The 57,361-nt window shown below is 66.7% G+C and carries 43 protein-coding genes, 1 tRNA gene and 3 pseudogenes (1 of these 47 cut by a window edge); 20 read left to right on the top strand and 27 right to left on the bottom strand.

Annotated features, from left to right (window positions below):
* Nucleotides 1-273, bottom strand: the 5' portion of a protein-coding gene (locus ACILRJ_RS14465; protein WP_395683907.1) for a hypothetical protein. Its footprint begins 78 nt before the window's first position; the window shows 273 of its 351 coding nt (coding positions 1-273); it begins with the start codon at nucleotides 271-273; its stop codon lies off the left edge, out of view.
* A gap of 311 nt (nucleotides 274-584) precedes the next feature.
* Entirely contained in the window at nucleotides 585-4,487 is a 3,903-nt protein-coding gene (locus tag ACILRJ_RS14460) for a beta strand repeat-containing protein (protein ID WP_395683906.1), read from the bottom strand.
* A gap of 704 nt (nucleotides 4,488-5,191) precedes the next feature.
* Here ACILRJ_RS14460 and ACILRJ_RS14455 point away from each other — a divergent pair.
* The 3 genes from ACILRJ_RS14455 to ACILRJ_RS14445 all read left to right on the top strand — a co-directional run bounded on the left by ACILRJ_RS14455 (nucleotide 5,192) and on the right by ACILRJ_RS14445 (nucleotide 8,823).
* Nucleotides 5,192-5,899 carry a hypothetical protein gene (locus ACILRJ_RS14455; protein ID WP_395683905.1) on the top strand — a complete coding sequence of 236 codons (708 nt, stop codon included), beginning with the start codon at nucleotides 5,192-5,194 and terminating at the stop codon, nucleotides 5,897-5,899.
* Nucleotides 5,900-6,107: 208 nt separating this feature from the next.
* Nucleotides 6,108-7,202, top strand: a complete 1,095-nt coding sequence (locus ACILRJ_RS14450) for a G1 family glutamic endopeptidase (protein ID WP_395683904.1) — start codon at nucleotides 6,108-6,110, stop codon at nucleotides 7,200-7,202.
* 259 nt (nucleotides 7,203-7,461) lie between these two features.
* Nucleotides 7,462-8,823, top strand: a complete 1,362-nt coding sequence (locus ACILRJ_RS14445; protein ID WP_395683903.1) for a hypothetical protein — start codon at nucleotides 7,462-7,464, stop codon at nucleotides 8,821-8,823.
* A gap of 95 nt (nucleotides 8,824-8,918) precedes the next feature.
* Here ACILRJ_RS14445 and ACILRJ_RS14440 read toward each other — a convergent pair whose 3' ends face one another.
* The 3 genes from ACILRJ_RS14440 to ACILRJ_RS14430 all read right to left on the bottom strand — a co-directional run bounded on the left by ACILRJ_RS14440 (nucleotide 8,919) and on the right by ACILRJ_RS14430 (nucleotide 10,716).
* Complete coding sequence (locus tag ACILRJ_RS14440) at nucleotides 8,919-9,476, bottom strand: hypothetical protein (protein ID WP_395683902.1); 558 nt, start codon at nucleotides 9,474-9,476, stop codon at nucleotides 8,919-8,921.
* 310 nt (nucleotides 9,477-9,786) lie between these two features.
* Nucleotides 9,787-9,861 (bottom strand) — tRNA-Val (locus ACILRJ_RS14435).
* 60 nt (nucleotides 9,862-9,921) lie between these two features.
* Entirely contained in the window at nucleotides 9,922-10,716 is a 795-nt protein-coding gene (locus tag ACILRJ_RS14430; protein ID WP_395683901.1) for a type II toxin-antitoxin system RelE/ParE family toxin, read from the bottom strand.
* A gap of 394 nt (nucleotides 10,717-11,110) precedes the next feature.
* Between ACILRJ_RS14430 and ACILRJ_RS14425 the strand changes: the two genes are divergently transcribed.
* On the top strand, nucleotides 11,111-12,322 hold the full coding sequence (locus tag ACILRJ_RS14425) for a choice-of-anchor Q domain-containing protein (RefSeq protein ID WP_395683900.1): 1,212 nt from the start codon (nucleotides 11,111-11,113) through the stop codon (nucleotides 12,320-12,322).
* 238 nt (nucleotides 12,323-12,560) lie between these two features.
* A complete protein-coding gene (locus ACILRJ_RS14420) occupies nucleotides 12,561-13,010 on the top strand; it encodes a nuclear transport factor 2 family protein (RefSeq protein ID WP_395683899.1) in 450 nt (149 codons plus the stop codon).
* Nucleotides 13,011-13,228: 218 nt separating this feature from the next.
* Here the strand turns inward: ACILRJ_RS14420 and ACILRJ_RS14415 are convergent.
* Nucleotides 13,229-13,327, bottom strand: a pseudogene (locus ACILRJ_RS14415) (hypothetical protein); the annotation flags it as partial.
* A 74-nt stretch (nucleotides 13,328-13,401) separates the two neighbouring features.
* Here ACILRJ_RS14415 and ACILRJ_RS14410 point away from each other — a divergent pair.
* Nucleotides 13,402-13,869 carry a GNAT family N-acetyltransferase gene (locus ACILRJ_RS14410; protein ID WP_395683898.1) on the top strand — a complete coding sequence of 156 codons (468 nt, stop codon included), beginning with the start codon at nucleotides 13,402-13,404 and terminating at the stop codon, nucleotides 13,867-13,869.
* Between the two features lie 48 nt (nucleotides 13,870-13,917).
* Here the strand turns inward: ACILRJ_RS14410 and ACILRJ_RS14405 are convergent, their stop codons facing one another.
* The 6 genes and pseudogenes from ACILRJ_RS14405 to ACILRJ_RS14380 form a co-directional block, all read right to left on the bottom strand.
* Nucleotides 13,918-14,628, bottom strand: coding sequence for a hypothetical protein (locus tag ACILRJ_RS14405; protein ID WP_395683897.1), 711 nt, complete (start codon nucleotides 14,626-14,628; stop codon nucleotides 13,918-13,920).
* 41 nt (nucleotides 14,629-14,669) lie between these two features.
* Nucleotides 14,670-18,134, bottom strand: coding sequence for a hypothetical protein (locus ACILRJ_RS14400; RefSeq protein ID WP_395683896.1), 3,465 nt, complete (start codon nucleotides 18,132-18,134; stop codon nucleotides 14,670-14,672).
* 261 nt (nucleotides 18,135-18,395) lie between these two features.
* A complete protein-coding gene (locus ACILRJ_RS14395) occupies nucleotides 18,396-19,448 on the bottom strand; it encodes a hypothetical protein (protein ID WP_395683895.1) in 1,053 nt (350 codons plus the stop codon).
* A gap of 206 nt (nucleotides 19,449-19,654) precedes the next feature.
* Nucleotides 19,655-20,122 carry a periplasmic heavy metal sensor gene (locus ACILRJ_RS14390; protein ID WP_395683894.1) on the bottom strand — a complete coding sequence of 156 codons (468 nt, stop codon included), beginning with the start codon at nucleotides 20,120-20,122 and terminating at the stop codon, nucleotides 19,655-19,657.
* Between the two features lie 159 nt (nucleotides 20,123-20,281).
* Nucleotides 20,282-20,584, bottom strand: a pseudogene (gene trxA / locus ACILRJ_RS14385) (thioredoxin); the annotation flags it as partial.
* A gap of 138 nt (nucleotides 20,585-20,722) precedes the next feature.
* On the bottom strand, nucleotides 20,723-22,147 hold the full coding sequence (locus tag ACILRJ_RS14380; RefSeq protein ID WP_395683893.1) for a Shedu immune nuclease family protein: 1,425 nt from the start codon (nucleotides 22,145-22,147) through the stop codon (nucleotides 20,723-20,725).
* 93 nt (nucleotides 22,148-22,240) lie between these two features.
* On the opposite strand from ACILRJ_RS14380, the gene ACILRJ_RS14375 reads away from it, so the two are divergent.
* A complete protein-coding gene (locus ACILRJ_RS14375; RefSeq protein ID WP_395683892.1) occupies nucleotides 22,241-22,990 on the top strand; it encodes a hypothetical protein in 750 nt (249 codons plus the stop codon).
* A gap of 72 nt (nucleotides 22,991-23,062) precedes the next feature.
* Here the strand turns inward: ACILRJ_RS14375 and ACILRJ_RS14370 are convergent, their stop codons facing one another.
* The 5 genes and pseudogenes from ACILRJ_RS14370 to ACILRJ_RS14350 all read right to left on the bottom strand — a co-directional run bounded on the left by ACILRJ_RS14370 (nucleotide 23,063) and on the right by ACILRJ_RS14350 (nucleotide 28,047).
* Complete coding sequence (locus tag ACILRJ_RS14370) at nucleotides 23,063-23,794, bottom strand: FRG domain-containing protein (RefSeq protein ID WP_395683891.1); 732 nt, start codon at nucleotides 23,792-23,794, stop codon at nucleotides 23,063-23,065.
* A gap of 73 nt (nucleotides 23,795-23,867) precedes the next feature.
* Nucleotides 23,868-24,662: an NrdJb gene (locus tag ACILRJ_RS14365; protein ID WP_395683890.1), complete on the bottom strand. Its 795-nt coding sequence runs from the start codon at nucleotides 24,660-24,662 to the stop codon at nucleotides 23,868-23,870.
* Between the two features lie 232 nt (nucleotides 24,663-24,894).
* Nucleotides 24,895-24,969 (bottom strand): annotated as a pseudogene (locus tag ACILRJ_RS14360) (histidine biosynthesis protein HisIE); the annotation flags it as partial.
* Between the two features lie 264 nt (nucleotides 24,970-25,233).
* Nucleotides 25,234-25,779: a hypothetical protein gene (locus ACILRJ_RS14355; protein ID WP_395683889.1), complete on the bottom strand. Its 546-nt coding sequence runs from the start codon at nucleotides 25,777-25,779 to the stop codon at nucleotides 25,234-25,236.
* A gap of 120 nt (nucleotides 25,780-25,899) precedes the next feature.
* On the bottom strand, nucleotides 25,900-28,047 hold the full coding sequence (locus ACILRJ_RS14350; RefSeq protein ID WP_395683888.1) for an adenosylcobalamin-dependent ribonucleoside-diphosphate reductase: 2,148 nt from the start codon (nucleotides 28,045-28,047) through the stop codon (nucleotides 25,900-25,902).
* Nucleotides 28,048-28,520: 473 nt separating this feature from the next.
* Between ACILRJ_RS14350 and ACILRJ_RS14345 the strand changes: the two genes are divergently transcribed.
* The 4 genes from ACILRJ_RS14345 (at nucleotide 28,521) to ACILRJ_RS14330 (ending at nucleotide 34,294) form a co-directional block, all read left to right on the top strand.
* Nucleotides 28,521-29,930: a Do family serine endopeptidase gene (locus ACILRJ_RS14345; RefSeq protein WP_395683887.1), complete on the top strand. Its 1,410-nt coding sequence runs from the start codon at nucleotides 28,521-28,523 to the stop codon at nucleotides 29,928-29,930.
* 919 nt (nucleotides 29,931-30,849) lie between these two features.
* On the top strand, nucleotides 30,850-32,154 hold the full coding sequence (locus ACILRJ_RS14340) for a substrate-binding domain-containing protein (protein WP_395683886.1): 1,305 nt from the start codon (nucleotides 30,850-30,852) through the stop codon (nucleotides 32,152-32,154).
* Nucleotides 32,155-32,173: 19 nt separating this feature from the next.
* Nucleotides 32,174-32,881, top strand: a complete 708-nt coding sequence (locus tag ACILRJ_RS14335; protein ID WP_395683885.1) for an HAD family hydrolase — start codon at nucleotides 32,174-32,176, stop codon at nucleotides 32,879-32,881.
* Between the two features lie 39 nt (nucleotides 32,882-32,920).
* Entirely contained in the window at nucleotides 32,921-34,294 is a 1,374-nt protein-coding gene (locus ACILRJ_RS14330; protein WP_395683884.1) for a leucyl aminopeptidase family protein, read from the top strand.
* A 267-nt stretch (nucleotides 34,295-34,561) separates the two neighbouring features.
* Here the strand turns inward: ACILRJ_RS14330 and ACILRJ_RS14325 are convergent, their stop codons facing one another.
* From ACILRJ_RS14325 to lipB, 3 genes are all read right to left on the bottom strand, one after another.
* Entirely contained in the window at nucleotides 34,562-36,850 is a 2,289-nt protein-coding gene (locus ACILRJ_RS14325; protein ID WP_395683883.1) for a carboxy terminal-processing peptidase, read from the bottom strand.
* An 83-nt stretch (nucleotides 36,851-36,933) separates the two neighbouring features.
* A complete protein-coding gene (gene lipA, locus ACILRJ_RS14320) occupies nucleotides 36,934-37,935 on the bottom strand; it encodes a lipoyl synthase (RefSeq protein ID WP_395683882.1) in 1,002 nt (333 codons plus the stop codon).
* Nucleotides 37,932-38,618, bottom strand: coding sequence for a lipoyl(octanoyl) transferase LipB (gene lipB, locus ACILRJ_RS14315; RefSeq protein WP_395683881.1), 687 nt, complete (start codon nucleotides 38,616-38,618; stop codon nucleotides 37,932-37,934). The genes lipA and lipB overlap by 4 nt, the downstream gene beginning before the upstream one ends.
* Nucleotides 38,619-38,766: 148 nt before the next feature.
* Between lipB and ACILRJ_RS14310 the strand changes: the two genes are divergently transcribed.
* Nucleotides 38,767-40,803, top strand: a complete 2,037-nt coding sequence (locus tag ACILRJ_RS14310; protein WP_395683880.1) for a hypothetical protein — start codon at nucleotides 38,767-38,769, stop codon at nucleotides 40,801-40,803.
* Nucleotides 40,804-40,910: 107 nt separating this feature from the next.
* Here the strand turns inward: ACILRJ_RS14310 and ACILRJ_RS14305 are convergent, their stop codons facing one another.
* Complete coding sequence (locus tag ACILRJ_RS14305) at nucleotides 40,911-41,201, bottom strand: DUF493 family protein (RefSeq protein ID WP_395683879.1); 291 nt, start codon at nucleotides 41,199-41,201, stop codon at nucleotides 40,911-40,913.
* Between the two features lie 242 nt (nucleotides 41,202-41,443).
* On the opposite strand from ACILRJ_RS14305, the gene ACILRJ_RS14300 reads away from it, so the two are divergent.
* From ACILRJ_RS14300 to ACILRJ_RS14290, 3 genes are all read left to right on the top strand, one after another.
* A complete protein-coding gene (locus tag ACILRJ_RS14300) occupies nucleotides 41,444-42,688 on the top strand; it encodes an aminotransferase class I/II-fold pyridoxal phosphate-dependent enzyme (RefSeq protein WP_395683878.1) in 1,245 nt (414 codons plus the stop codon).
* A gap of 65 nt (nucleotides 42,689-42,753) precedes the next feature.
* Nucleotides 42,754-43,395 carry an SGNH/GDSL hydrolase family protein gene (locus ACILRJ_RS14295; RefSeq protein WP_395683877.1) on the top strand — a complete coding sequence of 214 codons (642 nt, stop codon included), beginning with the start codon at nucleotides 42,754-42,756 and terminating at the stop codon, nucleotides 43,393-43,395.
* 228 nt (nucleotides 43,396-43,623) lie between these two features.
* Complete coding sequence (locus tag ACILRJ_RS14290) at nucleotides 43,624-44,226, top strand: C40 family peptidase (RefSeq protein ID WP_395683876.1); 603 nt, start codon at nucleotides 43,624-43,626, stop codon at nucleotides 44,224-44,226.
* Nucleotides 44,227-44,235: 9 nt separating this feature from the next.
* On the opposite strand, the gene ACILRJ_RS14285 is transcribed toward ACILRJ_RS14290, so the two are convergent.
* Entirely contained in the window at nucleotides 44,236-44,874 is a 639-nt protein-coding gene (locus ACILRJ_RS14285; protein WP_395683875.1) for a glutamine cyclotransferase, read from the bottom strand.
* 30 nt (nucleotides 44,875-44,904) lie between these two features.
* Nucleotides 44,905-46,125, bottom strand: coding sequence for a helix-turn-helix domain-containing protein (locus ACILRJ_RS14280; RefSeq protein WP_395683874.1), 1,221 nt, complete (start codon nucleotides 46,123-46,125; stop codon nucleotides 44,905-44,907).
* A gap of 137 nt (nucleotides 46,126-46,262) precedes the next feature.
* Here ACILRJ_RS14280 and ACILRJ_RS14275 point away from each other — a divergent pair, with 137 nt between their 5' ends.
* The 3 genes from ACILRJ_RS14275 to ACILRJ_RS14265 all read left to right on the top strand — a co-directional run bounded on the left by ACILRJ_RS14275 (nucleotide 46,263) and on the right by ACILRJ_RS14265 (nucleotide 48,884).
* Nucleotides 46,263-47,060 (top strand): DUF899 domain-containing protein, encoded by a 798-nt coding sequence (locus tag ACILRJ_RS14275; protein ID WP_395683873.1) that lies wholly within the window; start codon nucleotides 46,263-46,265, stop codon nucleotides 47,058-47,060.
* Nucleotides 47,061-47,087: 27 nt separating this feature from the next.
* The gene (locus ACILRJ_RS14270; protein ID WP_395683872.1) at nucleotides 47,088-47,870 is read left to right on the top strand and encodes a DUF2182 domain-containing protein; all 783 of its coding nucleotides are present in this window, start codon (nucleotides 47,088-47,090) and stop codon (nucleotides 47,868-47,870) included.
* Between the two features lie 69 nt (nucleotides 47,871-47,939).
* Nucleotides 47,940-48,884, top strand: coding sequence for an aldo/keto reductase (locus ACILRJ_RS14265; RefSeq protein ID WP_395683871.1), 945 nt, complete (start codon nucleotides 47,940-47,942; stop codon nucleotides 48,882-48,884).
* 177 nt (nucleotides 48,885-49,061) lie between these two features.
* Here the strand turns inward: ACILRJ_RS14265 and ACILRJ_RS14260 are convergent, their stop codons facing one another.
* Nucleotides 49,062-50,888 carry a hypothetical protein gene (locus tag ACILRJ_RS14260; RefSeq protein WP_395683870.1) on the bottom strand — a complete coding sequence of 609 codons (1,827 nt, stop codon included), beginning with the start codon at nucleotides 50,886-50,888 and terminating at the stop codon, nucleotides 49,062-49,064.
* Nucleotides 50,889-51,201: 313 nt separating this feature from the next.
* Between ACILRJ_RS14260 and ACILRJ_RS14255 the strand changes: the two genes are divergently transcribed.
* Nucleotides 51,202-52,770, top strand: a complete 1,569-nt coding sequence (locus ACILRJ_RS14255) for a winged helix-turn-helix domain-containing protein (protein ID WP_395683869.1) — start codon at nucleotides 51,202-51,204, stop codon at nucleotides 52,768-52,770.
* Here the strand turns inward: ACILRJ_RS14255 and ACILRJ_RS14250 are convergent.
* The 3 genes from ACILRJ_RS14250 to ACILRJ_RS14240 form a co-directional block, all read right to left on the bottom strand.
* Nucleotides 52,745-53,881: a serine hydrolase domain-containing protein gene (locus tag ACILRJ_RS14250; protein ID WP_395683868.1), complete on the bottom strand. Its 1,137-nt coding sequence runs from the start codon at nucleotides 53,879-53,881 to the stop codon at nucleotides 52,745-52,747. The two genes, ACILRJ_RS14255 and ACILRJ_RS14250, sit on opposite strands and share 26 nt — an antisense overlap.
* A 174-nt stretch (nucleotides 53,882-54,055) precedes the next feature.
* Nucleotides 54,056-54,793: a class I SAM-dependent methyltransferase gene (locus ACILRJ_RS14245; RefSeq protein WP_395683867.1), complete on the bottom strand. Its 738-nt coding sequence runs from the start codon at nucleotides 54,791-54,793 to the stop codon at nucleotides 54,056-54,058.
* Nucleotides 54,780-55,976 carry a DUF3419 family protein gene (locus ACILRJ_RS14240; RefSeq protein WP_395683866.1) on the bottom strand — a complete coding sequence of 399 codons (1,197 nt, stop codon included), beginning with the start codon at nucleotides 55,974-55,976 and terminating at the stop codon, nucleotides 54,780-54,782. Before ACILRJ_RS14240 ends, ACILRJ_RS14245 begins: the two co-directional genes overlap by 14 nt.
* A gap of 387 nt (nucleotides 55,977-56,363) precedes the next feature.
* Between ACILRJ_RS14240 and ACILRJ_RS14235 the strand changes: the two genes are divergently transcribed.
* The gene (locus ACILRJ_RS14235; protein ID WP_395683865.1) at nucleotides 56,364-57,167 is read left to right on the top strand and encodes a UDP-2,3-diacylglucosamine diphosphatase; all 804 of its coding nucleotides are present in this window, start codon (nucleotides 56,364-56,366) and stop codon (nucleotides 57,165-57,167) included.
* Nucleotides 57,168-57,361: the final 194 nt, after the last annotated feature.

The following is a 57,361-nucleotide window of genomic DNA, read 5'->3' as shown; positions in this document are numbered from 1 at the left end:
GGGAAGCACGCGGAAGTCGCTCAACGCACCGCGCTCTGCGGCTGCGTCCAGCGCGAGCAGCACCGCACTCGTGTTCTCCACCGCAGCCTTCAGATCGTTCTCGTCGGCGCAGATGTCGAACCCGTCGAGCCCGAGCGGCGAATCCGGCAAGCGTTCGATGCGCACGGCCGCGTGCCACCCGGCGACGAGCGTGCGGATGTCCTCGGCGCGCGCGGATGCTTCAAACGTGGCGAAACAGCGCACGCGGCGCTGGTCGGAATGAATTGCATGCATGGAATGGCCTGTCTCGTGGAACTTGCGAGATCAGGCGCAAGGGGGACGGCCGATACGAAGCGGGAGGTCGATGCGACCAGGATACGAATCGCCGCCGATCAGCGGTGTCCGTTGGCTTCGAATGGCTCGGGATGGTGCCGCACTATAACACCCGGGTTGTGCGCCAAACCGCGGCGAAGATGGTCCGGCACGGGTCCGTTCACAAACGCGGGCATTCGCCATCGGGTACGGCCTGCGTCGCCGCACCCGTTCGATCCGCTGCGCCGTGTCGCGCGATGCGCGCGGCACGGCATATCTATTCACCCTTGCGCTCACTCCGCCGGGCACTGCGCCGTCGCGGAGTCGAAACCGTTGCGGAACACGACATCGGCTGCGCTCAGCACGACGACAGTGAGCGGGACGGATGCCGTGCTGGCGGTATTGTTGCCATCCCCGCTGTAGCCGGCACCCAGCAGGTAGGTGGTTGCGGTAGCGCTCGGAGAGGCGAGCGCGCTGCTGGTGCAGGTTGCCGTTCCGGCCGACAACGGGACGCTCGAGCACAAGGTCTGGAAATTGCCGTCGTCGAAGGTGACCGTCCCGGTCGGGCTCAATCCGGTCACCGCCGCACTGAAGGTGAACGGCTGCGACTCGACGAACGTGAGCATGCACGTGCTGACGAGACCGAGCGAGGACGTCACCTTGGTGATACTCAAGATCTGCGATGCCGTGCCTGCGAGGTAATTGGCGTTGCCCGCCTGGCTGGCCGTGATGGTGCAGTTGTTCGAGCCGACCTGGAGGCCGGCGACGACACCGCTGGAGGAATTCACCGAACAATCCGGGGACAGCGTCGAGTACTGGATCGGGTTGCCGGAATTCGGATTCGCGCTGGTGGCGAGGACGGTGCCGGTGCCGCCGACGGTCACGATCGGTGGCGGAACGAACGTGAGGAACTGGCTCGCTTGTCCGACCACCTGGGCCAACGTGGACGAAACAGCGCCGCCGTAGTTCGCGTCGCTGTTGTACTGCGCGGATATGGAATGCGTGCCGACGCCGAGCAACGTCGTCGAGTACGTCGCGACGCCACTGCCATTGAGTGGGGAGCTTGCGAGCGTGCTGAAACCATCCAGGAAGGTCACCGTTCCCGTCGGCACCGGACCGGATCCCGCTACGGTTGCCGTGAACGTGACGTTCTGGCCCGGCGTCGACGGGTTCAGCGAGGACACCAGCGCCACCGTGGGCAGGGGCAGTCCGTTCAACGAAGTGAGCACCACATCGTTGCCGCTGCCGCCGACATAGCTGAGGACAAACTGGTAGACCGAATTCAACGTGACGACGCTGCCTTCGGGCAGGCCATTGAAGATCCCGTTCACCGGATCGGCGCCGTCGTTGTTGATCAGCACGAACGGCTGCCCCAGCGCCGGTATGAAACTCGGCGACAGGCTGACATTGAGCGAAGAGCCGGCACCCAGCGACACCGTGCCCGCCACGTTGAGCTGGCTGTAGCCGGTTCCCACCGCGGCGCCGTTCAACGCGAAGCAGCCCTGGCCGCCCAGGCTCAGGTTGCCGGTGTTGATCTGGCCTGCGCTGCTGCCGCTGCCACACGAATAGCTGCCGCCGGGAAATACCGCACCGGTCGCGGTCAGCGTGCCGATCGTGCCGTAGCCGTTGAGGGCGTAAGGTCCGCCGTTGTGAGTCACCGCGGTTGCGGGCAGCGACGCTCCGTCCAGGCGCAGGATGCTGTTGCTGGCGATGGCCGTCGCCGGCAGCGAGACTGCGTCGAAGCGCAAGGGTCCATTGCCGGTGAACGTGCCGCTGTAGCTGCCCGATGCGGCGATGTGCACGCCGTATCCGCCGGTGGAACTGACGGTGATCGGACCGGTGCCGCTGAGGCCGCCACCGAGCACGAGGTCATAGGCGTCGAACGTCACGGCATTGATGCCGACGTTGATCGGCAGATTGATCGTCGTGCTGCCCACCGTCGCGGAGATCGCCGTGGTCAGCACGATGCCGTTGCCGTTGAGCGTGTAGCCGTTGCCGCCGAATACCAGGTTGACGAACGACGTGAAGGGCGCGAGGTCGTTCGTGTTCGTGAGGTTGGCCGCGCCCGAAGGAAACAGCAGCGTGTCGCCGGCTTGCGGCACCGTCGCCGGGCTCCAGTTGTTCGGATTGGACCACAACGCACTGGTCGCACCGGTCCACGCGTGCGGCGCGACCGTGCAGGTCAGCACCACGTCATTGCCGCTGCCGCCGACATAGCTCACGGCGAACTGGTAGACCGAGTTCAGCGTGACGACGCTGCCTTCGGGCAGGCCGTTGAAGATCCCGCTTACCGGATCGGCGCCGTCGTTGTTGATCAACACGAACGACTGCCCTTGCGCAGGAACGAAGCTCGGCGACAGGCTGAGGTTGAGCGACGACGCGGCTCCCAGCGACACCGTGCCCGCCACGTTGAGTTGGCTGTAGCCGGTTCCCGCTCCGACGCCGTTCAACGCGAAGCAGCCCGGGCCGTTCAAATTCAAATTGCCGGTGTTGAGCTGCCTCGCGCTGGCGTTGCCGCACGAATAGCTGTCCGCGGGAAAGACAGGACCGGTCGCGGTCAGCGCGCCGATCGTGCCGTAACCGTTCAACGCATAACTGCTGCCGCCATGCGTCACCGCGGTCGCCGGCAGCGAGGTACCGTCGAGGCGCAGGATGTTGCTGCTGGCGATGGCCGCAATGGGCAGCGAGACCGCGCCGAGCTGCAGGTGTCCGTTGGCGGTGATCGTGCCGCTGTAGCTGCCCGATGCGGCGATATGCACGCCGTATCCGCCGGTGGGGCTGATCGTGATCGGACCGGTGCCGCTGAGGCTGCCACCGAGCGTGAGGTCATAGGCGTCGAGCGTCACCGCATTGATGCCGACGTTGATCGGCAGGTTGATCGTCGTGCTGCCCACCGTCGCGGAGATCGCCGTGGTCAGCACGATGCCGTTGCCGTTGAGCGTGTAGCCGTTGCCGCCGAATACCAGGTTGACGAACGACGTGAAGGGCGCGAGGTCGTTCGTGTTCGTGAGGTTGGCCGCGCCCGAAGGAAACAGCAGCGTGTCGCCGGCTTGCGGCACCGTCGCCGGATTCCAGTTGTTCGGGTTGGACCACAACGCACTGGTCGCACCGGTCCACGCGTGCGGCGCGACCGTGCAGGTCAACACCACATCGTTGCCGCTGCCGCCGACATAGCTGACGGTGAACTGGTAGACCGAGTTCAACGTGACGACGCTGCCTTCGGGCAGGCCGTTGAAGATCCCGCTCACCGGATCGGCGCCGTCGTTGTTGATCAACACGAACGACTGCCCTTGCGCGGGAACGAAGCTCGGCGACAGGCTGAGGTTGAGCGACGACGCCGCACCCAGCGACACCGTGCCCGCCACGTTGAGTTGGCTGTAGCCGGTTCCCGCTCCGGCGCCGTTCAACGCGAAGCAGCCCATGCCGTTCAAATTCAAATTGCCGGTGTTGAGCTGCCTCGCGGTGGCGTTGCCGCACGAATAGCTGTCCGCGGGAAAGACCGGACCGGTTGCGGTCAGCGCGCCGATCGTGCCGTAGCCGTTCAACGCATAACTGCTGCCGCCATGCGTCACCGCAGTCGCCGGCAGCGAGGTACCGTCGAGGCGCAGGATGTTGCTGCTGGCGATGGCCGCGATGGGCAGCGAGACCGCGCCGAGCTGCAGGTGTCCGTTGGCGGTGATCGTGCCGCTGTAGCTGCCCGATGCGGCGATATGCACGCCGTTGCCACCGGTGGGACTGATCGTGATCGGACCGCTGCCGCTGAGGCTGCCGCCAAGCGTGAGGTCATAGGCATTGAACGTCACCGCGTTGGTGGCGACGTTGATCGGCAGGTTGACGGTCGTTGCACCACCCACCGTGGCGGACAGCGAACTGGTCAACACGATGCCGTTGCCGTTGAGCGTGTAGCCGCTGCCGTTGAATACCATGCTGACGAACGACGTGGAGGCGGCGAGGTCGTTCGTGTTGGTGAGGTTGCTGGCGCCGGAAGGAAACGCGAGCGTATCCCCATCGGCGGGTACACCGTTCGGCGTCCAGTTGGACGGGTTCGACCACAGCGCGCTGGCGGCACCGGACCAGCTGTAGAGGCTCGATGCCCACCCCGGCGGCGGCGCCAGCAGCAGGATCGCTGCCGTGCACGCGATCAGGATCGTTGCGCTGCCGCGAGGTGGCCGGCGCGTGACCCTGTCAGCCGCCATGCGAGTCGCACCAACAAGCCGTGCGCCCGGCCGTGCCGAACGAGATGTCGCGATCCGCATTGCTTTCCCCTGGAAGAGCCCTGAATCCGCGACTGTGCGTGCTGATGCCAGCGACGCCTGGTCGCACCTGCCGTCGACGCCTGCGGTCCCCACCACACGACTCAGCCGATGGGCAGGATTTCCCTACCCGGGTCGCAAGTCAAGCGGACGCGCGCGCTTCCTTTGTCCGCTCTACGTCGCCTCTGCCCGACACCGTCCGCCCGCGTAGTCGCGACAAGGCAGGTTGAACGCGCTGTCGCGGCGTCCTCGTCGTCGTCGACTGGCGCGAACCCGAGTTCGAAACAAGACCCTTCTGCGCGGCCTGCACCGTGCCACCCGTGAACAGCATCGTCGGCGCCGGGCGCACGCCGCAGGCAAGCGCTCTTCCGATTCCCGTCGAGATCGACCTTCGCAATCTTCAGGCGCCCGTCGTACTGCGTCGCAGTCGTTCGCGGGCGGCGCGCGCGCCTTGCCCGGACCACACCGTTCGCCTGCATCGTGTTGCTCGGCCATCATGCTGCGATTCAATCGGAAAATTCCTCCGTTCCCTTTTTTTCCCAGTGGCCCGGTCCTGCCGCTTTCGGCGCGTAGTTGATGGCAGGCCGGACGTCGCCGCATGCGCGGCGACGTTGCGCCTGCACATTCCCCTACTGGAGACACCCGAAATGAAATTCCGCATCCTTTCCCTCGCCCTGCTCGTCGGCACGTTCGCCGGTGCCGCGTCCGCGCAGGACTTTTCGTACGATCCGGCGCGCCTGTACGGCGTCGAAGGCTCGCTGACGCAGGTGAGCGACGGCCTGTACGCACGCGTCGGCGACGATGGCGAGGCGTATGTCGCCGTGTCGCCGGCCGGCCATCGCGCGCTGCTGCAGAAGCTGCTCGACCTGCGCGCGCGCGTTCCGGTCGCGAAGTCCGGCAAGGCAACGCATTCCGCCTTCGACGACCTCATCGAGACGCTGAGCGCGCCGGAGCCGAAGAACCAGGACGTCGGCGGCGACTGCAATGGGCCGATCAATGGCGCGACCGGTCCGCTGCGCGCGCAGGCGCTCGCGGGCGGCTTCCCGGGCAACGACTACGGCGCCAGCGCCAAGGCGTCGAATGCGACCAACCCGATCATCGCCACGACCAACAAGGCGACGGCCGACGTGCAGGATCGCAATGGCACGACCGTGGCTTCGCAGTCCGACACGAAGAGCGGCGCCACCGCCGCCATTGCGACCGCCTACAACGCGCAGCGCGGCTGCACGGCGCAGGCGACCGCGTCGGTGACGTGCCCGGGTCACACCCAGCCGTCGATCAGTGCTGTCGCTCTGAACCACAGGCCCAACTACGTCAACCCGCTGGGCCAGACGGTCTCCTGCATCGTGAACTGATCCATCCGGCCGGAGGCCGACCGGGGACGAGGACGGCGCGTTGCCGTTCTCGTCGTCGTCTCGCGCGGACGGCGGCGAGGGAACCCCGGTCATCCGGGCGGCCTCGCACATGCGAGGCCCTTCGCATGCTTGCAGCACCCATGGGCGCGACCACCTCGCGCATTCCATGGACCACTCCAATGACGCAGCCCTTGAACGGAGATCCACCATGAAACCGCTTCGATCATTCGCAATCGCCACCGCCTTCGCAGTCACCGCCGCGCCCGTGGCAATGGCAGCCACCGGCGCGCCCGACGCGTTGCTGCCCGAAACGACGCGCCTGGAACACGCACTGACCTTCGCCACCACCAATTGCGGTGGCGCCGTGCTGCAGACGCCCCAGCCGGGCACGCAGTTCGCGAGCGACGCCGCCGACATGCCCGCGCCGGCCCGTTCGTTCTACGCCCTCGCCGCACAGCATCGCGTGCGCTGGCTGTCGAGCATCGACTGCGAGCGCACCGGTCGCACGCATGCACTGATCCCGGCCGGGAGCGACGCCAAGGACGCGCCCGGCGTGCAGAGCGTGAACACGAACTACACGTCCTCGAACTGGTCGGGTTACCAGTTCAACCACACCGCGCGCTTCGTACAGGCGACCTACATCGTGCCCACCGTCAGCAATCCGACGCCGGGCTATTCCACCAACGGCTACGCCGCTTCGGTGTGGGCCGGCATCGGCGGCGGCTTCGGCGCGAGCACGTCCGACCCGCTGATCCAGTCCGGTACCGCGCTGCAGATCAACGGCACGGTCAAGACGTACTACCACTGGTACGAAGTCGTGAACGGCCCAAGCGACACGAATGGCGAGATCCGCATCAACTCGCTGACCGCGCATGCCGGCGATTCGGTCGGCACGGTGTCGCTGTGGCTGTCGAACACGCTGCAGGCGGAGATGGGCATCTGCAACCTCAGCAGCGGCGTCTGCGTACAGTTCTACGTGCCGAATACGCCTGCGCCTGGCGCGTCGACCGAGTGGATCGTGGAAGCACCGACCTCCGGCCTCTACCCGCGTCCGCTCGCGAAGTTCGGCACGGTCTCGTTCGGCAACGTGTGCTGGGCGTCCACCTATACGCCGAACTCGACCGTCAACTGCGGCGCCTTCACGGGTGCGAACCCGATCAAGCTGCAGCAGAACGTGCTCGGCGGCTACCAGACCCTGGCGCAGCCCGGTGCGATGGCCGCGAACGGCGACTTCACCGACTACTACCAGCAGCCGCAGCAGATCGTGATCTGCGGCAGGCTCGGCTATCCGCCGTGCCCGTGACGATGCGTACGCCACCCGCCGGACGACACGACTGACGAGGCTCCCATCGCATGGATGATTGCGCCGGCGCCGGAGTGCGCCGGCGCTCTCCATATTGCTCCGCGGTGTTGGAGCGGCGGCGCAAGCGCCTTGCACCTGCGGGCCGCCTGAACACAAGACAGTTGCTCCGTCCCAGGCAAGCCGGATGATCCCTGGCCAGTCGATCTGGCGTATGCAGCTGTGAGACGCCCGTCGTGGCGTTCACTCTGCGAGGCCTGTCATGTTCTTCCGCAACGCTCTTTTCTGCACCGCGCTGGCGGCGAGCACGCTCGCGACCGCCGCGGACAGCGACGTCGACACGTCGTTCGGCATCTTCTCGACCGGCCACAACGTGGTGTCGATCAACGGTGGCGGCGGCAACGGCGACGCCGTGGCCGAAACGCTGGTGGCGCCCGACGGTTCCCTGTATCTGGTCGGCACCACCGACATCGCCGGCGGGCAAACGCGCATCGCCCTCGTGCACCTGCTTGCCAACGGCCAGCTCGACACCGGCTTCGGCAACAATGGCCACTACGTCGGCCCGACGCTCAACATCAAGGCCGCGGCCGCCGCGTTCGCCGCGAACGGCGACATCCTCGTCGCCGGAACACGCCGCATCGCGGGCGACAACACCGACTTCACCGTGTGCCGCCTGCGCAACGCCGGCGTGGCGCAGTTCGGCAACACCGGCCTGCCTTGCATCACGCTCGCCTTCGATCTCGGCGGCACGCTGCAGGACACTGCGCGCGACATCGTGCTGCTCGATGACGGCCGCATCGCGCTGATCGGCTCGGCGGCCGCCGCCAACGGGGTGATCGAGGCGGCCGTCGCGATCATCCATTCCGATGGCACGCCCGACGTCGTGTTCGGCCCCGGCGGCAAGCGCCACTGGATCCAGGATGGATTGCACGAGGTGAACCTGCATGCGGGCGTGCTCGACTCCGATGTCATCCAGGTGGTCGGCGATGCCAAGGAAGAAGGCAGCCCGCGCCTCGGCGCGTTCAGCGCTTGGGTAAACTTCGGCACGGGCGCACACCTGAACGACAAGATCGACTACCTCGCCGATGCCAACGGCCAGGCGTTCTATCGCGACGTGGTGCTGGACAACGGTCCCAGCCTGCGCATCCTCGCCGTCGGTGGCGTGCTGCAGAACGGCAAGTACCGCGGTGTGCTCACGCGCGTCAACCAGTTCGGCGACTACGACACGAGCTGGGCCAACGGCAACGGCTACGCCACGATCAACGCCGGCGAATCGGTGCAGCTGACCAAGATCGTCAAGCAATCCGACGGCAAGCTGCTGGTCGCCGGCACGCTGCAGAAGACCGGGTTCACCGGCTCGTCGCTGCTGGTCGGGCGCTACAACGCCAATGGCAGCCTCGATCTCGGCAGCTTCAATCTGCTGCAGGGTTACCGCGAGATCGATTTCCAGATGCCCGGCAACTACGACTACGGCGCCGTGCTCGCCCTGCAGTACGGCAAACCCGTGCTGGCCGGTTCGGTCCAGGCGAGCGGCAGCAACACCGACTACGACTTCGGCGTGGCGCGCCTCGAGAACGACCTGATCTTCGCCGACCGCTTCGGCAGCAGCCCGCAGGACAATTGAGCGACGCGTGGGCGGAGGCGACGACGCCTCCGCCCACTCGACGTGTCCACGGTGGATTGCGGCCGCGGAAACGAAACAAGCATGGGCGATGTGCGTCAGCGCGCTTCGCGGCGAAAGAACACCAGGCTCCACACCGGGCCGAAGACGAACCAGAGCGCGGTCGAACCGGCGCCGATGGCATACCAGGCACGCAGCGGCCTGGTGATCGCATCGTCGCCAATGAACGCGATGAGGCCGGTCAGCAACACGAGCGCGATGACCCACGCGACAATGCAACGCAGCCACAGCTCGAATTCGTAGCGCACCGCCTTCCATCCCGTGGACGGCGCCTTCGCAGGCACCGCTCCCGCGGCGAAGCGATGCGCGAAATGCGCATCGGCCCAGCGCACCGCGAGCGACCCGAACGCGAGCGTGAATCCGACGTACGCCGCCGCGAGGCCGTGGGCCGTGGTGGCCGGCGTACCCGACTTGAGGTCGAGCGTCGCGGCAGTGAACAACAGCGCATCCACCGCCGGCAGCGACCACAGCAACCAGCGGCTGGCTTTCTCCCGGCGCAGCAGGTAGCGCACGACGAGGCTGAGCAGCAGGATCAGCCAGAACGCAACCTCGCACGCGACGATCAGCAGGTAGAGCGCGACGGATTGGCTGTGCATGGTGGAGGACCGTTCCATGGTGCCGAAGGCGTGTCGGGTGGTGCCCACGCGCTGAGGCATCTCTGAAAAATGTACCAAACCACTGTTCCCTTCTGCGGCCCGTCACTGTTGGAAGGCGGCGCCGTGAAGCGCCGCCTTCCTTCGTGATCGGCGTTTCAGCGGGACGAGCTGCGCAGGTGCCGGATGGCAACCCAGCACACCACGATCACCATGCCGACAAGGCCGTAGTCAGTCAGTGCAGGAAGAGCAACGGGCAATGGAATAACCCAACACCTCCAGGTCGAGGGCGAGGTCCAGGGACTGGACCCCGTGGTAGCGGGGAGTGGAATCGAACCACCGACCTCCAGCGGGTTAAGCTAGCGAGCTGCCACTGCTCTACCCCGCCGATCCAGTCTGCCGGGACGCATCCGGCCGTGCAAGCACGCATCCCTGCGCAGATCCATGCTTACCGATACGGACCCGGTCCGCTCCAGACCACGTCGCCGAGGTGGTAGACGCGCCGTATGTTGATGACGTCGCGCGCGTCGCCGATGACCTTGAGTTGCGGTGAGTCCGGGTCGACCATGCGACAGGCGCTCGAGCCACGTCGCAGTGCGACCTCCAGCGGGCAGACCATGAGCCGCAGCGAGCCGGGCATCGGCAGGAAGAGTTCGGTCATGCCTTGCGCGCGCCAGGCGCGCAAACGGGTTTCGTTGGCGAGCTCGTAGAACACCTGGAAGCCATCGACTCCCATGTCAGGTCCGACCGGCGGCGGCGCCGTGTCGCTGCGCCCGCGGTTGCTGCCGAGCTTGGCGGCCAATGCCGCACTCGCGATGGCGTTGTCATCCGGGGCGCTCATGCCGGGCGGTTGTCCCCACACGTGCGCAGGGCGAGCGACCTTCGCGGTGTCGCGCGGCGCGGCGCTCGGTTCGGGCGCGGTGTCGGGTGGTATGTCCGCGGGATCGGTGGTGTCGGCCACCTCGGCAGGCATCGGCACGGTGGCCTGATCGATAGGTATCGGCGGCGGGCGCTCGATCGCACGCGGCGCCTTCGGCTTGTTCGGGCGTGCGCGCTTGTGCACGGGTGGCACCGGCTCGGCGGGCGATGGCGGGAGCGTCTGGTCGAGGAGCGTCACGCGCATTCCGCTGCTGCCCGCTCGGGCCTGTTGCGTGGCCGTCGTGATCGGCGGATCGCGCATCATCACCACCAGGAGCAGCGCATGCAGCAGCACCGACACCAGCGCAGCCAGTGCGCGATGCACGCGATCGGTCCGGTCCCGAGGCCCATGGATGGCCCGGTGCGACGTCCTGCTCATGCCGCCGTGGAGGGATGGACGCGGCGGGCTTTCATGATTCTTCCGGGGCGGGTCTGGAGACAGGGTCAGGCGGAAATGACGGGGCTGGATCATTGAGCCCGCGACGGGAGTCGATCGCGAGTATCATCGCGCGTTCGAGCCGGATACGACATTCTAGCGAACTGAAAGTTGCAGGACGTGGTGAAGAAGGTCGTGTCGGGGTGGCGAAGACGTGTTCTGCACTCATCGACGGCATTCCAGAGAATCAAACTGACCCCTGTCCGCTTTCGCGATGGCAGCCATCGCACCGCTCCATCGTCTGAACCGAAAGACACCGTTCAACCGCCCGATGGAGAACGACATGGTCACTTCATTTGCGCACCGCATGGGGCGCCACCTGACCTGTGCCGGCGCCTTGGTCGCACTGGCCTGCGGTGCGCCGGTGTGCGCCCGGACGATCACGGTGACGAGCAACATCCTGGCGAGCTTCGAAGGCGAAACGCTGAGCCACGCGGTGCTCACGGCACAGGACGGTGACATCATCGACTTCGACCTCCCCCATCCGTCGACGATCACGTTCAATTTCGGACTCACCCTCGACAAGGACGTGACGATCGTCGGCCCCGGCAGCGACAACCTAGTCCTCGACGGAAATTTCGATCCCAATTTCTTCATGCTGACGGTCGCGGGCGGGCACACCCTCACGATCAGTGGCCTGCAGATAAGCGCCGCGGGCGCAAACGCGCTCATCAACAATGGCACGCTCACGCTGGACCATGTCGTGATGGCCAACAACAGCGGAAGCCTGATCAGCAGCGGCACGCTGACGGTGAACGACTCGACGTTCCGCCAGAACACCCGCGCGAACTTCGGCGGAGCGATCAGCGGAAGCGCAAGTGCGCACGTCACCGTCAACCGCAGCAATTTCTTCGGCAACGGTGCCGGCGTCGGCGGCGCAGGGATCTACATCCCGGCCGGCGGAACGCTGGTCGTGAACGACAGTGCATTCGTCTCCAATGTGTCGGACGGCGCGGGCTCTGCCGGACGCGGCGGCGCGATCCTCAGCTTCGGCAACGCGACCGTGAAGGCCAGCACGTTCAGCGGCAATGCCAGCGATGCAAACGGCACCGGCGGCGCGATTGAAAGTACCGGCTCGCTCATCGTCGACAGCAGTACCTTCGCCGCCAACGTCGGCTTGGGCGGCGGCGGCGCCATCAGCAACCTCGGTACCGCCACCGTGAGCCGCACGATCGTCGTCGGCGACTGCAACGGCACGGCGATCGTCTCGGCCGGCGACAACATCGGCACCGACACCTCGTGTTTCGCCAACTCCGCCGCGCTCAACGATCGCCAGAACCTCGATCCGCACCTCGGCGGCCTCGGCGATTTCGGCGGCGGGACGATCACGTACGCCTTGCTGCCCGGAAGTCCGGCCATCGACGCCGTCATCGTCAACGCCGCGACGTGCAGCGGAACCGACCAGCGCGGCGCCCCGCGCCCGATGGGGACGCGGTGCGATATCGGCGCGTTCGAGTTCGACCCGGATCGGATTTTCGCGAGCGGTTTCGACTAGAGCCGGGGAAACTGAACCTCTATCCCTCTCCCCTCGCCCTGTCGAGCATGCAGGCCGCGACGACGATCATCGGGACTGCTGACGACGGTCCAAACAAGAGATCAGCGAACCTACTCCCAAGCCTGCCACCCCGACGATCCGTCGCGACAAGGCACTCTGACCCCCTTATGACGCGACGCTTCGGCGCGCTCGCGCATCCCGTACCCGTACGCCCCTTCCGCCGACGCTCGAGGTCCCCATGAATTCCCACGCTATTCTCGCCTGCGCATTCTGCCTGCTCGCTGCCGTGCCGGCGCAGGCGCGCGACTGCAGCGCCGCGCGCGTCGCGCCGCAACGCCGCGATGCCGACACGATCCAGCGCATCGAGCGCGGCTGGCTCGCTGCCGAATACCACGGCGACGTCGCCTTCCTCGATTGCCTGCTCTCGCCCGGCTATGGCGTGATCGTCGCGCGCGACGACCGCGTGCGCAGCAAGGCCGACCTGCTGCAGCGCGTCGCCGGGAATGCCGGCAAGGACACGCCGGTGCCCGCGCTCGCGACCCGCGTCGTCGTCGACGGCGACCACGCCACCGCGTACTCGACGATGCGCGTGACCGGCAAGGACGGCGTCGAGAAGACGGTGCAGTACGTCGACGCGTACGTGTTCGACGACGGCGCGTGGCAGGCGGTCGGCGGCGTCGACCTGTAGCGGTGTCGCCGGCCCGTGCCGGCGGCGCTGCGAGCGATCGCGGCGAACATCCTCGCACTCGCGTGCATCCCGCCACTTCCCGATTGGACGCGGCCAGCATGTGCGGATGCCGGACACATCCGCGAATGGCCGACGGCGACATGGCTACCGAAGAAGTCCTGCGCCTTGGCGGCGGGCGGCGTCGGGGTCGCGACCAGCGTCGAGCCGCATGGCCCGCACCATTCGCCCCGAAAGTTGACGAGCACGGGTGTCGGCGACTGCAGGACATCGGTGACGAAGGTGGTGTCGGTGGTGGCGACGGAGGTGGGATTGGTCACGGCTCGGAGCACATCCCAGATGCCGAAATTCAAACGGATAATTACTCCGTCGCCTTTGTTCGAGGATCGCTTCGATGCCTGTCACCCGACCTGCCCTTGCCGACGACAGCGACGCGGTCATCGCGGTCGTGCGCGCGTCGATCACGCAAGGTTGCGTCGCCGACCACCAGAACGATGCGGACACGCTGGCTCGCTGGCTGTCGAACAAGACGCCGGCACATTTCCGTACCTGGCTTGCCGATCCGGACAACCATACCGTCGTCGCCCTCGTCCGCGGGCGTCTCGTCGGTGTCGGCATGCTCCATCGCAGCGGCGAGATCCGCCTGTTCTTCACTGCGCCCGGCATGCAGCGCCAGGGCATCGGCACGGCGATCCATGCGTCGCTCGAAACGCATGCGCGTGCGTGGGAAGTGCGGCGGCTGCACCTGCACAGCACATGGCTTGCGTGTGCGTTCTATGAAGCGCTCGGCTACCGGTCATGCGGGAACGCCGAGGTGCTGTTCGGTGTGCTGCAGGGTTATCCGTACCAGAAGGCGTTGTGAGACTTGCCGGCACTTTTCGACCGGTCATCTACTCCGTCCGGCTTGCCACTATTCTCTTGCCTGGCATTGATGCAGCGGATCGCCGATGCGCCTGGCCAGATCCAGCATGGCCCATTCGATCAGCTTCAGCGACGGTCCCGCGAGGACGCGTCGAGCGTAGATCTCGCGCACGTTCCTGTAGATCGCCACGGGCGTGGCCACGATACCGCGCAACGACCACCATCCGAACACGGCACACGCGGCGACCGCAGACCAGTTCCTGCGTTGAGCACAGCGCCGGCAGGACAACGCGTACTCCACCTCTCCGACGCTTGAAACGACGTACGAGAACACGACCCAGCGCGGTCGCATCTCGACGGGCTTCCCTCGCGCGCCACAGCGCGGACAAGCGCCGGCGAACGTGGAGCGAGCGTGCTCGAGCACCAGGTCGGGCGCCAGGCCGACCGCAACTTCGTACAGCTGCGCATCATCGCGACATTTCAGGCTGCAGAAGCGCCGCCCCTCCGCCTTGACGGCCCCCAAGGCGATCGACTCGCCGCAATGGTCGCACTGATTCGTGACGCCGGTCTGGCGCACGAGGCCCACTCGAGCTTTGTGGTACTCCAGTTCAAAGCGTTCACCGGAAACGCCCCGTTCGACCAGGACGAGCCGCGCCGCTTCGCGCGCCTCATCGGCGAGGTCACTCCGGATCATGTGTTGCAACAACTCTTCTGTATCGAGTTGCCGATACCGCTGGAAGAAGTTTTCTTGCGACAGCATCACGGATCCCGTTTACTACGACCCCTTTTTCCCTGCGCGGCCTAGCCGCGCGTGCGACGCCCGGACGGCAGGCGGAACGGCGAGTTCTTCGCGAGCCAGGCGCGGGCTCGCTCCACGTCCGGCGCCGGGACCTTCGAGAGCCAGTACGAGTGGCGATCCAGGTACGCCGCGAGCGCGATCGCACGCGTGTGGCTTGCATCCTTGGCATCGCCGTAGGCGGCCTCGAGTGCATACGACCAGGCCATGGTCGGTTCCATGCGCTGGTTCGCGCGCGCCCACTCGAGCGCGCGATCGCGGTAGCGCGCGTCATGGGTCTCGTCGAAGAGCCAGATGCAGGCTTCGGCGTACAGGTAGCTGTTGAGCCCGTGCGTCGTCCAGGTGGTCGCCTCGTCGCGGCGCGCCTGCTCCAGATGCGCCAGCGCGGCGTCGTGCTCGCCGGCAAGTCCGGTGAAATACGCGAGGGCGAGGTGCCGGGCGAACATGGCGTCGGCGTCGGTGCCATTGTTGAACGAGGCGGCCGGCAACGCCTCGATGAACGCGCGCAGCTTCAGCGTGTCGCCGCTCTTCGCCGCGGCGAACGCGAAGTACGGCAACGCGGTACTGGTGTTGAGGTCGTACCAGTCCCCCTCGATCGCGTTGTAACGGGCGTAACGGTCGAACGCGGCCACGGCCGCGGGGTAGTCGCCCTTGCGCAGCGCGAGGTACGCCGGGCCGAACAGCACGTAGTGGGACGGCAGCGCCTCGTCGCTCGACGCCTCGTGGGCGTCTTTATGGAACGCACTGCGCTGGATCGGCATCGAGGAGCGACTGCCCGGGATCGGCCGCATGACCGTCCTCGTGCTGTCGACGCGGATGGTGGGTGCGCCCTCGATGCGCGAGAGGAGCGCGGGCAGGCCGTCGAACGGCGCGCGATCGATGAGGAAGTAGGTCAGCGCCGAGCGCACGGCCGGCGTCCTGCCGGAGATGTGCGTCGAATCCCAGTTCGCGTCCATCGCGCGTACCGGATCGCTCGAATACCAGGTCGCGACGTCGGCGTCGCTGGCGCCTTCGACGCGCTTGCCGACCAGTGCGGCGAGCCAGAATTCAGGCAGCTCCGGCTGGTCCGCGTTCGCCATGAAGGCCGGCCACGTGTCCTTCGCGAGGCCGAACGCGAACGACATTCGAAGGTAGTCGTAGAGCGCCCAGGCGGACTGATAACGGCCGTATCGTTGCTGCGCCACGCCGGCGGCGGTCGCGTAGTCCCCGTCCAGGATCGCGATGCGCTGCTCGGAAAGCAGGCTCGCGTCCGACCCTGTCCGGTACCCGGCCGAACGTGCGTAGAACGGACGCGCGAGATCGAGCCGGCCATACCAGAAGAGGCGGTTGCCGATGTCCGCCGACTGGTTGGACAGCTCCACACCATTGCCGCTTGCCTGCGAGGAAAACCCCGGGTAGCTCTCGCCGACTTTCGCGGCGCCTTCCGCGTCTCCCTCGGCTATCAACGCGGACACCAGAGTCGGGTACGGCGCCCAGCCTTCGGGATCGCTCTGGATCTGCGCGCGCAGTGCAGCCGTGTCCGACCGCTGGCCCGGCGGGGCCGCTTTCAGCGCCGCGAACTCCGCGGCGCCGAGGGAGCCGTGGAAGCGCGTCTGCAGCGCGGCGAGCAGCGCGTCCGGCGCTTCGGCCTGCATCTCGACACCGGGATAGTCCTGCGCGTACGGGAGCCGGTCGATCGCCTTCGCCCACGTCGAATTCGGCGGAAAGTCGCTGCCGTACGCCTTGGCGAAATCGGGGCGACCTTGCGGCCGGCCGAGCACGCGCCATGCGCCCGCCGAGTAGAACGTGCCCTGCTGTTCGAAATACACGGCGACATCCGCCTCGGCCGTCGCGAGCCGCTGGTCGTTCGGGTTCACGTCGCCGGGGCGTGCCTGTGCACGCTGCGCAAGCGCGGTCGCGCGCAGTGCGGCGAGGTGCGGATGCCCCGCGTATTCGGCATCGTAGGCGTCGGCAAGTGCGAGCGCGGCATCGATGCGCCCCTGGGTCAGCTGTTCGAAGCGGAACGCCTTTTCGAGCGTTCCGAGACTCCGCGCCGAGAGCAGCTGGAGGAAATCCAGTTCGGTCGGATCGAGCGCGAACGACGTGCAGCAGAAGCGGCGCGGTTGCTGCGCGAGCAGACGATCGATATGCCGTTTGGCGGACAACGCAAGATCTTTGGCGGGCGACGCGCCCAACGCGGCGGCGCCGCGGGCGATGTCCTCGACGCTGAAGCCAGCGATCGGATAGAGCGCGTCGAGCACGCGCTTGAGATCGACGTTGTCGTCGACCTGCCAGCCGTCGTATTCGCCGGCGCGGGTCCGCAGCAGCACCGCCCAGCTCGGCGACTGGGCCTGCTTCGCCTGCGCGACGGCGGGCATCGGCTGCCCCGGCGTTCCACGGCCATTGGCGAAGCGCATGTCGCGCGCATCGAATTCGCTCATCAGTTTTTCCGCAGGCGCCGGAATCGAAGGCAGGGCCGCGAGCACCTCGGGCATGTTGCCGTTGAGGAGCTCGCGCAGCACCTGCGCCGTCGCATCGCTGTCGCTTCCGAGCACGGCGAGCGCGGCCGGACGTTCGTCGAGATGCATGAGCGCGCGTGCGCGGATGCGCCGGCTCTCGGCACTTTCCGGCGCCATGGACGCCGCGAGCCAGGCCTTTTCGAACAGGTGCTCGGTGCCGCGGAACGACGGCGTCGGGCCGAGCATGGCGAGCAGTTCGTAGCGCCGGGCGGCGTCGAGCATGTCCACCGGCGCACCCGCGACGAGCTTCTCGGCCGTATCGGGAAGCTCGAAGGGTGCGGCGGGTGCGGGCGCTGTGGGCGTGGCCGCAGGCGTCACCGCGTCGCCGAGGCCCAGCGCGGCGATGATCCCGGGCAATTTCGATTGCCACGCGACGAACGGCGGGACTTCGTCACTGAATTCGATCCCGTCCCAGCGTTGGTGGGCGACCGTTCGATACGGCAGGGGATCGGGTTTCTGGACGCTCGCAAACACTTCGAGGTGATGGTGCCCGTCGTGGCCGACGTAGGTCGTCACCACGGTCTTCGCATGGACCGCGCGCGCAAGCTCGTCCACGGCATTGGCATCGAGGCGGCGCAAGCCCTCGCCGAGGGCTTCGGCCGCGACGTAGGGATCGACCACGCAGCGCCCGTCGCGCGCCAGCGCAAGCGCGAGCTGCGCAGTCATGATCGAGCGGGTGGCGCGGTCGAATCCGAGGTGCTGGCTCTGGAACGGCACCACGAGGGTGTCGCAATTCGTTCCGTCGACCAGCGCCGAATAGCGCTTGCGTTCCGCATCGAACCAGGGCGAACGCACGTCTGCGGAGACGGCGGGCTGCAGCGAATCGGGGGTCGGCGCATCGGGATCGGTCTTGAACACGACCTTGGCCGCGGTCGGCGGAGGTGCGGTCTGCTGATGGTAAGAAAGGCCGACGGCGACCACGATCGCCGCGCCGATCGCAACGAGGATGCCCGAGAAGACTTTAGAACCCATGTGCGCACTCCCTATTCTTTGCTCGCGGCGCTCCGCTGGAGCGCGGCGTCTATGGCCTTCGTAATCTGCGCTTTCGAGTCGAGTCCCATGTGCGTCGCCTGCCCGCTGCCGGCGAAGGCGTGCCGCATGCCGTTCATCAGCTGCCGGGCACCTGATCCAAACGGAAGATTACTCCGTTCCCTTTTTTTCCTTTTTACCGCATGTCAGTGCGGAGCGCAGCAGCGCAAACGCACCGCGCCGAGAGTTCTGGTGACGGCGATTTCAGTACCCCATGCAACTGCGACTGGCCTGGTGGTCATAGACGGCTCGCGATGCGAACTGCGCGTCGTAGGTATCCTTGGCGGGCAGTGGTGCGTCCTTGTAGAACCATGCGCTGGCATCCGCATTCGCAGCCATTGGGACATGCTGATTCCAGCACCAATCGATCACTTCCGGCGCGTTGAGAATACCGATCTTGAGGCCGAGTTGCGGCAGCAGCAGCAGCGTGTCTTTCGCGCGCTTTCCGAAGCACGTCATGCTGCACGCTTCGACCGCGCTCGTCGGTATCGTCACGACGCCCATGCCACGTGTTCTGGAGGCAGGCTCCAGCTGAATGCCCGCGTCGGACATCCGAAGCAGGAGGGTCGAGTGGTATACGCGGGGCGAAATGTTTCGATGACGGCTCTCCAGCGTCACCTGCGTCGCCAGCGTGGCCGGCGACGTCCATGCCGCCTGGCTGCCGTATAGTTTTGCCAGCTCGCTGTATTGCGTCGACGGCATTGCAAGGGGATCCGGAGGCGGCTGCGAGATGAAATCGAAGGCATCCGTCGACCGCCAGTGGACCGCCATCACGCGCAGGGGACGGTCGGACAGCAGGTCGATCGACGCGATCTCGGTGCCCTTGGGCGGAGCCTCCAGGCTTTCCCATCTGAGGCACGCATCCATGCGGTAGGGGCCGGCACGGACTCCGGATGAGAGGGACCACGAGTCGCCCTTCCACTCGTAATCCTTGCCGTCTCGCGCATGCAGTACGGCAGACAGGTGGGCACCTCCCTTCTGCTCCGCAAACTGCCCGTCGATGACGTCGCCGTCGGCGCCGGGATCGACCTTCGCGTCGCGGGAAATCGTCGCGCACAGATCGGTCGTATTTCCCGCGACCTCGATTCGCTGGTCGCTCGTCAGGCGTGTCGGCTTCGTGTCGAGCAGCAACGGCTGCTCCGACAACACCACACGATGCTCATTCGGGAAGAGGAAAAAGTCCCGCAATCGATCACAGCCCACCAGCGCAACCGCGAGCGCAGCGAATGCCAACCCCAGGCTGAGCCTTTTCTTCATGCCTCAAGTACCCGCTTCGACAGCCCGACACACCCGCGGCTGGTTGCAGGTCCTGCAATCCAGCGCGATGGCTTCGGCGATATGGCGAAAGTGGTGTCGCTGGTGGCGAAGACGTGCTGCGTGGCGGTCATTGGCTGCCCGGTGCGTGATTCGAACGAAAAACTCCTCCGGCCCCTTTATTGCGCTCCCAACCTGCCAGTCGGGTGTCATTCCCCGTTGTGTGTGCGGAACTGCGCTCGCTGCGCAGGCGTCAGCGTCTTCGCCAGCGCGACCAGGACCTGATCGATCCTTTTCGCGAGCGCTGCCTCCGCACGCAACTCACCCGTTTGCGCACGCTCGAACGCGGCGGCGTCGGGCTTGTCACGCAGCAGCACCCCGACCTTGTGGTGATGCGCTTTGATCGCGGCCTGGCTGAGCCGGTCGAGATCCGCTTCAGCGCCCGTCTCGATCGCATCGATCGCCTTCGCCTGTTCCGGCGCGGCAGCCTGCCGGACCTGATCGATGATCGCGTGCAACTCCGCCACGGTGGTCGGGTGGTATTCGACTTCCGGGCGGCTGGCGTCGTGCGCGGAAGCCAATGTGCCGATGAGTGCGAGACCCAGCGCCAGCGCGTGGGCCTTGCGCGAGAGTCGACGGATGGATTGGGTGATGACGTACTGCCTTGTTGCGCTCATATGTTGCGGCACCTGCCTATGAACTCGCAATTCAAACGGAAAATTCCTCCGTCCCCTTTTATTTGCCGGTCCAGAATGAGTATGCTCTCTGCGCGATGTCGGCAAACATGGCGGCCGTCAGGAGCACTACGACAGCACGCATGAGAAACTTGTGGGCGCTCATAGCGCGGCGTCGATGACCTTGGTGAGCTGTGACTTCGAGACCAGGCCCATCTGCGTCGCCTGCACGGTGCCGCCCTTGAACAGCAGCATCGTCGGTGCCGAGCGCACGCCGTAGGCGAGCGCGGTCTTAGGGTTTTTGTCGAGATCGACCTTGGCGATGTTCAGGCGCCCGCCGTACTGCTCCGCGAGTTGCTCGAGCAACGGCGCAAGCGCCTTGCACGGACCGCACCATTCGCCCCAGAAGTCGACGAGGACGGGCGTCGGCGATTGCAGGACGTCGGTGGCGAAGGTGGTGTCGGTGGTGGCGAAGACGTTAGGGTTGGTCTGGGCTCGGAGCTCATCTCAGACGCTGAAATTAAAACGGAAAATTCCTCCGCCCCCTTTGTTTCAAACGGAGAATTACTCCGCCCCCTCTTTTTCAAATCGACCTCTGCATCTTCAGGCGGCCGTCGTAGTCGTTTCCTCCGGAGACGTAAGAAGAGCCGCAATCGCTTCGAGCTTGGCCAGAAGCTCGTCGAAGGTCAAGACCACGACGTCCTTACTCGCTTGTCGAAACAGCTCCAAGGAGCGGCGTTTTCCTTCGTCTTCCGGTACACGCCCGGCTATGACCACGCAGTGGATGGCGTAGGGGTGGACATCTCGGAGCTGGGCTTGGTAGGCCTTCTCCGCGAAACTGCGGTGAAGGCGAAATCGCTGATCGAGGACCTGCGCCACTGCCCCGGAAAGTTCTTTGTGAGGTGGGTACACCTCGCCTCGATAGAGAGCACCCAATAGTTCCGTTCTCGGACGCTTGATTTCAATGAGTGCGAGATTGCCACTGAAATTTTGCGCGTAAAGGAAGTCGGCGATTTTTTCGCCGGCGCCTTTGAGGGTGGTGCCTCCCACGTACGCGTGGTCCTGCATCATGAAGACGGGATATGAAAAGGCCAGCGAAAGTACGAACGGGTTCTTGGCTAGAAAAGCCTGCCACGTGCCCTCGGATAGATCGGCCGTCATCATCTCCTTCATTTTCTGCAAAAGGGTCCGAAGGGTTGTTTTTTCGATGTCCTCACGCAGCGACGATAGGGCGTCGAGGTCATGCCGCGCGATTTCCTCGACCTCGGAAGACACGATTGACACGGCAGCTCGGCGTTCGCGATCGCCCAAATTCCGTTGGCGAATGGGTACGGAGGCCAGCTCGTAAATCATCCCTGGCCGAATCTTCTTAACTCGTACTGGGAACGCAACTGGGTCGATTACCCGGAGCAGGTTGGTGTACGCCGTCAATCGCTTCTCCTCCAAGGCTTCGGTACGATGGCGGAAGCTGCTTCGATCGAAGACGCGACGTAACTGATCGAATCGGTCGATACCAAGGGTGTAGACGGGGCTCGTGAAATTCGTGGCGGTTCCGGGGAGCAAACGCAGACGGGTCGCATCGCGAAGTTGACCGATGGCCGTCATGATGTGTCGGTATTGCCAGCGCAATCCGAGACCGTAGATCGCTTTCCTAGCAAAACCAGTGGGCAAACGCTCAAGGAGCTCTTCAAACTCTTCGACGGAATGAGGAAGTTCCCAGGAACGATTCGAGTGGAATTCGATCCATTCGATGGGACCGTATTTCGGCTCCAGAAAATCGCGGTGATGCGGACTGACGTTCACCGGACGCATGTGAAGCGCGTGCTCGAAGACCCGCGCAATGAGGACGCCGTGGTGAAGAACGCCTGGCCCTGGAGCACTTTCAATGAACGCGTCGGGGGACAACACGTACAGAAAGACTTCGGCGCACGGCAATCCGTCGAAAACAGCTTCCTGGAGTTCGACGTACGGTTCGGGATTCGAAGCGGTACGGGGCACGTCATCCATCAAGCTAATTTCGTCGATCATGGTGAGCTCTGCGCGATCGATGCGGAAGCATGGTCAGTCTGTCACAGAAGAAGTTCGGCCGGTGGCCCTTCCATACTCCGAAGGTAGGTGCTCATGAAACTGCGAAAAATTGCCATCAGTCGAGAGAGGCTTGATCAAATGCCTGAGGATGAGCGACTACTTCTAATAATGGCGGCGCACTCGTGGAACGAGCTTACGACTGTCGTAAAAGTACTTCATTGGACTACGCACACGGATACCGGAAACACGGATGCGGAGCTAGCTGGAAGAGACTCGATGTTTTTTACGCTCGTCAAGGTGGTAATTGGAAAGATCTTTGAGAGTTGGAACATGCTCACCGCGTGCTACTTCAGGACGCGGCTTGGGCAGACGTACGATGCGTTGATCCCTCAGGAAGCGATGGCGGCTCTTAAAGAACTGAAGAAATATTTCGGGAAGAAGAGCGTCTTGGCGGATGTACGCGACAAGAACAGTTTTCACTATGACCGAGCGCTGGTAAGTGGAGCATACGTCTCCATTGAGAATAAAGAAGCTCTGGACATTTATTTTGGCCACAATGGCTTGAATGACTATTTCCGCTTCGCCGATGTGTTCTCAAATGGCGCGATGCTGCACGCGATAAATCCTCTAGATTTTCAGAGGGCGATGACGAGGCTAGAGGATGAATCCACACGGATTCACCGTCTCCTCAACACCGTCCTGAAAGCCTTGGTCGAACTCTTAGTTGAACGCTTCACGCTCGGAACGCTTTCGGAGGACGTGATCGAGTTTAGGGCCTTGTCGCCAGAAGATATGAGGATCACCTACTTCGTTGAGACTCCCAGTTTTTTTGCTAGCAACTAGCAAAAATAGCCGTGATTGCCCCACTGTTTTTGGCTAGATGTCGCGTGGATATCGCCGAGTTCGCTGCTTCTACTAGCCCAACCCACCGAGCACATAGAACAAAGTCGAGCCGAGGCCGTCGAGATCTTGATATATGAAATGGTCGTCGACTCCACACTTGCTCAACTCCACGAGAATTTCTCGTCGATTGGCGTTTGGAATACGAAAGCGAGTTAGTGGTTTCTTAGGCGCGAACTCAACCTCACCTTTCGGATGGTAGGTGAAGATCCCCGCCTGCGCTGTTATACGCTTTGAGATATGACGAGGCGCATAGCAAAAAATCTCGTCAGTAGCTTGAAGGTCGGGAGGGTTCGAGGATTTTGGGCGAAAGATCCTGATGCCAGGGTCATCACAGCAATAGACAGCTGCGTCACCTCGTTGGGCTAACGGTCTAGATTCACCTCTTTCATCAATGGCAAAGAAGAGCGCAACCAATGGATTCAGTGTCCAGTCCATGAAACACGTTGGAAATCCATAGTGTTGTGCAAGCGCCCATGTTTCGTACACATCGGTAGGATCGTGGTCTGGAAAGCTGGCGAGCTTATCGGCGAACTGCTGCATCTTCGCGGCAACGTTTGGCCAATATTTGGCCCATGACCATCCGTTAGGCTGGTATTGGCTTAGGAATAGTCGCCCGGCTTTTGAGATGAGTCGATGATTGTCTGCATCCTTGACGCCACGAAAGAATGCGCCCGAGCTCGCGGGCGTTATCCCAAAGACTGCGTCGAGATACTGCGGCAGTGAGGCAACCACAATCTCTTCCATGCAGCCCCCTGCAAGTTGCGCTATGACGTCCTAATGTCGTCGTCCACCACGAAGCTGGCGATCGCGTTGTAACTCACCCGCACTTCGAATACCCACAATTCAGACACGTCGCACACCCGTCCATGATGATCACGGCCGAGGTGTTGCACTTGTGGCACATCGTGGCGCCGGGCGGGAAGGCGCTGGCTTCGGTGCCCTTGGCGGAGGATTCCGCGCCGGCACCGGCGACGGAGGTGTTGAAGCCGCCGTTGCCGGCGGGTTCGACGCTCAGGGCGTTTCGATCAGACTTTTTTTTTGCGCGTGCGTCGTACGCGGCGCGCTTCTCGGCGATGAGCTTCTTCTGGTGCTCGTCGAGTTCGGGGTCGTGCAGCAGGCCGATCATCTTGAGGTGGGTCTCGATGACGTAGCCGAGCTCGGCGACGATGCTCGGCATGTAGACGCCGCCGGCCTTGAAGTAGCCGCCGCGCGGGTCGAAGACCGCCTTCAGCTCCTCCACCAGGAACGTCACGTCGCCGCCCTTGCGGAACACGGCGGACATGATGCGCGTGAGCGCGACGATCCACTGGAAATGCTCCATGTTCTTCGAGTTGATGAAGATCTCGAACGGGCGGCGCATTTCGTATTCGGTGCCCTGGTTGAGCACGATGTCGTTGATGGTCACGTACAGCGAGTGCTCGAACAGCGGCGACTTGATCTTGTAGGTGGCGCCGATCAGCGAGTCGGGGCGCTCGACCTTCTCGTGCATCTGGATGATTTCGGCCATCGGCACGCTCGGTGCGCTTTCGGGCGCTTCGGCGGCGGGCACGATCTTGGCGGTTTCTTCGGGCTTGACGACGGCGTAGCCCTTGATCTTCTTGCTGATCTTCATGGTCTTCCAGGAATTGCGTTGCGTGTCGGATGTACCGGCCGGGGCCGGTGGTGCAGGGCGCCGCGCGTTCGCCGCGGCGGCGCCTGCACGGGGTTCAGCGGCGCGTGCTTTTGCGCACGGCCTTCTTCTTCGCCGCCTTGCGGGCGGGTTTCCTCTTCGCCGGCGCCTTGCGGGCGGCGGCCTTCTTCGCGACCTTGCGCACCGCCTTCTTCGTGGCGACCTTGCGCACGGCTTTCTTCGCGACCTTCCTCACCGCCTTCTTCGCGACTTTCTTCTTCGCGACCTTCTTTGCGGCTTTCTTCTTCGCCGGTGCCTTCTTCTTCGCGGCGGCAGCGACCTCGTCGGCACTCGTGCGCTGCATGTCCATGCGGTGCGCGCGGGCATAGCTCTGGATGTCGTTGAACGTACCGTCGGCGTTGCGCACGGCGTAGAGCTTCTTGCCGCCGGTGCTGTACATCGTGGTGCGCTTGCGGGTGGCCATTCGCTGAGTCCTCGGCGGCGCGGTGGACTTCTTCACCTTCGGCCGGCCGCCGCGGGCCGGCCGAGGGTGGTGCCGGATCGGTTGCCCGATCTAGCGGCGACGCGCGGCCTTCCTGGCGGCCTTGCGTGGAGCCTTCTTCGCCGGTGCCTTCTTCGCGGCGCGACGCACGACTTTCTTGGCCGCCTTCTTGGCGCCCTTCCGGGCCGGTGCCTTGCGTGCGACCTTCTTCGCGACCTTCTTGACCGCCTTCTTGACGGCCTTGCGGGCGCCAGCGGCCTTCTTCGCGACTTTCTTCGCCGCCTTCTTGGCTGCCTTCTTCACCGGCTTGGCCTTCTTCGCGACTTTCTTGGCGGCCTTCTTCGCCGCCTTCTTGGCGGCCTTGGCCGGTGCGGCCGGCTTGGCGCCGACGGCAGCCTTCGCCTTCGCGACGACCGCCTTCACCTTGCGTGCGGCCTGCTTGCGTGCCTTGGCCGCCTTGCCCGCGACTTTCTTCGCGGTGTTCTCGACCGCCGCCTTGGCGTCGGACGCGGCATTGCTGACCGAACTTGCAACGGCGCTCGCGGCGTCGGCAATGGAGCTGCCGATCTGCGACGCGCCTTCCTTCAGACCATCGAACGAACCACCTTCGCTATGCATGACAGGTATCCCCTCTCCAAGTTTCTGTGAACCTGATGGATGACGTGAATCACGAGACACGAGGTACGCAACGCCTGCGGGCCGCTGCCCATGCATTCAGGGGCGTCGTCCGCGCGCGGATCAGAACTTGCCGTAGTAGCCTTCTTTCAGCGCGTCGAACAGGTTGGCCGCGGTGTGCGTTTCGCCATCGTACTCGATCTCTTCGTTGCCCTTGACCTCCACCACCTCACCGTCCTCGAGTTCGAAGCGGTAGGTGGTGTTGGCGAGATCATGCTCCTTCACCAGCACTCCTTGGAAGGCCGCCGGGTTGAAGCGGAACGTGGTGCATCCCTTCAGGCCCTGCTTGTGGGCGTAGCGGTAGATGTCCTTGAAGTCTTCGTAGGGGTACGCGGTGGGCACGTTGGCGGTCTTGGAGATCGACGAATCGACCCATTTCTGCGCGGCGGCCTGGATGTCGACGTGCTCGACCGGGCTGATGTCGTCGGCGGACACGAAGTAGTCCGGCAGCTTCTCGTCGGCTTCCTGCGAGAACGGCATCGCCTTGCCGTTGATGAGTTCGCGGTAGGCGAGCAGTTCGTAGCTGAACACCTCGACCTTTTCCTTGGACTTCTTGCCCTCGCGGATCACGTTGCGGCTGTAGTGGTGGGCGAACGACGGCTCGATGCCGTTGCTGGCGTTGTTGGCGAGCGACAGGCTGATCGTGCCGGTCGGCGCGATCGAGCTGTGGTGGGTGAAGCGCGCGCCGTGCTCGGCGAGGTCGGCGACGAGCTGCGGCGCGACTTCAGCGACGCGCTGCATGTAGCGGCTGTACTTCGCGTGCAGCACGCGGCCGGGGATCTTCGCGCCGACCGTCCAGCCGTCGGCGACCATTTCCGGGCGCTTGCGCAGCATCTCGCCGGTGACGGTGAAGTCCTCCAGCAGGATCGGCGCGGCGCCCTTTTCCTTCGCCAGCGAGGCGGCGACTTCCCAGCCGGCCAGCGCCATCTCGCGGCTGACGTCCTCGGTGAACGCGCAGGCTTCCGGCGTGCCGTAGCGCTTCTTGAGCATCGTCAGGGTGCTGCCGAGGCCGAGGAAGCCCATGCCGTGGCGGCGCTTGTTCATGATCTCGGCGCGCTGCTGCGCGAGCGGCAGGCCGTTGATCTCGACCACGTTGTCGAGCATGCGCGTGAACACGCGCACGACCTCCTTGTACTCCTCCATGTCGAAGCGCGCGTTCGGGCCGAACGGGTCGCGCACGAACGTGGTGAGGTTGACCGAGCCGAGCAGGCACGAGCCGTACGGGGGCAGCGGCTGTTCGCCGCACGGGTTGGTCGCGCGGATGTGCTCGCACCACCAGTTGTTGTTCATCTCGTTGACGCGGTCGATCAGGATGAAGCCCGGCTCGGCGTAGTCGTACGTCGAGACCATGATCATGTCCCACAGGTGGCGCGCGCGCAGGTGGCCGTAGATCTTGCAGGCGACCAGGCCGTCGTCACGCGTGACGTAGTTCTTGTGCGTCGGCCACTCGCGCCAGACCACCCTGGCCGCATCGGCGAGGTCGATCTCGCCCTGTTCCTTGACGTGGATCGGGAACACCAGCGGCCAGTCGGCGTCGTGCTCGACCGCTTCCATGAAGCCGTCGGTGATCAGCAGCGACAGGTTGAATTGCCGCAGGCGGCCGTCTTCGCGTTTGGCCTTGATGAACTCGCGTACATCCGGATGCGAGACATCGAAGGTTCCCATCTGCGCGCCGCGTCTGCCGCCTGCGGACGAAACCGTGAAACACATCTTGTCGTAGATATCCATGAACGACAGCGGGCCGGACGTGTACGCGCCCGCACCCGAGACGTACGCGCCGCGCGGGCGCAGCGTCGAGAATTCGTAGCCGATGCCGCAACCCGCCTTCAGCGTGAGGCCGGCCTCGTGCACCTTGTCGAGGATGTTGTCCATCGAGTCGTCGATGGTGCCGGAGACCGTGCAGTTGATCGTCGAGGTCTTCGGCTTGTGCTCCTGCGCGCCGGCATTGGACGTGATGCGCCCGGCCGGGATCGCGCCGCGGCGCAGCGCCCACAGGAAGCGTTCGTACCAGTACGCCTTCTTCTCGGGGGTCGCCTCGACCTCGGCGAGCGCCCTGGCGATGCGCTGGTAGCTGTGGTCGATGTCCTTGTCGACCGGTTCGCCCTGCTTGGATTTCAGGCGGTATTTCTTGTCCCAGATGTCGTAGGACGCCGGCTGCAGTGGAATCTCCACCGCGCCGCGCGCGAGTTGTTCAAGGCGCACCGTGCTCATCTTGTTCCTGTTCTCCCAGTCTCTCTCACACCGGGCCCCTGGACCCGAAGCGCATTCCATTCCGCCCTCCCCAGAGCGGTCTTGCAGGCCTTTTCCCCGTCATGCCGGCGTCACACTCGGCACAATCTATGGGTAGGGCACGACGCGACGACCACAATATCTTGTGACGCCGGCGGCCAAAGCTACGCCGCTCGACCGGGCTTGTAAAGCGTTGCTGCCGGCCTGCGGATGTGCAGCGGCGCGCAGGCTGAACAAAGCCCCGCTCGAACCACAGCGGCGCTTGAAACCGTGGAAACCGGAGCGGATCTGCGTTGTCTGAGCGATGCTTTGCCCATCCGTCGCATCGGCGCTCCGCCTCAGGAGGAACGCCGCACGGCGATGGAACCGGTCATTCAGCCGCGCGCTCCGCGAACCGTGCGCCGACTTGCAAGCACCGCTGTCCGCCAACCCGTTTTTCGACCAAGGACGTTGCCATGCCCGAATCCACGCGCCATCGCCTGTACCGCTCGCTCGCGCTCGTTGCCCTGCCGCTGCTGGTCGGCCTCGCACTCGGCACCCTCGGCAGCGGTGGCGGCAAGCCTGCCAGCGCCGCGCTGCCACCGGCGGTCGACGGCCAGCCGCTGCCTTCGCTCGCGCCGATGCTCGAGAAGGTCACGCCGGCGGTGGTCAACATCGCCTCGAAGACGCACGTCGCGGTGCGCAATCCGTACTTCGACGACCCGATCTTCCGGCGCTTCTTCGGCGTGCCGAACATGCCGCGCGAGCGCGTGCAGCAGTCGCTCGGCTCCGGCGTGGTGGTCGATGCAGGCAAGGGGTACGTGCTGACCAACAACCATGTCGTCGACGGCGCCGACGACATCTCGGTGACGCTCGCGGACGGGCGCACGGTCAAGGCGAAGGTGCTCGGCACCGATCCGGACACGGACCTCGCGGTGCTGCAGATCCCGGCCGAGAAGCTGGTCGCGCTGGCGGTCGCCGATTCGGCGAAGTTGCGCATGGGCGACTTCGTGGTCGCGGTCGGCGATCCGTTCGGCATCGGCCAGAGCGCAAGCACCGGCATCGTGTCGGGCCTCGGCCGCAGCGGCCTGCGCGGCTCGGGCTTCCAGAACTTCATCCAGACCGATGCCTCGATCAACCCGGGCAATTCCGGCGGCCCGCTGGTCAACCTGCGCGGCGAACTGGTCGGCATCAACTCGATGATCTATTCGCCCTCGGGCGGCAGCGTCGGCATCGGCTTCGCGATCCCGTCGAACCTCGCCGCCGACGTGATGCGCCAGCTGGTCAGCACCGGCGCGGTCAAGCGCGGCGTGCTCGGCGTCGAGGCGCAGGACGTCACGCCCGAGCTCGCGCGCGTGCTCGCGCTCGACAATGCGCACGGCGCGGTCGTCACGCGCGTGCGCGCCAACTCGCCGGCGGAAACGGCGGGCATCAAGCCCGGCGACGTCATCACCTCGCTCAACGGCAAGGCGGTTGCCGGCGAGCAGGACCTGCACAACATCGAAGGACTCACCGCTCCGGGCGCAGCGGTCGAGGTCGGCGTGCAGCGCGACGGCAGGCCATTGACGGTGAGCACCGCGCTGAAGGTGAGCGAACTGGAGACGCTCAAGGGCGACGCACTCGACCCGCGCCTTGCCGGCGTCACCTTCAGCGAGATCGCCGACAACCTGCGCCGCCAGGGTATCGGCGGCGTCAGCGTGAGCCGCATCGCCGAGGGCAGCCGCGCGTATGCGGCGGGCCTGCGCAGCGGCGATCTCGTCGTCGCGCTGAACCGGCGCGACCTGCAGGGCACGAGCGACTTCTCGCGTCTCGCGGCGAGTCATCCGCGCCAGATGATGCTGACGCTGTTGCGCGGCGACGAGGCGTATTACCTCCTGCTGCAATAGGTTTGATTTGGTGCGCGGCGCGCGGGTGTTCGGCGCGCTGCGCGGTCGTACTGGGTGGATTGTTCCTTAGGCGAAGCGGGCAATGCTTCCTTCGCGCACACCAGGCGCTTTCGCAAGGATTCCGCTCGCCTCGGCGGCGAGCGGGTAACTTTCTGTGACTCCGGGCATCCTGCCCTCCGCCCTTCGGGCCAGCTTTGCTGTTCGCGCCGCTCCTACGGCGCAGTGCTTGTCCAAGAGAAAGTCACCAAAGAGAAGGACACCCCACAGCGCCGCCCGCGGGAAGAAGCCCCGCGGGTTCGCGAACGTCGGCCGGGTTGCGCCGACAGTGCATCCCTGCACTGACGGCGCAATGGGCGCGATCCATCGCGCCCACCCTGCGGGCCTTTTCGTCCGCCGCCCGCCGGCGCTGAAGGGACCCGGGGAGCGGGAGCACAGCAAAGCAAGAGCAAGCGCGGCAATCTTGCAGGGGTGCGCCCCGCTGCGCGCGCAGGAGCGCGCGTGCTTGCGCTCTACCCGGGTTCCCTTTGCGTCCCGGCGAGCGGGTGGAGGAGAAAGCCCGAAGGGGCGCGTGCACGGATGCACGCGCGTTCGTTGTCGGCACAGGATGTGCCGTCAACGAACCCCGTAACCCGCTCGCGCAGTCGACGGACAGGATGTCCGGCGACCGGGACGCCAGGGTGCCCTTTCTTTTGGTTACTTTTCTTTGGGCATGCAAAGAAAAGGAACCCGCTCGCCGCCGAGGCGAGCGGAACCTTGCGACAGCGCCCCGCATCCACGAAAGAAGCATTGCCTTCGCAGAAAAAAGAAGCATTGCCTTCGCAGAACAAGATGAACAGTAAGCGGCGCCGCGCACCACCTCAAAGAAAGCGCCCACCCCCCGTGCTAAGGTGCGCGCCTCCGTTCTTCGAAGTACCCGAACATGTCGCTACGCCGCCTGTTTTCCTCGACGCTGCTCGCCGCCAGCCTGCTCGTCACCGCCATCACCGCGTCCGCCGCGGACGACCTCGTCTGGCGCGGCGACCATGCCACCGGCCGCGCGCTCATGGACGATCTCGCCAAGGAGTACAGCCGGGCGAAGCTCGGCAAGATCACCCTCGAGCCGTTCAGCACGGTCTCCGGCCTCGACGCAGTCGCCGGCGGCAGCGCCGACCTCGGCGGCAGCGCGCGCGGCAAGTTCGCGCAGCGCGGCGAGGAAGCGAACCTCAATTTCGTGCCGGTCGCGCTGGATGCGGCGGTGCTGGTCACGCACCCGAAGAACCCGGTGCGCAGCCTGACCCTCAAGCAGGTCTACGACATCTACTTCGGGCGCATCAAGAACTGGAAGGACCTCGGCGGCCCGGACAAGGAGATCAACCTGTACGGCATCGCCGCGCCGCTCGACGGCGTCGAGTACAGCTTGCGCGAGCTGGTCTACCGCAAGGGCAACCAGCCGGTCGCGGTGCCGCGCCTGTACCTCAACACGGTCAAGCTCGAGGAAGCGATCACGCTCGACCCGGCCGGGCTCGGCCTGTCGACGCTTGCCAACAGCTGGGCCAACAAGGGCATCAAGGCGCTCGCGATCGAGGGCGTCGATCCGTCCACGCGCAGCGTCGCCGACGGCACCTATCCGCTGTACATCACGCTGTATTCGGTCAGCCGCGTCGATTCGCCCAAGCAGGCCGCGATCGACCGGTTCCTCGCCTTCCTTGCCACGCCGCCGGCGCAGGCGATCCTGCGCAAGCACCAGCTGATCCCGTACGCCGATGCAAGCGATCTGGTCGCGAAGAACGAGCAGCGCATGGACTTCATCGATGCACGCGTTGGCCGCGATGCAGTCGCCAGCGCGGCGATCGCCGCGGGCAGCACGCCGCCGGCCATGCAGTCCGCGCCGCGTGCGGTATTGAGCAGCAAGACCTCGATCGCGCCGACCGCGGAAAGCACCCAGGCCGCACGCGAGAACCTCGCGCGCATCGAGGCGAAGAAGAAGGCCGAGGCCGACGCGCAGAAGCTCGCCGCGGAGAACGCGAAGAAGGCCGCGCAGGCTTCCGCTTCGCCGACCGCTGCCGCTGCGCCGAAGGCACAAGCCGCGCCGGCAAAGAAGGCCGTCGCCGCAGCGCCGAAGAAGCCGGTGGCGAAGGCGAAGGTCGCCACGGCCAAGCCGAAGGCCGACAAGCCGAAGGCGGAAGCGCCGGCGAAGGCACCGGCCACGTTCGGCAATGTCAGCTCCGGCAGCCCCGGCAACTGAGGCCGCGGATGCGCCGCCGATGCGCATCCTCGCGATCTCGCTCGACCTCGACGACACGCTGTGGCCGGTCGAGCCGGCCATCCTCGCTGCCGAGCAGGCGCTCGATGACTGGCTCCGGCAGCACCACGCCGAGGTCGCCGCCGCGTGGCCGATCGACGCGTTGCGCGGCTTGCGCGAGGCAGTCTCGGTCGAGCGCCCCGATCTCGCCCACGACTACACCGCGCAGCGCCTGATCACGCTCGAACGCGCGTTCGCCGCGTGTGGCATCGACGCGGCGCCGGTCGAGGCGGCCTACGAGGTGTACTTCGCCGCACGCAACCGCGTCGATTGCTACGAGGATGCGCTGCCGGCGCTGCACGCACTCGCCGCGCGCGTGCCGCTCGTGAGCATTTCCAACGGCAACGCCGACCTCGCGCGCATCGGCTTGCGCCAGCATTTCCGGCATTGCATTGCCGCGCGCGATTGCGGCGTCGCCAAGCCCGACGCGGCGATCTTCCACGACGCCTGCGCGCGTCTTGGCCTCGCTCCGGAGAACGTGCTGCACGTCGGCGACGACGCATTGCTCGACGTCGCCGGCGCACGCGCCGCGGGCTTGCGCAGCGCATGGCTGAACCGGCACGCTGCGGCGTGGCCGGCGCACGCGGTGCCCGCCGGCGCACGCGCCGACCTCGAATTGCGCGATCTCGCGCAGCTGGTGCACTGGCTCGACCGGCACGACCCGAATTGAATCCGAACGACACGTTGCAACTGGCATGAGGGGATAGCGATGGACGCATGGATCACGGCCACGGACGCCGACGGCGCGACGCCGCTGCTCGCGGTGGATCGATCGAATTTCGGCGCGATCGCCGACCTGTTCGGTGCGCAAGCGCGACGCTGGTGCGTGGCGAACGGCTTCGCCGGCGAGGCCGGCCGCTTCGTGCTGATTCCCGGCGCCGACGGCGCGCCGAGCGCGGTGCTCGCCGGGTGCGACGCACGCGATGCGCTCTTCGGCCTCGCCTCTCTGCCGGTGCGCCTGCCCGAAGGCCGCTACGTGCTCGATCCGCGCGGCCTCGCGCTCGACATCGGCGACGTCGCGCTCGGCTGGGCGCTCGGCGCCTACCAGTTCACGCGCTACAAGAAGGCGTCGCGTGCGCCGGCGCGACTGGTCGTCGACGCCGCGGTCGCGCAGCGCATCGACGTGCTCGCGCGCGCCACCTACCAGGTGCGCGACCTGATCAACACGCCGACCGAGGACATGGGGCCGGCCGAACTCGCCGGCGCGGTGCGCACGCTCGCCGAGGCGCACGGCGCGAACTATCGCGAGTGGGTCGGCGACGACTTGCTCGAAGCGAATTTCCCGACCATCCACGCGGTCGGCCGCGCCAGCCATCGCGCGCCGCGCCTGGCCGAACTCACGTGCGGTGCAGCCGACGCGCCGCACCTCGTCATCATCGGCAAGGGCGTGTGCTTCGACACCGGCGGCCTCGACCTCAAGCCGGCTGACGGCATGCGCTGGATGAAGAAGGACATGGGCGGCGCCGCGCATGCGATCGGGCTGGCGAGCCTCGTGCTCGCGGCGAAGCTGCCGCTGCGCCTGACCCTGCTCGTGCCCGCCGTCGAGAATGCCGTCGCCGGCAACGCGTATCGCCCCGGCGAAGTCATCACGACGCGCGCCGGGCTCAGCGTCGAGGTCGACAACACCGATGCCGAAGGCCGCCTCGTGCTGTGCGACGCGCTTGCCTACGCAGCGGAACACAAGCCCGACCTGATCCTCGACTTCGCGACCCTCACCGGTGCCGCGCGCGTCGCGCTCGGACCGGAACTGCCGGCGCTGTTCGCCAATCAGGACGACCTCGCCGACGGCCTGCTCGACGCCGCGCAAGCCACGCGCGATCCGCTCTGGCGCATGCCGCTGTGGCGTCCCTACCTCGCGATGCTCGACTCACACGTCGCCGACCTCGCCAATGCCGGCGCATCACGCCACGCCGGCGCGATCACCGCGGCGCTCTATCTCGAACGCTTCGTGCCGGAAGCGCAGGCATGGGCGCACCTCGACGTGTACTCGTGGAACGACTCCGACAAGCCGGGCCACCCGCGCGGCGGAGAGGCGCAGGGGTTGCGGGCGTATTTCGAGTTCCTGCGGAACCGGTATTCGTAGGGTTCGCGGGTGGGCTTCCGCTCTACCGCTTGGGGGAATGGTGCTCTTGCCGTGCTTTCGCTGTTCGCGTCTTGAACAGCGGGCTTGATGATCTTTAGCGAAAACCTACCCACATCCCTGTCGGTTCGTCCCGCATCCATGCGGTCTCCTTCCCCTCTCCCGCTTGCGGGAGAGGGGAAAGCGAAAGGGATGCGGGACGAACGAACCCCGGAAACAACAAGGCCCGGAAACCCGGGCCTCGTCAGTCGATTCAAATACCCGCGAAGGTCAATTGACCTCGGTCGGCACGATCGCTCCGCGCGGCAGCACCTGCGCGGCGAGCTTGGTGTCGGCGCGGATCAGCCCGATCTCGTCGGCGAGGATATGCGCCGCTTCGTCGAGGATGATGTCGCGCTTGTCCTTCGCTTCCTTCTCGCGCGCGATGTCGGTGTTGATTCCGCGCTCGTCGGGCTGCAGGCCGTCGTCCTGCGTGAGGGCGGCGTCGCCGTCGTCACCGCGCGGCGCTTCGGTGCCCGGCTTGGCCGCAGGCTTCGCGGGATCGACCTCGACGCGCTTGGTGTTGCCGGCGACACCGCGCTCGGCCGCGACCTTCTGCACCGTCTTTGCGGCGGGATCGGCATCCGGCGTGGCATGGCCCATCGCGACGTCGCGCGCCTTGCGCTTGGCTTCCTGTTCGTCGCGCTCCTTGCGGCGTACCTGCTCGTTCAGCGAGATCGTCTTCAGCTCGCGCAACGCGCGTGCGTCGGCAAGATCGGCCTCGAAGTTCTTCCATTCGCCATTGCCGGCGACGCGACCTGCATGGCGCTCGGCCAGCAGCGGCACGACCGGCTTGAGGTCGGCGACCGCCTGGTATTTCGCCGGCGCGATCGAGGTCCACGGCAGCGCGTTGTCGTAGCTCGATTCGCCGAAATCCTTCGCGTCGACGGTGAGCGGGAAGCTGATGTCGGGCGTCACGCCGCGCAGCTGGGTCGAGCCGCCGTTGATGCGGAAGAACTGCGCGATGGTCATCTTGACCTCGCCGAAGATCGGCTTTTCGTTGTGCGCGACGTCGTCGAGATCGACCAGGTTCTGCACGGTGCCCTTGCCGAACGTCGGTTCGCCGATGATCACGCCACGACCGTAGTCCTGGATCGCCGCAGCGAAGATCTCCGAGGCGGACGCGGAGGCGCGGTTGACCAGCACCGCGAGCGGGCCGTCCCAGGTCATGCCGGAACGCGTGTCGGATTCGGATTCGACCTGGCCGCCGGCGTTGCGCACCTGCACCACCGGACCTTTGTCGATGAACAGGCCGGTAAGGTCGGTCGCCTCCGTCAGCGAGCCGCCGCCGTTGTTGCGCAGGTCGACGATCACGCCGTCGACCTTGTCGGCCTTGAGCTCGACCAGCAGGCGCTCGACGTCGCGCGTCGCGCTCTTGTAGTCGCGGTCGCCGCGGCGGCGGGCGTCGAAGTCCTGGTAGAAGGTCGGCAGCGAGATCACGCCGATGCGGCGCGTGCGCGTCGTGTCCTTGACCTCGATGACCGACTTCTTCGCCGCCTGTTCCTCGATGCTGACCTTCTTGCGCACCAGCGCCAGCGTGAAGTGCTTGCCGTCGGGACCTGCATCGGCCGGCAGGACTTCGAGGCGCACGGTGGTGTCCTTGGCGCCGCGGATCTTGTCGACGACGTCGTCGAGGCGCCAACCGACCACGTCGGCAATCGGGCCGTTCTCGCCCTGGCCGACGCCAACGATGCGATCGCCGATCTTGATCTGCTTGGACAGTGCAGCCGGGCCGCCCGGCACGATCTCGCGGATCGCGGTGTAATCGTCATCGCGCTGCAATACCGCGCCGATGCCTTCGAGCGAGAGCTTCATCGCGATGTCGAAGTTCTCCGACGCGCGCGGACCGAGGTAGTTCGTGTGCGGCTCGATCGACGAGGCGTATGCGTTCATGAAGGTCTGGAACACGTCCTCGCTGTTGAGCTGGTGGACGCGGTCGAGGTAGTTCGCGTAGCGCTTGTCGAGCGTCTCGCGGATGTCCTTCTCGGCCTTGTTCGCGAGCTTGAGGCGCAGCCAGTCGTTCTTGATGCGCTTGCGCCAGAAATCGTTGACCTCGGCCTCGTCCTTCGCCCACGGCGCCTTTTCGCGCTCGTACTGGTAGCTTTCGTCCTTGGAGAAGTCGAAGCCCTTCGCCAGCAGCGCGCGCGCATACGCCACGCGTTCGCCGACGCGCTGTTCGTAGATGTTGAAGATCGCGTACGGCCCCGCGAGATCCTGGTCGTAGATCGCGTCGTCAAGCTTGTCCTTGTAGGCGCTGAACTTGTCGATGTCGGCCTGGGTGAAGAACAGGCGATCGCCGTCGAGCGCATCGAGGTAGCGCTTGAAGATCTGCTCGCTCATCGCGTCATCGAGCGGCGTCTGCTTGTAGTGGAAGTGGGTCAGGAAACGCGTCGCCCACACCGCCGCCTCCGCTTCGGAGGTACCCGCCTTGAGCAGCGGCGCGCCCGATTCGCTGGCCGGCTTGGCGAACACCGGACCGACGAGGGCGGTCAGGGCGAGGGTCAACAGCGTCTTGCGCATCTTTGTTTCTCCATTGCCGTACACGGATGTACGGTTTTTTCTTTCGCGGAAGGGACTCCGCGTGAAGTACTGCCTTCTTTACCTCAGGCGACCTGAACGTATCCGGCGGCGTGCGCCATCTGGTCGGCGTGGTACGACGAGCGCACCAGCGGGCCCGAGGCGACATGCTGGAAGCCGATCCGGTAACCGAGTTCCTCGATCGCCTTGAACTCCTCCGGGGTCCAGTAGCGCAGCACCGGGTGGTGGTGCGCGGTCGGCTGCAGGTACTGGCCGATCGTAACCATATCGACATCGTGCATGCGCAGATCGTTCAACGTTTCCTCGACCTGTTCCAACGTCTCGCCGAGTCCGAGCATGATCCCGGACTTCGTCGGCACATCGGGGTGCTGCGCCTTGAAGCGCTTGAGCAGGTCCAGCGACCAGTCGTAGTCGGCGCCCGGGCGCACCTCGCGGTACAGCGCGCGCGGCGTTTCGAGGTTGTGGTTGAACACGTCCGGCGGCTGCCGGGCGAACACCTCGAGCGCGCGTTCGACGCGACCCTTGCCGCGGAAGTCCGGGGTCAGGATCTCGATGCGGATGTCGGGATTCTCGAACCGCACCGCCTTGATGCAGGCGGCGAAATGTTCGGCCCCGCCATCCCGCAGGTCGTCGCGGTCGACCGAGGTGATGACGACGTACTTCAGCGCCATGTCGCGGATCGTGCCGGCCAGGTGCGCCGGTTCGAGCGGATCGGGCGGCTTCGGCCGGCCATGCGCGACATCGCAGAAGGAGCAGCGGCGCGTGCAGACCTCGCCGAGGATCATGAAGGTCGCGGTGCCCTTGCCGAAGCATTCGTGGATGTTCGGGCAGGACGCTTCCTCGCACACGGTGACGAGGCGGTTCTCGCGCAGCTTCGCCTTGAGCTTGGCGACCGCGTTGCCGGGCGGGATGCGCACGCGGATCCAGGACGGTTTGCGCAGCATCGGCGCTTCGGCGAAACCGGCGCGATTGCGCGCGATCTTGTCCTCGCCGAGTTGCTTCGCATCCTGCGCGTGCAGGGGCGACTGGTCGACGACGGTCAGGGGAATGGTCTTGGGTTCGCTCATGCGGGCTGCGCGACGCGCAGGGCATCGCCGGTCGGAACGCGGGGGAATTCGGCGGCGGCGGGCGTGGCGTCCAGCCCGAACTGGCGCGCCAGTTCGCCGATCAGGATCGCTTCCACCGCGGCGAGCGATCCCGGTCCGCCCAAGTCTAGCACCTGGGTGACGGCCAATCCCTGATATCCGCACGGATTGATGCGGTGGAACGGCTCGAGGTCCATCGCCACGTTGAAGGCGAGTCCATGGAACGAACAGCCGCGCCGCACGCGCAGGCCGAGTGCGGCGACCTTGGCGTCGCCGACATACACACCCGGGGCGCCGTCGCGGCGCGCGGCGACGATGTTCCAGGTGTCGAGCGTGTCGATGATCGCCTGCTCGATCCGCGTGACCAGCTCGCGCACGCCGATCTTCATCCGGCGCAGGTCGAACAGCGGATAGGCAACGATCTGCCCGGGACCGTGGTAGGTGACCTGGCCACCGCGGTCGACCGGCACCACCGGAATATCGCCCGGCAGCAGCACGTGCTCCCACTTGCCGGCCTGGCCGAGCGTGAACACGGGATCGTGCTCGAGTATCCACAATTCGTCCGGCGTTTCCGGCCCGCGCGCGTCGGTGAACGCCTGCATCGCGCGCCAGACGGGTTCGTAGGGTTGCCGGCCGAGGCGGCGGACGAGGACAGGGACGGACATTCGGGATCACATGGGGATGGCGGGCCGGGCGCGCAATGCAGGGACCGGACGACTGTCGCGTGCCTTGCAGGATGCCCCGGATCGACTCCGGAATGCCGCAAAAGCGTTGCTACACTGGCATATCGGGACTTGGGCGAAGGAGATCGTCATGCGTACCGGATCCAGGTGGAAGATCGTACCCGTTCTTATGTCGGCCGCGATCACCGTGCACGCTGCGGATGCGCCGCCGTCCGTCGACGACGCCGACGCGATGATGTCCCGCTACAAGCAGGCGCAGATCGCATTGTTCGATGCTCTGCGCAGCGATCCCTCACCGGCCCGGCAGGTCCTGGCCGGCCGCCTCTACGTCGACGACGACGACACCCCGAGCGCGCTGCGTCCGAAGAGCGCCGATGTCGTCGCGCGCGCGGCCGGGCTGGCGCCCGACGACGCGTTCGTGCAGTGGCTCGCGGCCGACGTCGGCAGCTACTACAGCAGCAAGTGCGGCCCGACCCGCTGGCCCGAGGCCGAAGTCGCGAACCTCGTGCGCCTCGAACCCGACAATGCGGGCGCGCTGCAGTACGCCGCCGCACTCGCCCATGCCAGGGGCGACCAGGCCGGCGTCGACGATGCACTCGCGCGCATGGCCTCGGCGCGTCGCGCCGACGACCACCTGGGTGACGAGATCGCGGCCTGGGCGCTGGCGTACATCGCGCACCCCGTCGCGTCGCCATTCGACGAAACGAGCGGCGAGAGTGGCAAGAGCGATGCTTCGCCGCAATCGAACGCACTCGCGAGCGCGCTGCAGCGGACCGATTTCCGCTCGTCGCCGGCCGAATCCGCGCTCGAGGAATCCTGCAAGCCCGCAGCGGACAGCGATCGGACCTGGCAACGCCTCGGCTGGTGTGCCGATGCGGGCGTGTTGCTCGCCACGCGCGGCAACAGCTTCAACCTGCGCGAGCTGGGCCTGAAGATGCTTGCCGCCGCGGGCGCCACGCGCGATGACGTCGCCGACCTGCAGCGCCAGCTCGACTGGCTCAAGGCAAATGCCGCCAGCCCGATGCAGAACGGCGCGGCGTTCACCGACGCGCCGGCGGACCGGGCCGCCGACTGGAACGGCGCACCGAGCGAGATTGCCGCGACCGAACGACGCCTCAAGCGCCTCGGCAAGCCGTTGGCGCCGCCAGCGGGATGGATGCCTGCGAACGACGAAAGCGTGGAAGACCCGGACCAGAAAGCGGCCCGCCAGACCTGGCAGGACTACGTCGAGTCCGTGATCAACGACCTTCGCGGCAGCAGCGACGCGCGCGAACGCGCGACCGGGCTGGCTGCCGCCAGGCGCACGAGCGAATTGTCCGCGGGTGGCGCCGCGAAGACACCGGGCGGTGGCGATGCCCCGGCGAACGTCGACGCACCTGCAAAGCTGGCCGATCTCGCCGCGGCAAACCCCGGCGACCTCTTGCTCCAGTGGATCGCCGCGACGCCTACCGACGGCAAGCGCGACGCGACCGCGCTCGCGAACGTGCAGCGTCTCGACAAGGACAACGCGGCCGCTTGGGCGTTGTCGCTCGACGATCCCGCCGTCGACGTCGGCGAAACGCTGCAGCACATGGCCGCCAGCCATCGCTACGACGAGCATTCATCGGAAATCATCCGGATCTGGCTGGCCGCGGTGAAACGCCATCCGGTCCCGGCGGAGACGCTCGATGGTGTGCGTGCACAGTCCCCGCAATGGAATTTCTCGGGCGAGGACATTGTGGCGAGCACGGCGGTGATGCTGGCGGCGATGACTTCGGTCGAGGCTTCACCCTACACCGGCCTCCTTTCCGCCTGCGCGACAGCAGACGCGCAGCGCAAGCCCATGTGCATCGCGACCGCCCGCCTGCTGTTCGACAGCGGATACTCGACCACGACGGTGATGATCGGAGAAATGTTGCTGCGCAAGCTCGATGCCCTCGGACCGGACGACCAGCTGCGCGCGCGCAGGTTGGCGTGGTGGACCGAAAGCCAGATGTCGATTTTCATGACTGGCGATGCGCTCAGCCAGTATCTGCGCGACACGCTTTCGACCGGCAGCGAAATCGAGGCGCTGCGCCTCGCGGCGACGCGCGCCGGCAAGGCCGAGCCGCCCGCGGACTGGAAGTCCCCGAGCGAAAAGGCCGCTGCGAAAGCCGAAGCGCGCAAGGCAGCGGCAGCGGCGCATTGATGCGACTTCACCCGGGGAGCGGGTGCGCACCCGACGCCAGGCGGAGCAACCGCCGAAGAGCATCGCGGCACCCGCCGCTCCCGCAAAGAGCGCGGTGACAGCCGCGCCTACAAGGTCCAGCGGATGTCCGGATCCGCGCGCAAGGCCGCATGCGCGGCGTCGTACTTCTCGCGCGACGGACAGGTGAAGCTGAGCGCGACCGATACGTAGTTGCCTTCGCGCGACGGGCGCACGCGCACCGATCCGGCGAGCACGGCGAGGCCGATGCCTTCGATGAGGCGCGGGACCTTCTGTTCCAGGCCGGCCGTGGCGCTGCCCATCGCGGTGATTTCGAACAGGCCCGGAAACTGGAAGCCCTGCTGCGGATTCTGGGGCTGGATGCTGTCGAGGTTCTTCATGTCGTGACGCCCGAAAAGCGAAGCGCCGCGTTCGTCGCGGCGCTTCAGTGAAGCACGAAATAGGGGTGGCACGCCGCTTTTCAACGCGCCGCATCCACCGCACTCGCGGCACGGGCATTTTCGGGCGGGTTGCGGACGAATAGTGGCTCCGTTCGGGCATTTCGCATTCCGTGCGCGGATCGCGTGCGATGCAGCAAGGGCGCTGCTAGGATCGTGCCGCTACGCAACGGGTGGAAGGGTCGATGCAGAACACGACGGTCGCAGTCAGCCGCCGGCTTGACGAAGTGCGTTACGACATCCGCGGTCCGCTCAGCCGGCGCGCGCACGAACTGGAGGCCGAGGGCCGAACCATCCTGCGCCTCAACATCGGCAATCCGGGCCTGTTCGGTTTCCGCGTGCCGCAGCACCTGCGCGACGCGATCTCGGCGGCCCTGCCGAAGAGCGAGGCGTACTGCCACCAGCAAGGCCTGCTCGAAGCGCGCGAAGCGGTCGCCGCGCAGCATCGCCGCAACGGCGCCGAGGCCAGGGCCGAGCAGGTATTCATCGGCAACGGCGTCAGCGAACTGATCGACCTCAGCCTGCGCGCGCTGCTCGATGCGGGCGACGAGGTGCTGGTGCCGGCGCCCGACTATCCGCTGTGGACCGCGGCGACGCGCCTCAACGGCGGCGTGCCGCTGCACTACCCGTGTCCGCCCGAACGCGCGCACCTGCCCGACCCGGACGAGATCGAGGCGATGATCACGCCGCGCACGCGCGCGCTGGTCATCATCAATCCGAACAACCCGACCGGCGCGGTCTATCCGCGCGCGCTGCTGCTCGCACTGGTCGAGGTAGCGCGCCGGCACGGCCTGGTGCTGCTCTGCGACGAGATCTACGACAGCGTGCTGTACGACGGTGCCACCTTGACGCCGCTGGCGCCGCTTGCCGGCGACACGCCGTGCATCAGCTACGGCGGCCTGTCCAAGGTGCACCTCGCCTGCGGCTACCGCGTTGGCTGGCTGTCGCTGACCGGCAGCGACAAGCGTGTGCACGACCTCGTGCGCGCACTCGACCTGCTTGCGAGCCTGCGCCTGTGCAGCAACGTCACCGCGCAGTGGGCGATCAAGCCGGCGCTGGAAGGACCGAACGAGATCGGCGCGTTGACGCGTCCGGGTGGCCGCCTGCACGCCGCGCGTGCGGCGATCGTCGAGGCGGTCGCGCGCAGCGAATTCCTGCACATGGTCGCGCCGCAGGGTGCGCTGTACGCATTCCCGGGCGTCGACAGCGGCCGCCTCCCGGGCTTCGACGATGCCGAATTCGCTCTCGACCTGCTCGAACACGAACAGATCATCCTGGTGCCGGGATCAAGCTTCAACATCGCCGCACGCAACCACTTCCGCCTGACCCTGCTGCCCGAGCCCGCGGTGCTCGCCGACGCACTCGCGCGCATCGAACGGCAGCTCGAGCGCACCGCCGAGCGCGCCGGCGCGAAGCGCCGCGTCGCGTAGGGGCGGCCCCGGGCCAAGGCTGAAAGCATCGCGGCTGAAGCCGCTCCTGCCGGACGTGCATTGCCATGAACCCAGCCACCTTCCTCGCCCTCGGCGACTCCTACACGATCGGCGAAGGCGTCGAAGCGGACGAGCGCTGGCCGGCGCAGCTCGCGCGACGGCTCGGCGCGCTCGGCGTCGCCGTTGCCGAGCCATTGGTCGTCGCGCGCACCGGCTGGACCACCGACGAACTTTCTGCAGCGATGGACGCAATGACGTTGGCGCCGCCGTACGACCTCGTGACCTTGCTGATCGGCGTCAACAACCAGTACCGCGACCGCCCGCTCGCCAACTACCGCGACGAGTTCGCCGCGCTGCTCGGGCGCGCCTGCGGCCTGTCGCGAACCGGCGCACGCGGGGTCGTCGTGGTGTCGATCCCCGACTGGGGCGTGACGCGCTTCGCCGCGAGTCGCGACGCGCAAGCGATCGCGCTCGCGATCGACGCCTTCAACCGTGCCGCGCAGGACATCACCGCGGCAGCCGGCGCCGCCTTCGTCGACGTGACCGCGGCTTCGCGCGAGGCGGGTGATGCCGCGGCAATGCTGGTCGGCGACGGCCTGCATCCATCCGCCGCGCAATACGCACTCTGGACCGACGAAATCCTGCCGGCCGCACACCACGCGCTGCTGAGCGGAAAAGCAGCGGCAGCGGAGCAAGCTCCGCTCTAGGCTGGGCGCGCGCATCGCGGTTTTTGCGCGCGCTGTCCGTCGGCCCGGTCGCAGTCGAAAGCGGAACTGGGTCACAGAATCCAGGCCAATCCCCGGTTTTCTTAACGCCAGCCAAACAACTCCCCGAAAGTCCTTTGCTACCGTGGCCCTTCCACGGGGGTGGGCTTGAACGACAGCGCGCCCCTCTTGTCTGCGATTCCGGAGCGCCGCCGAATGCCATTCCAGCGAATGACAGCCCTGATTTTGTTCGCTTTTTCAGCGATCCAGGGCACCCAGGCCATGGCCGTCGGTGCGCCCGGCATCGACCTTCGCGCCTGGCACATGGAGGCGGATTCGGCGATCGCCTCGACCGCACTGCCCGCCTCCGGCACGCTGGAACTCTCGAATTCGCGCCCGACCCTGCTCGACGCCGCTTCCGGTGCGGTCAATCCGATGACCGGCGGCTCGCACCTGCGCAAGCTGCTCGCCGATTTCTCGATGACCCTGCAGAACATCCGCTACCGTCGCGGCGGGCGCGACCCGAAGTCCGGCTTCGATTGCAGCGGCTTCGTCCATTACGTCTTCAGCAAGAGCGTCGGCGCCGACCTGCCGTCCGACTCGGCCAGCCAGTACCGCTACGGCAACAATGTCGCACGCGCGGACATGAAGGTCGGCGACCTCGTGTTCTTCAAGATCCGCGGCCAGCGCATCTCGCACGTCGGCATCTATCTCGGCGAAGGCCGCTTCATCCATTCGCCCTCCACCGGCAAGACCGTCAGCATCAGCCGCCTCGACGAGGCCTACTGGTCCCATCGCTTCGCCGGCGCCAAGCGCCCGAACGTCCTGTCCTGAGCGCAGGCTTCAGTCGCGCCGCGGCCGGCGCACGACCCTGACCTTTCCGCTCTCGCCGCCGCCGCAGAAGAATCGGTCCGCGCCGTCGGATTCGAGCCCCGATACGCCCACACCGGCGGGCATCTCGATGCGCTCCAGTACTTCGCCCGAGCCCGGCTCGATGCGCCGCAACTCGCTTTCGTCGCCTTCCCAGGTGGCGTGCCAGAACTCGCCGTGGACCCAGGTTACACCGGTGACGAAGCGGTTCGATTCGATCGTGCGCAGGATTGCACCGGTTTCAGGGTCGATCTGGTGGATCTTGCGCTCGCGGTAGTGTCCGACCCACAGCGTTCCCTCGGCCCATGCGAGCCCCGAATCGCCGCCGCCGGCAGGCGCCGGGATCGACGCTAGGACGGCGCCGCTGTGCGGATCGATCTTGTGGATGCGGTCCTCGGCGATCTGGAACAGGTGGCGTCCATCGAACGCGGTGCCCGCATGCGCGGCGACATCGATCGAGCGCCGCAACGCGCCGCTGTCCGGATCGATCGCGCGCAGCGCATCGCCAGCGGCGAGCCAGACGTCGTGGCCATCCCAGGTCACGCCACCGACGCGCTCGACCTCGGGGAAGGGGCCGTATTCGCGGATGATCTGCGCCGCGGATGTCTTCATGTTCGCTTCCTCGTTTGGGATCACGCCACACTAGCCGCTCGCGAACGGCATGGGGAGTAACAAGGTGGTCGTGAATCCGACCGCGGGCGGCGTCATCCAGCGACGCGCCCGACCTTGGCCGAACGCCTGCGCCTTTCCGCTTGCCGCGAGCACGCCGAGCGCACGCTGCACGTTGCGCTGGCTCTCGCCGAGTGCAAGCGCGAGCGCCGAACTCGACCACGACTCGCCATCGGCAAGCAACGCGAGCACCGCCGCATGCGCTTCGTCGAACGGCTGGGCGAGCACGACGACTTCGCTGCCACCGCGCGGCACCAGCACGAAGCCGCGTGGCGTCGCGCTCACGCCCGCGAGCCCGCGGATCATCGCGCGCAGCCGGCCCAGCTCGACGCGCAGGCGCGCGCGGTGCGACTCGTCCGCGGATTTGGCGCGGAATGCGCGCGCGACGAGCACATCGCGCGCGACGTCGCCCGGCCACGACTCGGCCAGGGAACGCGCGAGCGCGAAAAGCACCGGTCGCCGCGCGAGCGGGATCAGCGTGCGCGAAACTCGCACCGCATTGCGGCACGCATCGACGACGAGCGTATTCGACGCCAGCAGATCCTCGACTTCATCGAGCCGCAGCAGCCGCTCGGTGCCGCGCGTGATGCGGCGTGCCGCCGGCACATCGAGCACTGCGCGGGCGCCATCCACTTCCGCGAGCAACGCGGGAATCCCGGCTGCGCGCGCAGCGCGCGCGGCACGCTCGAGCGCGGCGTGCGCCGCCTGCGTGTGCAGGCGACGCAGCGCGATCCCCGCGGAGACGAGTTCGAGCCCCGCGCGCGAAGCGGCCGGCAATGGCGCGGGATCAAACCCGGCGAGCGCGCGCTCGGCCTCGTCGAGCTGTCCGACGAGCAGCAGACGCCGCACCTGCAGGTAACGCGCGTGCGCGGCGTTCGCGGGGTCGGCGTGCGCTTCCAACGTCGCACGCGCGGCCTCGAGCGCCCTGGTCGTCCAGTTCAGTTCGCGCGAGACGAGCGCGATTTCAGCCTCGGCGACGACGCAACGCGCACGCGCGAGCGACTCCCTCGGCACGAATGCACGCGCGGCAGCGCGCAACAGCGCCTTCGCGCGCGCGAGGTCGCCGAGCTGGGCCATCGCGATGCCGCGCAACGCGAGCGCCGCCGCGTCGTCGCGCAGCGCGACGCGCTTGAGTGCTCCGAGCGGATCGCCCATCGCGAGCGCGCGGCCCGCGGCGGTGATCAGCGAGTCCATCGGGCGCGGTTCCTCAATCGCGACACACTTGTCACTCCCCGGGTTCGATGCAGCGCTCCTAATCTAGCTCACCCGCACCGAGCGGCGTGTCGCACCCAAGGCGGCAGGCACAGGTGAGCCCGACCGGAGTATCAATCATGGGAACGCACACGATCGCGACACGCGAACAAGGGCTGCAGGCGCGCCTCGCGCTGCTCGACGCCGAGAAGGACCTCGTGCGCCGCAGCGACGAACTCGCGCGACGGCGGCAGGCCCTGCCGTGGGTACGCATCGACAAGGACTACCGTTTCGAAACCGACGCCGGCAGTGCCACGCTCGCGGAGCTGTTCCGCGGGCGCTCGCAACTGCTCGTCTACCACTTCATGTTCGGACCCGACTACAGCGCGGGCTGCCCGTCATGCTCGTCGATCGCCGACGGCTTCGATGGCTTCGCCGTGCACCTCGAGAATCACGATGTCGCGCTGACCGCGATCTCGCGCGCGCCGTTCGCGAAGCTCGATGCGTTCAGGCGGCGCATGGGCTGGTCGTTCCCGTGGGCGTCCTCGTTCGGCAGCGACTTCAACAACGATTTCGCGGTCGCGTTCACCGAGCAGCAGCAGCGCGACGGCGGCATCGAGTACAACTACCGCGGCGAAGCACCGATGCAGCCGCCGCTGGCGGGCAAGACGGTGCAGCAGTGGCAACTGCGCGGGCAGGAAGGACCGGTCGCGCAGATCGCGGCGAGCACCGGCACCGATGTCGCGACCTACACGCGCGATCGCCCGGGCCTGAGCGCGTTCGTGCTCCACGACGGCTTCGTCCACCACACCTATTCGACCTACGCGCGCGGCCTCGACGGCCTCTGGGGCATGTACCAGTGGCTCGACCGCGCCCCACTGGGCCGCAACGAGACCGGCGTGTGGTGGCGCCGCCACGACGAGTACGGTCGGCGCTGAGCGGCATCGCGGGCGGAGATCGCGCCAGTGTCGAACGAGCGTACTGCCAAACGCCGCTTCATCGCCGCCTGCACGTTCCTGTTCGCGCTCAGCGCCACGGCCACCGTGCTTGGCAGCCTGTCGATGCCATCGCGCGGCATGCCGATGCCGGGCGGCTGGACCATGTCGATGGCATGGATGCGCATGCCGGGCCAGGGCACGTTCGGGTTCGTCGCCATGTTCCTTGGCATGTGGACCGTCATGATGACCGCGATGATGCTGCCGTCGCTGGCGCCGATGCTCTGGCGCCAGCGCGTTGCCGCCATTCACGCCGGCGCCTCGCATACGGGCCGGTCCACGCTTCTGGCGGGCGCCGGATACCTGTTCGTGTGGAGCCTGTGCGGACTGCCCGTGTTCGCACTGGGTGTGCTGCTCGCGTCGATCGCGATGCGGTCCCCGGCGCTCGCGCGTGCGGCACCGCTCGCAGCGGTTGCCGTCGTGTTGCTCGTCGGCGCCTTGCAGTTCAGCCAATGGAAGGCGCGGCATCTTGCGTGCTGCAGGCCGGAATCAGTCTGTGCGTGCATGCCGGACGAACCCGCCTCGGCATGGTGGCATGGCGTACGACTCGGGCTGCGCTGCTGCCAGTGCTGCGCCGGATTGACCGCGGCGCTGCTCGTCGCCGGCATCATGGACCTCCCGGCGATGGCGCTCGTCACGCTCGCCATCAGCGCCGAGCGTCTCGCATCCGACGGACAACGCGTCGCCCGCGCGGTTGGCGTGGGCCTCCTTGGCGCGGGCATGCTGCTGCTTGCGCACGCGGTCATGGCCTGAGCGGTCCGCGCTACAGGATTGCCGCCCGGCACCCGGGCATGCAGGATGCGCGTTTCGACGGAGCATCCGATGAACCAACGTCCCCTCGGCCGATCCGGCCTTTCGGTCGCGCCGCTCGCGCTCGGCGGCAACGTGTTCGGCTGGAGCGCCGACAAGACCGCGTCGTTCGCCGTGCTCGACGCCTTCGTCGACGCCGGCCTCGACCTCATTGATACCGCTGACGTCTACCCGGCGTGGGTACCCGGAAACCGGGGCGGCGAGTCCGAAGCGATCATCGGCGAATGGCTCGCGCGCAGCGGCAAGCGCGAGCACGTCACGATCGCGACCAAGGTCGCGAAGTGGTCGCCGCGACGCGGCCTGTCGCCGGCGAACATCGCCGCTGCCGCCGACGAATCGTTGCAACGACTGGGCGTCGACACGATCGACCTCTACTTCGCGCACGAGGACGATCCCGCGGTACCGCTCGCCGACACCCTTGGTGCGTTCGCGCGCCTGATCGACGCCGGCAAGGTGCGCGCGATCGGCGCCTCCAACTACAGCGCAGCGCGCTTCGCCGAAGCGCTCGCGATCAGCGCCGGGCAGGGGCTGCCGCGCTACGAAGTGCTGCAGCCCGAATACAACCTGGTTTCCCGCAAGGATTACGAAAGCGGATTCGAATCCCTGGTCCTGCGCGAGCAGGTCGGCGTGGTCTGCTACTACGCGCTCGCGAGCGGCTTCCTCACCGGCAAGTACCGCAGCGAAGCCGATCTCGGCAAGAGCGCTGCGCGTGCAGGTGCGGTCGGCAAATACCTCAACGGTCACGGCCTGCGCGTGCTCGCGGCGCTCGACGACGTCGCGAAGCGCCACGGCGCCACGCCCGCACAGGTTGCGCTCGCCTGGCTCATCGCACGCCCGGGTATCAGCGCGCCGATCGCCAGCGCGACGACGCCGGGGCAGATCGCAGAACTCGCGGGTGCGACCACGCTCGCGTTGTCGAAGGATGACCTCGCCCGCCTCGATCTGATCGGCGACTGAGACGTGTCCTTCGCCTGTCGCCAGAGCCTCGGATCGAGTTGACTGTCTTGCGCGCCGTGACTTTGAACGGGTTGGAATGCGCAAGCGGTTGCGTGCAATCTGCAACTCGGCCTCAGGCACCAGCCATAATTGCCATGCAACGCGAGGGTGGCGCGATCAACGCCGTCGTCGATCGGCTCAGGCGGCATCGAAACCGTTGGCGAAGATCGCATCGCCGGTCAGGCCGAAACGGCCGAAAAGGTCCGCGTCGTGGCCGTCGGCGTCGATCGCGCCGATATCGGCGCGGCGGCCGTGGCTGTCGTTGTCGGCGGGATCGCCGGCGTCGATGATCGGGCTCGTCGCGGCCGGTGCATAGCGTGCGCGGAATGCGGCGAGGATGCTCGACAGGGTCTGCGTGCGCTGCCACACCGCGCTCTCGTCGACCAGCGATTCGTACGGGTCGACGCGCGCGCCGCTGAACGGATCCGCGGCGAGCTGGCCGTCGCGGACGCCAATCGCGCCGGTGCCGCTCACGTCGTGCGCGGCGAAGCCGGGCGTCGCCCCTTCGGTCCAGCCGGTGATCGCGTAATTGTCGTGCGTGCTGTTGTCGGGCGAATGGAACGCGTTGTAGTCGACCGAACCGAAATTCGCCGACGTGCCGACGATGCGCGCGAGGCCCGGGCTGCCGTTGTCGTAGTCGCGCGAGTAGGTCACGAGGTTGTTGCGCAGGCCCGTCACGCGCGAGGCGTTGTCGACTTCGATCGTCGGCCCCGCGAAGTCGCCGTGCGGCCCGCCGCCATCGAAGGTGTTGTTGTAGAGCGCGATGCCGGTTTCGCCGCCGTAGAACCACACGCCCTGGTTGAGGTCCCCGCCGCCCTTCTCCGGCGCGAATACGTTGTGGTGGATCGACGCACCGTCATTCGCGCTGCGCAGCCAGGTGTGGCCGTAACCGTAGACGAGGTTGTAGCGGAATTCGCCGGCGAGGTCCTGCAGCGGCCACGAGCCGCCGCGGATGAGGTTGTGCTCTATCAGGATGCCGCTGCCGCTGGCGCCGCTGCACTCGTTGCAGGTGAAGGCGAGATTGAATCCCTGGCTCCAGCCGCCGCGGTAGTTGTGGTGGTCGTAGTTGCCGCGCACGACCATGTCCGAGCTGCCATCGACGAGGTACATCGTCGCGCGCGGTCCGATCAGGATGTTGCCCTGCGCATTGCCGTCGCCGCCGATGAGCCAGTGGCGCGTGTTGGAAAACACCAGTCGCCCCGCGCCGATGCGGTTGCCCTGGAAAGTCTTCTGCGCGCTGCCGTTGCCACGCAGCGTGACGATCGGCGACGCATCCGGGTCGGATGCGTCGAAACGCAACAGGTTGTTGGCGCGGAATTCCGAATCACGCACGAGCGCCGTTCCGGCAATCGTGAGGTCGAGCGCAGCGGTCGCTTCGAACACGGTCCGCTCGATGTCCACGCTCGCCGCGGCGCCGGCGATGCCGGGCGTCGCGTCGTTGCCGAGTCCGGTCACGAGGCTGTTGCGGATCACGACCGCCGCGCCGGCCGGATCGACGTGATGGCCGTGGCCGATGACGATGCGGTCCTGCCAGTCGATCGCGCCGCTGACGTCGGCGCCAAGCTCGAGCACGGCGTGGCCGCTCGGCAACGGATCGACCGTGATCGTGATCGATGCGCTGTCGAGCGTGCTGCCGTCGGAATCCGGCGGCGGCGCGTAGTGGCCGCGGACCCGCATCTGGTGCACGCCGGGCGCGATGCCGGTCACGCTGAAGCGGTAGAAGTCGATCGGGTCTGGATTCATCTGTGCGTTGAACACGGTCGTGCCAGGCACCGTCAGCTGGCCGGTCACGCTGTCGGTCTGCACGACGCCGTCGACGAGCACCTGCATCTGCGGCCACCCAGTCGGCGTGCCGCCACCGGAACACGTCGCCTGGCCGCCACCCGGCGGATTGCCGACCGTCTGTCCGCCCGGGCAGGCGATGATGCCGTGCCCGTTGTTGCTGTCGAACAGGTCGGCGAACACGATGACTGAACGCCGCCTCGTGGGCGCCGACGACGCGCGCGAGCAGCAGCGTGGCGACGAGCCCTGTGCGCAATCGGTTGTTCATCGTGTCACCGTCAGCCTGCGTCGGCACGCGATGCTCCGGCAGGCGACGAAGCGCAGTCGTCGGCAGGACCATCGCGCGAGCCCTCGTCGGTCGGTACCGATTCGACGCGATCGGGTTGCCGGCGACTGTCGCGAAGTTCTCGATTGCGCAGACCGCACGGCAGGGAGCGATGCCGTCGACCCCGGACGCTCACGTTATGATCGAGCTCCATTTCCCTTTCGTCGTCTCATGACCGCCGCACCGACGTACCGCCTCGATGACCTGCGCATCGACCTCGAGCGCCAGCGCGTCGAGCGCGACGGCGTAGTCCTCGACGTGGCGGGGCTGAGCTTCCAGCTGCTGCGCTTCCTGCTCGAAGCCGGCGACCGCGTGGTCGGATTCGACGCATTGATCGCGGGCGTGTGGGCACCGGCGGTGGTCAACGAGGAAACCGTGACGCAACGCGTGAAACTGTTGCGGCAGGCGCTCGGCGACGACGGGCGCAATCCACGCTACATCCGTTCGGTGCGCGGGCGCGGCTACCAGTTGTGCAGCGTTCCGCGCCTGGAAACGACGCCCGCCGACAATGTATCGGTGGTGCGTCGCGCGGCACCGCGCGCGCGCGCAGTCGCCGGCATCGCGATCGTGACCGTCGTCGCGCTCGGCGCCTACGCCTTGTACGCCGCGCGCGCGCGGGTACCGGTCATGGTCGATGCGCGCCTCGAACGCGCGCGCTACTACGCCGGCATCGGCCAGGCCGAGAACAACGATCGTGCGATCGCGCTGTACGAGGACGTGCTCATCGCCGCTCCGCGCGACGTCGCGGCAACGCTCGGGCTCAGCCATGCATTGAGCGCGCGCATGTGCCTGTACAACGGCAGTCCGGAGTCGGCCGAACGCGCACGCGAGCTCGCCCGGCGCGTGCTCGCGACGAGCCCGGACAACGCGCTTGCGCACGCGGCGCTCGCGTACGCCGACGACTGCCGCGGCGAGGTCGACGCGGCCATCGGTGAATACGAGCGCGCGGTCGCGCTCGATCCCGCCGGGCGTGACGATGCGCGCGCATCGGCGGCAAACCTGTATGTCGAGCGCGGCCGCCTCGCCGATGCGCTCGCCGCGAACGTGGTGGTCGAGCGCAACGGCACGCGCTTGCGTTTCCTCGACCTGCAGATCGCGCGCAACCTCGACCTGCTCGGTTTCGCCGCCGCGGCCGAGCGACGCTACGCGCGGATCTTCGAGCTTTATCCGGACAACGTGTTCGGCAACGTCGCCTATCCGCGATTCCTGTTCACCCAGGGCCGCTACGCCGAAGCCGAAGCCGCACTCGCGACGGCGAAGTCACGCCCTCTGCATCCGCAGGCGCATCTGCTCGCCGGCGAGCTTGCCCTGATACGCGGCGACCGCGCCGGCGCACTCGCCGCGTTCGAGCAGGCGGCGCGCCTGCGCCCGCACCAGAGTCTGCCGCGCGCGCTCGCGGACCTGTATGCCGCAACGCCGGATTGGCCGGCGCTCGCGCGGCGCGCCGACGAGATCGCGCGCGACGCCGGCAATAGTCCGGATGGCTGGATCGAAGTCGCGCAGCTGCGCGTGCAGGATCATGCAGGCGCCATCGATGCCCTGCGTCATGCGGTCGCGGGCGGCTTTCGCGATGCGGCGTGGCTGCGCGCGTCGCCGTTGTTCCGGCCGCTTGCCGACGACCCCGGATTCGCCGAGGTCGTCGATGCGATCGGTCGCGCGGTGGTGGCCGAGCGCGACAAGGTGCTCGCGGCGCCGTGGCTGCCGGCCGACCTCCTCAATGCGGCGTCGGCAACGCCTTGAGCACGACATCGCGGAACACCGCCTGCGACTGCGGGTGCGCATACGACTGGTTGTAGGCGCGACTCGTGATGACCGCGACCAGGCCGCGCTCGGGCAGCATGAATACGTAGTTGCCGCCGTTGCCGGACATCGCCCACACCGGCGTATCCTTGCCGTCGACGACGAAATGGAAACGCCAGAACAGGTAGCCGTATTCGGCATCGTCGCGTGCCTGCGCATGCGGCGTCAGCGCCGCGTCGATCCAGCGCGCGGGCAGCACCTGGCTGCCGTGCCAGCGGCCGCGGTCGGCGACCATCGCGCCGATCTTCGCGATGTCGCGGCTGCGGTAGCGCGTGCCGCCGCCGCCGATGACAGTGCCTTCGGGCGAGCGGTTCCACTGCGAGCGCGTGATGCCGAGCGGCTGCTCGAGCACGCTGCGCGCGAATCCGTCGAGCGGCTGCCGGGTCGCGCGCTCGACCACCGCGCCGGCGACGAACGCGCCGGCGGTGCAGTAGGCAAACGAGCGCCCGTACGGGCTTTGCGCCGGCGTGTGCATCCACGGCGCGAAACCCTTGATCGGCAACTCCAGCGCGTAGCGCAGCCAGTCTTCGGTGACGTACATGCGCTCTTCGTTGCCGGTCGAGAACGCGTTGTCGTCGTCGCATTCCCACAGCGAGCTCATCGTCAGCAGGTCCTCGAGCGTGATCGCGGCCTTGCGCGGATCGGGATGCGCGAGCGGGCGCTTGTCGGCGAAATGCGGATACACGCGCGCGTCGACGCCACGGATGGCGCCGCGTTCGATCGCGGCACCGACCAGCAACGCGGTCAGGCTTTTGCTCGCCGAGCGCATGTCGTTGAGGGTGTCGCGCGCGCCATCGCCGAAGTAGCGTTCGTAGACGAGGCGTTCGTGATCGACGACGAGGACGCTGGTCAGGCCCTTGGCCTCGTTGGTCGCGACGCGCCGCTCGAGTTCGCCGAAGAGGGCGGTGTTCCAGCCCAGCTGCGCGGCGTCGGCGACCGCCCAGCCATCGGAAGCCTGCTCCGGCACGCGATACGTCGGCGGCGCATCGGCGGCGCCGGCGGAACCGGCCGTCAGGGCGGTGGCAAGCAACAGGATTCGGAACGGGTGCATGGCGGACTCCACGGGAAGGAGTGCCGAGTCCAGCGCCGGCGCGAATGAAGTGCCGGAAAATCGAATGAAGAATTCTGAAGGCCGCGCTGTGGCGCCGCCGCTGGAGGATGAATCCTGCATCCAGCCACCAGGCTCCCGGGGCGCCAGCTCGACTTCGCCCACCACTGAACCGGATCAATCGGGCCCGAGACGACCGAGGAATCGATAGAACGGCACTCGCATCGCCGGCAGGTAAGGCACGCGCGCCGTCGATTCGACCACGGCATTGCGCGGCAGCGCGCGACACAGTTCCGGCAAGTGCTCCGCGCTGGGGCGAACGCCATCGTGCGCGAACCACCACGGCCAGAAGCGGCGCGTGAAAGCGGAGTGCTGCACGCGGCCGTCCTGCGCGCGCGGGGGCGAGACGTGGAAGTCGACCACGGCGAGCGTCCCGCCGGGCTTGAGCATCGCCACGGCGTTGGTGATCGCGGCACGCCAGTCGGGGATCATCGTCAACGCGTACGAGAGCATCACCACGTCGACCGGATGCCCTGGCTGCCAGTGCGTCGCGTCGGCTTCGATCGGGCGCAGCATCGGCAGGGTGCGGGCGCGCTCGCGCGCACGCAGCAGCAGCGGCGCGCACAGGTCGACGACGTCGTAGCGGGCGATACGCGCAATGCGTTCGGCGAAGTACTCGAGATTGCGACCGGTGCCGCCACCGAGCTCGACCACGTGCGCGTCGTGCGGCAGCGCTATGTCGGCGATCAGTTCGGCGCGACCCTGCAGCAGGCGCTCGCGGAAATGGTCGTAGTGCGTGGACTGCTTGCCGTAGAACGCAGCGAGCGCATCCGAGTGCGAGGCACGCCGCGGCATGCCGCGCGCGAGGCGCGCCAGCACGGCGGCATCGGCGCGCACCCGCTCAAGCCGGGACATCGGCGATCACGAAGCCGGCGTAGGTGTGCACGCGGTCGTGCGGCTGCAGGGCGTCCGCTTCTGCGTCCATGAAGCGGAATGCGTCGCGCAATCGCACGCCATCGGAGCCGATGCGGATCTCGTCGAGCCAGGTCGGGCGCGCATGCGCGCTGCGCATCAGGATGCGCGCGCCGGGCGCCGCGCGTGCGCGGATCGCCTCCCATTCCTCGACCAGTGCGGCGGGATGGTAGGAACTCATCCAGTCCATGTGGTCCAGCAGGACGAAGCGCGTGATCGGTCCGTCGTGCGCGCGCAGGAACTCGGTGACCGTCGTCGTATGCGGTTCGATGCAGTCGACGAGGCCCGCCTTGAGCCGCTCGAAGTTTTCCTGCTTCAGGTATTCGGGGCAGCAGTCTCGGCGGTAGCGGCCGGTCATGTAGACGTGCCAGAAGTAGTTGTCGGCCAGCGGCAACTGGCGGAACACGTATTGCACGGCACTGCGGATGAATCCGGACACGCCGTTCTCGTGCTGCGCCTCGACCAGGCGTCGCTGCGGACAGGGCACGCCGAGCAGGCTCATGACGAACTGCCGCGAGATGATCCAGTTGACCGGCTTGGTCCACAGGGCCGGCGCCACGCGGCGATCGTAGATCGTGCGCTGCTCGTCGACGTCGCGCGCAAGGAGCAGATCATCCATCGCGCGGCGCAGGCGCGGACGCGTCGCGAAGTACGCACGCACGCCACGCGCGACCGAGCCGGACAAACCGTGGAAGTAGAAGCTGCCGCGGCGGCTGGTGAACCAGTTCGTGCGCCGATCCCACCAGTCGCGCGCGAACGGCGACAACTGCTCGCGCAAGCGCGTGCGATACAGCTCGGCGAAGCGCGCGTGCCAACCCTCGCCGAAGATCGCGAAGAAGTCGTCAAAGCCGAGTGCGCGGATGCCGGCGATCTTGAGTTCGAGCAGGGCGTTCTGGCGCGGGTTCGCATCGACCGCGAAGATCCGGCGCGGCGCCTGCAGCGCGTAGTCGAGCGCGTTGCAGCCGGCGCTGGTGATGACCAGCACGCGGTCGTCCGCGCCGAGCGCAAGCGCGCGCCGATCGACCGCCGGGTCCTCCCAGCAGGTGTTGTATACCAGGCTGCGCGAATAGATCGCGTCGAAGATCTTCTGGTCGAGCTTGTCACGCAGGTTGGGAGTGGTCGACATCGCGCGGCTTCGTGGTGTTCGTGTGCGCACGCTACCCGCGGTGCATGACAGCCATGTTGTGGTCGCGTCGTTGGCGCACCGGTGCCGCACAACGTTCACATACTGCCGCCGCGCTCGCACACGACATCTGCGGCATCGCCCATGCTTGCGGCTGGGTCCACATGAACACCTACGACGTCAGCTATGCGTTCTGGGGCCTTTGGTGCAGGTCAACGACGCCACGGCCAACCCGTCGATCGTGGTGCGGTTCGGTTCGACCTACAACCTCTATTGCGGCTACCGCTCCGAAGGTTCCGGCGCGCGCGCTGTCACCCGCGCGTAACCCCCGCGCAACGCCCGCGAGACGCGCGCACCCGACACTGGCTGCGACCACCACGGAGATGCGCGATGACGCGGCTCTCGTATCGCAGCGTGTTCGTTTCGGACGTCCATCTCGGCTACGCCAGTTGCCGAGCCGACTACCTGCTCGACTTCCTGCGTTCGCTGCGCTGCGAGCGCCTGTACCTGGTCGGCGACATCGTCGATCTCGAGAACATGGCGAAGCGCCCATACTGGAACGCGCGCCATGGCGAGGTGGTCGCCGAAATCCTCGCGCTTGCCGCACGCGGGACGCGCGTCACCTACATTCCCGGCAACCACGACGCACCGTTGCGCTGCCTCGCCGGCCAGCGCATCGCCGGCATCGAGTTCGCGCTGAACGCGGTTCACGTGGGCGCCGACGGGCGCCGCTACCGGGTCAGCCACGGCGACGAGTTCGACGCGCACTGCGCGACGCCCCGCTGGCTGCTGCGCCTCGGCGACTCGCTGCAAGGCTTCGTCTGCGCCGTCAACCGGCGCTGCAACGCACTGCTGCGCCTGCTTGGCTGGCACTACCGCCCGCTGTCGATCTTGCTGAAGACGCGCGTCGGTGCCGCATTCCGTTTCATCCGCGAATTCGAACAGCGCGTCGCCGATGATGCGCGCGCCGGCGGCTTCGACGGCCACATCTGTGGCCACATCCACTACGCGCGCCTGCACGACCACGACGGTGTCGTCTACCTCAATGACGGCGACTGGGTCGAGCATTGCACCGGCCTGGTCGAGCACCACGACGGCACGTTCGAGCTGCTGCACTGGACCGAGCAGCGCCTGACCCTGGCGCGCCACGAGGCCTCCGCGCCGGTCTCGATGCCGTTGCCGGTGGCGGCATAAGGCGACTCGAGTCGCGATGCCCTCGGTCTTGTCGCCAGAACATCGCGGCCGAAGGCCGCTTGTGTCTGCACTTCGTCGTAGAGTCTGAGTGGAGAGCGATGTGCGGCACACCGACAGGCCGCAGTGTTCGAGCACGTGTGGGAGCCAGGGTGGCCGCACATCGACCTCGTCCGCAGCCCGAACAGTTGAACGAG

The organism is Dokdonella sp., assembly GCF_044227025.1.
Lineage (GTDB): Bacteria > Pseudomonadota > Gammaproteobacteria > Xanthomonadales > Rhodanobacteraceae > Dokdonella_A.
The sequence above is the reverse complement of the archived record's forward strand: the minus strand, read 5'-3'. Positions and strand labels throughout refer to the sequence as shown.

Bases quoted from the DNA above. Each gene is read 5' to 3' on its own strand.
- ACILRJ_RS14460 (WP_395683906.1), bottom strand. From the start codon at position 4,487: ATGGCGGCTGACAGGGTCACGCGCCGGCCACCTCGCGGCAGCGCAACG.
- ACILRJ_RS14455 (WP_395683905.1), top strand. From the start codon at position 5,192: ATGAAATTCCGCATCCTTTCCCTCGCCCTGCTCGTCGGCACGTTCGCC.
- ACILRJ_RS14450 (WP_395683904.1), top strand. From the start codon at position 6,108: ATGAAACCGCTTCGATCATTCGCAATCGCCACCGCCTTCGCAGTCACC.
- ACILRJ_RS14445 (WP_395683903.1), top strand. From the start codon at position 7,462: ATGTTCTTCCGCAACGCTCTTTTCTGCACCGCGCTGGCGGCGAGCACG.
- ACILRJ_RS14440 (WP_395683902.1), bottom strand. From the start codon at position 9,476: ATGCACAGCCAATCCGTCGCGCTCTACCTGCTGATCGTCGCGTGCGAG.
- ACILRJ_RS14425 (WP_395683900.1), top strand. From the start codon at position 11,111: ATGGTCACTTCATTTGCGCACCGCATGGGGCGCCACCTGACCTGTGCC.
- ACILRJ_RS14420 (WP_395683899.1), top strand. From the start codon at position 12,561: ATGAATTCCCACGCTATTCTCGCCTGCGCATTCTGCCTGCTCGCTGCC.
- ACILRJ_RS14410 (WP_395683898.1), top strand. From the start codon at position 13,402: ATGCCTGTCACCCGACCTGCCCTTGCCGACGACAGCGACGCGGTCATC.
- ACILRJ_RS14405 (WP_395683897.1), bottom strand. From the start codon at position 14,628: ATGCTGTCGCAAGAAAACTTCTTCCAGCGGTATCGGCAACTCGATACA.
- ACILRJ_RS14400 (WP_395683896.1), bottom strand. From the start codon at position 18,134: ATGGGTTCTAAAGTCTTCTCGGGCATCCTCGTTGCGATCGGCGCGGCG.
- ACILRJ_RS14395 (WP_395683895.1), bottom strand. From the start codon at position 19,448: ATGAAGAAAAGGCTCAGCCTGGGGTTGGCATTCGCTGCGCTCGCGGTT.
- ACILRJ_RS14390 (WP_395683894.1), bottom strand. From the start codon at position 20,122: ATGAGCGCAACAAGGCAGTACGTCATCACCCAATCCATCCGTCGACTC.
- ACILRJ_RS14380 (WP_395683893.1), bottom strand. From the start codon at position 22,147: ATGATCGACGAAATTAGCTTGATGGATGACGTGCCCCGTACCGCTTCG.
- ACILRJ_RS14375 (WP_395683892.1), top strand. From the start codon at position 22,241: ATGAAACTGCGAAAAATTGCCATCAGTCGAGAGAGGCTTGATCAAATG.
- ACILRJ_RS14370 (WP_395683891.1), bottom strand. From the start codon at position 23,794: ATGGAAGAGATTGTGGTTGCCTCACTGCCGCAGTATCTCGACGCAGTC.
- ACILRJ_RS14365 (WP_395683890.1), bottom strand. From the start codon at position 24,662: ATGAAGATCAGCAAGAAGATCAAGGGCTACGCCGTCGTCAAGCCCGAA.
- ACILRJ_RS14355 (WP_395683889.1), bottom strand. From the start codon at position 25,779: ATGCATAGCGAAGGTGGTTCGTTCGATGGTCTGAAGGAAGGCGCGTCG.
- ACILRJ_RS14350 (WP_395683888.1), bottom strand. From the start codon at position 28,047: ATGAGCACGGTGCGCCTTGAACAACTCGCGCGCGGCGCGGTGGAGATT.
- ACILRJ_RS14345 (WP_395683887.1), top strand. From the start codon at position 28,521: ATGCCCGAATCCACGCGCCATCGCCTGTACCGCTCGCTCGCGCTCGTT.
- ACILRJ_RS14340 (WP_395683886.1), top strand. From the start codon at position 30,850: ATGTCGCTACGCCGCCTGTTTTCCTCGACGCTGCTCGCCGCCAGCCTG.
- ACILRJ_RS14335 (WP_395683885.1), top strand. From the start codon at position 32,174: ATGCGCATCCTCGCGATCTCGCTCGACCTCGACGACACGCTGTGGCCG.
- ACILRJ_RS14330 (WP_395683884.1), top strand. From the start codon at position 32,921: ATGGACGCATGGATCACGGCCACGGACGCCGACGGCGCGACGCCGCTG.
- ACILRJ_RS14325 (WP_395683883.1), bottom strand. From the start codon at position 36,850: ATGCGCAAGACGCTGTTGACCCTCGCCCTGACCGCCCTCGTCGGTCCG.
- lipA (WP_395683882.1), bottom strand. From the start codon at position 37,935: ATGAGCGAACCCAAGACCATTCCCCTGACCGTCGTCGACCAGTCGCCC.
- lipB (WP_395683881.1), bottom strand. From the start codon at position 38,618: ATGTCCGTCCCTGTCCTCGTCCGCCGCCTCGGCCGGCAACCCTACGAA.
- ACILRJ_RS14310 (WP_395683880.1), top strand. From the start codon at position 38,767: ATGCGTACCGGATCCAGGTGGAAGATCGTACCCGTTCTTATGTCGGCC.
- ACILRJ_RS14305 (WP_395683879.1), bottom strand. From the start codon at position 41,201: ATGAAGAACCTCGACAGCATCCAGCCCCAGAATCCGCAGCAGGGCTTC.
- ACILRJ_RS14300 (WP_395683878.1), top strand. From the start codon at position 41,444: ATGCAGAACACGACGGTCGCAGTCAGCCGCCGGCTTGACGAAGTGCGT.
- ACILRJ_RS14295 (WP_395683877.1), top strand. From the start codon at position 42,754: ATGAACCCAGCCACCTTCCTCGCCCTCGGCGACTCCTACACGATCGGC.
- ACILRJ_RS14290 (WP_395683876.1), top strand. From the start codon at position 43,624: ATGACAGCCCTGATTTTGTTCGCTTTTTCAGCGATCCAGGGCACCCAG.
- ACILRJ_RS14285 (WP_395683875.1), bottom strand. From the start codon at position 44,874: ATGAAGACATCCGCGGCGCAGATCATCCGCGAATACGGCCCCTTCCCC.
- ACILRJ_RS14280 (WP_395683874.1), bottom strand. From the start codon at position 46,125: ATGGACTCGCTGATCACCGCCGCGGGCCGCGCGCTCGCGATGGGCGAT.
- ACILRJ_RS14275 (WP_395683873.1), top strand. From the start codon at position 46,263: ATGGGAACGCACACGATCGCGACACGCGAACAAGGGCTGCAGGCGCGC.
- ACILRJ_RS14265 (WP_395683871.1), top strand. From the start codon at position 47,940: ATGAACCAACGTCCCCTCGGCCGATCCGGCCTTTCGGTCGCGCCGCTC.
- ACILRJ_RS14255 (WP_395683869.1), top strand. From the start codon at position 51,202: ATGACCGCCGCACCGACGTACCGCCTCGATGACCTGCGCATCGACCTC.
- ACILRJ_RS14250 (WP_395683868.1), bottom strand. From the start codon at position 53,881: ATGCACCCGTTCCGAATCCTGTTGCTTGCCACCGCCCTGACGGCCGGT.
- ACILRJ_RS14245 (WP_395683867.1), bottom strand. From the start codon at position 54,793: ATGTCCCGGCTTGAGCGGGTGCGCGCCGATGCCGCCGTGCTGGCGCGC.
- ACILRJ_RS14240 (WP_395683866.1), bottom strand. From the start codon at position 55,976: ATGTCGACCACTCCCAACCTGCGTGACAAGCTCGACCAGAAGATCTTC.
- ACILRJ_RS14235 (WP_395683865.1), top strand. From the start codon at position 56,364: ATGACGCGGCTCTCGTATCGCAGCGTGTTCGTTTCGGACGTCCATCTC.